General features: G+C 54.7%; 46 protein-coding genes, 2 tRNA genes and 1 riboswitch. Of the genes, 34 read left to right on the top strand and 14 right to left on the bottom strand.

What is annotated here, in order from left to right:
- Positions 1-100 precede the first annotated feature (100 nt).
- The 10 genes from glmS (at position 101) to LEP6406_RS0200430 (ending at position 10,433) form a co-directional block, all read left to right on the top strand.
- A complete protein-coding gene (gene glmS / locus LEP6406_RS0200475) occupies positions 101-2,005 on the top strand; it encodes a glutamine--fructose-6-phosphate transaminase (isomerizing) (protein ID WP_008316793.1) in 1,905 nt (634 codons plus the stop codon).
- Positions 2,006-2,265: 260 nt separating this feature from the next.
- Positions 2,266-3,225: a hypothetical protein gene (locus tag LEP6406_RS26035; protein WP_008316791.1), complete on the top strand. Its 960-nt coding sequence runs from the start codon at positions 2,266-2,268 to the stop codon at positions 3,223-3,225.
- A 36-nt stretch (positions 3,226-3,261) separates the two neighbouring features.
- Positions 3,262-4,317 (top strand): glycosyltransferase, encoded by a 1,056-nt coding sequence (locus LEP6406_RS0200465; RefSeq protein ID WP_225886381.1) that lies wholly within the window; start codon positions 3,262-3,264, stop codon positions 4,315-4,317.
- A gap of 508 nt (positions 4,318-4,825) precedes the next feature.
- Positions 4,826-6,463 (top strand): N-6 DNA methylase, encoded by a 1,638-nt coding sequence (locus LEP6406_RS0200460; RefSeq protein ID WP_202807502.1) that lies wholly within the window; start codon positions 4,826-4,828, stop codon positions 6,461-6,463.
- A gap of 17 nt (positions 6,464-6,480) precedes the next feature.
- The gene (locus tag LEP6406_RS0200455; protein ID WP_027268711.1) at positions 6,481-7,275 is read left to right on the top strand and encodes an IS5 family transposase; all 795 of its coding nucleotides are present in this window, start codon (positions 6,481-6,483) and stop codon (positions 7,273-7,275) included.
- 3 nt (positions 7,276-7,278) lie between these two features.
- A complete protein-coding gene (locus tag LEP6406_RS31780; protein WP_315874579.1) occupies positions 7,279-8,739 on the top strand; it encodes a type ISP restriction/modification enzyme in 1,461 nt (486 codons plus the stop codon).
- A gap of 367 nt (positions 8,740-9,106) precedes the next feature.
- The gene (locus LEP6406_RS0200445; protein ID WP_008316811.1) at positions 9,107-9,355 is read left to right on the top strand and encodes a hypothetical protein; all 249 of its coding nucleotides are present in this window, start codon (positions 9,107-9,109) and stop codon (positions 9,353-9,355) included.
- A gap of 60 nt (positions 9,356-9,415) precedes the next feature.
- Positions 9,416-9,640: a type II toxin-antitoxin system HicB family antitoxin gene (locus LEP6406_RS0200440; protein ID WP_008316810.1), complete on the top strand. Its 225-nt coding sequence runs from the start codon at positions 9,416-9,418 to the stop codon at positions 9,638-9,640.
- Positions 9,641-9,761: 121 nt separating this feature from the next.
- A complete protein-coding gene (locus LEP6406_RS0200435; protein ID WP_008316809.1) occupies positions 9,762-10,079 on the top strand; it encodes a DUF4926 domain-containing protein in 318 nt (105 codons plus the stop codon).
- 30 nt (positions 10,080-10,109) lie between these two features.
- Positions 10,110-10,433 carry a nucleotidyltransferase family protein gene (locus LEP6406_RS0200430; RefSeq protein WP_008316805.1) on the top strand — a complete coding sequence of 108 codons (324 nt, stop codon included), beginning with the start codon at positions 10,110-10,112 and terminating at the stop codon, positions 10,431-10,433.
- A 99-nt stretch (positions 10,434-10,532) separates the two neighbouring features.
- Here the strand turns inward: LEP6406_RS0200430 and ppsA are convergent, their stop codons facing one another.
- Positions 10,533-12,959, bottom strand: a complete 2,427-nt coding sequence (gene ppsA / locus LEP6406_RS0200425) for a phosphoenolpyruvate synthase (RefSeq protein WP_008316803.1) — start codon at positions 12,957-12,959, stop codon at positions 10,533-10,535.
- A gap of 216 nt (positions 12,960-13,175) precedes the next feature.
- Here ppsA and LEP6406_RS32500 point away from each other — a divergent pair, with 216 nt between their 5' ends.
- The 5 genes from LEP6406_RS32500 to LEP6406_RS0200405 all read left to right on the top strand — a co-directional run bounded on the left by LEP6406_RS32500 (position 13,176) and on the right by LEP6406_RS0200405 (position 17,654).
- Positions 13,176-13,325 (top strand): hypothetical protein, encoded by a 150-nt coding sequence (locus tag LEP6406_RS32500; RefSeq protein WP_155834598.1) that lies wholly within the window; start codon positions 13,176-13,178, stop codon positions 13,323-13,325.
- A gap of 624 nt (positions 13,326-13,949) precedes the next feature.
- Complete coding sequence (locus LEP6406_RS35425; protein ID WP_317133805.1) at positions 13,950-15,260, top strand: pentapeptide repeat-containing protein; 1,311 nt, start codon at positions 13,950-13,952, stop codon at positions 15,258-15,260.
- Between the two features lie 188 nt (positions 15,261-15,448).
- Positions 15,449-15,520 (top strand) — tRNA-Lys (locus LEP6406_RS0200415).
- 255 nt (positions 15,521-15,775) lie between these two features.
- Positions 15,776-16,855 (top strand): class II fructose-bisphosphate aldolase, encoded by a 1,080-nt coding sequence (gene fba, locus LEP6406_RS0200410; protein ID WP_008312431.1) that lies wholly within the window; start codon positions 15,776-15,778, stop codon positions 16,853-16,855.
- Between the two features lie 127 nt (positions 16,856-16,982).
- On the top strand, positions 16,983-17,654 hold the full coding sequence (locus tag LEP6406_RS0200405) for a class I SAM-dependent methyltransferase (protein ID WP_008312430.1): 672 nt from the start codon (positions 16,983-16,985) through the stop codon (positions 17,652-17,654).
- A 71-nt stretch (positions 17,655-17,725) separates the two neighbouring features.
- Here the strand turns inward: LEP6406_RS0200405 and LEP6406_RS0200400 are convergent, their stop codons facing one another.
- Together LEP6406_RS0200400 and LEP6406_RS0200390 are read right to left on the bottom strand one after the other, a co-directional pair.
- Positions 17,726-19,831 carry an FAD-dependent oxidoreductase gene (locus LEP6406_RS0200400; RefSeq protein ID WP_008312428.1) on the bottom strand — a complete coding sequence of 702 codons (2,106 nt, stop codon included), beginning with the start codon at positions 19,829-19,831 and terminating at the stop codon, positions 17,726-17,728.
- Positions 19,832-19,904: 73 nt separating this feature from the next.
- A complete protein-coding gene (locus tag LEP6406_RS0200390) occupies positions 19,905-20,318 on the bottom strand; it encodes a hypothetical protein (protein WP_008312427.1) in 414 nt (137 codons plus the stop codon).
- Between the two features lie 331 nt (positions 20,319-20,649).
- On the opposite strand from LEP6406_RS0200390, the gene LEP6406_RS0200385 reads away from it, so the two are divergent.
- The 4 genes from LEP6406_RS0200385 to LEP6406_RS0200365 all read left to right on the top strand — a co-directional run bounded on the left by LEP6406_RS0200385 (position 20,650) and on the right by LEP6406_RS0200365 (position 24,837).
- Positions 20,650-21,591 (top strand): PstS family phosphate ABC transporter substrate-binding protein, encoded by a 942-nt coding sequence (locus tag LEP6406_RS0200385; RefSeq protein ID WP_008312425.1) that lies wholly within the window; start codon positions 20,650-20,652, stop codon positions 21,589-21,591.
- Between the two features lie 240 nt (positions 21,592-21,831).
- Positions 21,832-22,695: a hypothetical protein gene (locus LEP6406_RS0200375; protein WP_008312423.1), complete on the top strand. Its 864-nt coding sequence runs from the start codon at positions 21,832-21,834 to the stop codon at positions 22,693-22,695.
- A 122-nt stretch (positions 22,696-22,817) separates the two neighbouring features.
- Positions 22,818-23,354 (top strand): hypothetical protein, encoded by a 537-nt coding sequence (locus tag LEP6406_RS0200370; RefSeq protein ID WP_008312421.1) that lies wholly within the window; start codon positions 22,818-22,820, stop codon positions 23,352-23,354.
- A gap of 103 nt (positions 23,355-23,457) precedes the next feature.
- Positions 23,458-24,837 carry a hypothetical protein gene (locus tag LEP6406_RS0200365; RefSeq protein WP_008312420.1) on the top strand — a complete coding sequence of 460 codons (1,380 nt, stop codon included), beginning with the start codon at positions 23,458-23,460 and terminating at the stop codon, positions 24,835-24,837.
- A gap of 433 nt (positions 24,838-25,270) precedes the next feature.
- Here the strand turns inward: LEP6406_RS0200365 and LEP6406_RS0200360 are convergent, their stop codons facing one another.
- The 3 genes from LEP6406_RS0200360 to LEP6406_RS0200350 all read right to left on the bottom strand — a co-directional run bounded on the left by LEP6406_RS0200360 (position 25,271) and on the right by LEP6406_RS0200350 (position 28,077).
- The gene (locus tag LEP6406_RS0200360) at positions 25,271-26,068 is read right to left on the bottom strand and encodes a Uma2 family endonuclease (RefSeq protein ID WP_008312416.1); all 798 of its coding nucleotides are present in this window, start codon (positions 26,066-26,068) and stop codon (positions 25,271-25,273) included.
- A 236-nt stretch (positions 26,069-26,304) separates the two neighbouring features.
- A tRNA-Asp gene (locus LEP6406_RS0200355) sits at positions 26,305-26,378 on the bottom strand.
- A 76-nt stretch (positions 26,379-26,454) separates the two neighbouring features.
- Positions 26,455-28,077, bottom strand: a complete 1,623-nt coding sequence (locus LEP6406_RS0200350; protein ID WP_225886379.1) for a TM0106 family RecB-like putative nuclease — start codon at positions 28,075-28,077, stop codon at positions 26,455-26,457.
- A 534-nt stretch (positions 28,078-28,611) separates the two neighbouring features.
- Between LEP6406_RS0200350 and LEP6406_RS0200345 the strand changes: the two genes are divergently transcribed.
- Both LEP6406_RS0200345 and LEP6406_RS0200340 read left to right on the top strand, forming a co-directional pair.
- Positions 28,612-29,838 carry an aminotransferase class V-fold PLP-dependent enzyme gene (locus LEP6406_RS0200345; RefSeq protein ID WP_008312413.1) on the top strand — a complete coding sequence of 409 codons (1,227 nt, stop codon included), beginning with the start codon at positions 28,612-28,614 and terminating at the stop codon, positions 29,836-29,838.
- 33 nt (positions 29,839-29,871) lie between these two features.
- Positions 29,872-30,534: a hypothetical protein gene (locus tag LEP6406_RS0200340; RefSeq protein WP_008312410.1), complete on the top strand. Its 663-nt coding sequence runs from the start codon at positions 29,872-29,874 to the stop codon at positions 30,532-30,534.
- A 220-nt stretch (positions 30,535-30,754) separates the two neighbouring features.
- On the opposite strand, the gene smpB is transcribed toward LEP6406_RS0200340, so the two are convergent.
- Together smpB and LEP6406_RS0200330 are read right to left on the bottom strand one after the other, a co-directional pair.
- A complete protein-coding gene (gene smpB / locus LEP6406_RS0200335) occupies positions 30,755-31,228 on the bottom strand; it encodes an SsrA-binding protein SmpB (RefSeq protein WP_008312408.1) in 474 nt (157 codons plus the stop codon).
- Between the two features lie 27 nt (positions 31,229-31,255).
- Positions 31,256-31,522, bottom strand: a complete 267-nt coding sequence (locus LEP6406_RS0200330; protein ID WP_008312406.1) for a YciI family protein — start codon at positions 31,520-31,522, stop codon at positions 31,256-31,258.
- 206 nt (positions 31,523-31,728) lie between these two features.
- Positions 31,729-31,803, top strand: a riboswitch (Glutamine riboswitch).
- A gap of 32 nt (positions 31,804-31,835) precedes the next feature.
- On the opposite strand from LEP6406_RS0200330, the gene LEP6406_RS0200325 reads away from it, so the two are divergent.
- The 6 genes from LEP6406_RS0200325 to LEP6406_RS0200300 all read left to right on the top strand — a co-directional run bounded on the left by LEP6406_RS0200325 (position 31,836) and on the right by LEP6406_RS0200300 (position 37,754).
- Positions 31,836-32,288, top strand: coding sequence for a glutamine synthetase inactivation factor IF7A (locus LEP6406_RS0200325; protein WP_008312404.1), 453 nt, complete (start codon positions 31,836-31,838; stop codon positions 32,286-32,288).
- A gap of 839 nt (positions 32,289-33,127) precedes the next feature.
- The gene (gene apcD / locus LEP6406_RS0200320; protein ID WP_008312402.1) at positions 33,128-33,601 is read left to right on the top strand and encodes an allophycocyanin subunit alpha-B; all 474 of its coding nucleotides are present in this window, start codon (positions 33,128-33,130) and stop codon (positions 33,599-33,601) included.
- An 85-nt stretch (positions 33,602-33,686) separates the two neighbouring features.
- Entirely contained in the window at positions 33,687-34,172 is a 486-nt protein-coding gene (locus LEP6406_RS0200315; RefSeq protein WP_008312401.1) for an allophycocyanin subunit beta, read from the top strand.
- A 261-nt stretch (positions 34,173-34,433) separates the two neighbouring features.
- Complete coding sequence (locus tag LEP6406_RS0200310) at positions 34,434-35,858, top strand: chlorophyll a/b binding light-harvesting protein (RefSeq protein WP_008312399.1); 1,425 nt, start codon at positions 34,434-34,436, stop codon at positions 35,856-35,858.
- Between the two features lie 327 nt (positions 35,859-36,185).
- On the top strand, positions 36,186-36,899 hold the full coding sequence (locus tag LEP6406_RS0200305; protein ID WP_008312397.1) for an amino acid ABC transporter permease: 714 nt from the start codon (positions 36,186-36,188) through the stop codon (positions 36,897-36,899).
- Between the two features lie 81 nt (positions 36,900-36,980).
- Positions 36,981-37,754, top strand: a complete 774-nt coding sequence (locus tag LEP6406_RS0200300) for a class I SAM-dependent methyltransferase (RefSeq protein WP_263971105.1) — start codon at positions 36,981-36,983, stop codon at positions 37,752-37,754.
- Between the two features lie 328 nt (positions 37,755-38,082).
- Here LEP6406_RS0200300 and LEP6406_RS0200295 read toward each other — a convergent pair whose 3' ends face one another.
- A complete protein-coding gene (locus LEP6406_RS0200295) occupies positions 38,083-38,862 on the bottom strand; it encodes an anti-sigma factor (protein WP_008312394.1) in 780 nt (259 codons plus the stop codon).
- A gap of 42 nt (positions 38,863-38,904) precedes the next feature.
- Complete coding sequence (locus LEP6406_RS0200290) at positions 38,905-39,492, bottom strand: sigma-70 family RNA polymerase sigma factor (protein WP_008312392.1); 588 nt, start codon at positions 39,490-39,492, stop codon at positions 38,905-38,907.
- A 159-nt stretch (positions 39,493-39,651) separates the two neighbouring features.
- Here LEP6406_RS0200290 and LEP6406_RS0200285 point away from each other — a divergent pair, with 159 nt between their 5' ends.
- Entirely contained in the window at positions 39,652-40,314 is a 663-nt protein-coding gene (locus tag LEP6406_RS0200285; RefSeq protein ID WP_051463586.1) for a DUF4439 domain-containing protein, read from the top strand.
- Positions 40,315-40,766: 452 nt separating this feature from the next.
- Here LEP6406_RS0200285 and cobJ read toward each other — a convergent pair whose 3' ends face one another.
- Complete coding sequence (gene cobJ, locus LEP6406_RS26025) at positions 40,767-42,704, bottom strand: precorrin-3B C(17)-methyltransferase (protein WP_008310420.1); 1,938 nt, start codon at positions 42,702-42,704, stop codon at positions 40,767-40,769.
- 634 nt (positions 42,705-43,338) lie between these two features.
- Here cobJ and LEP6406_RS0200275 point away from each other — a divergent pair.
- The 4 genes from LEP6406_RS0200275 to LEP6406_RS0200260 all read left to right on the top strand — a co-directional run bounded on the left by LEP6406_RS0200275 (position 43,339) and on the right by LEP6406_RS0200260 (position 46,313).
- The gene (locus LEP6406_RS0200275; RefSeq protein WP_008310422.1) at positions 43,339-43,626 is read left to right on the top strand and encodes a hypothetical protein; all 288 of its coding nucleotides are present in this window, start codon (positions 43,339-43,341) and stop codon (positions 43,624-43,626) included.
- A 113-nt stretch (positions 43,627-43,739) separates the two neighbouring features.
- On the top strand, positions 43,740-43,928 hold the full coding sequence (locus LEP6406_RS0200270) for a hypothetical protein (protein WP_027268706.1): 189 nt from the start codon (positions 43,740-43,742) through the stop codon (positions 43,926-43,928).
- A gap of 201 nt (positions 43,929-44,129) precedes the next feature.
- Positions 44,130-44,765: a type II restriction-modification system restriction endonuclease gene (locus LEP6406_RS0200265; protein ID WP_008310426.1), complete on the top strand. Its 636-nt coding sequence runs from the start codon at positions 44,130-44,132 to the stop codon at positions 44,763-44,765.
- Between the two features lie 6 nt (positions 44,766-44,771).
- A complete protein-coding gene (locus LEP6406_RS0200260; RefSeq protein WP_008310428.1) occupies positions 44,772-46,313 on the top strand; it encodes an N-6 DNA methylase in 1,542 nt (513 codons plus the stop codon).
- A 315-nt stretch (positions 46,314-46,628) separates the two neighbouring features.
- Here LEP6406_RS0200260 and LEP6406_RS0200255 read toward each other — a convergent pair whose 3' ends face one another.
- The 3 genes from LEP6406_RS0200255 to LEP6406_RS0200245 form a co-directional block, all read right to left on the bottom strand.
- Positions 46,629-47,276 (bottom strand): Uma2 family endonuclease, encoded by a 648-nt coding sequence (locus tag LEP6406_RS0200255; RefSeq protein ID WP_027268705.1) that lies wholly within the window; start codon positions 47,274-47,276, stop codon positions 46,629-46,631.
- A gap of 69 nt (positions 47,277-47,345) precedes the next feature.
- The gene (locus tag LEP6406_RS0200250; protein WP_051463585.1) at positions 47,346-48,632 is read right to left on the bottom strand and encodes a glutamate-5-semialdehyde dehydrogenase; all 1,287 of its coding nucleotides are present in this window, start codon (positions 48,630-48,632) and stop codon (positions 47,346-47,348) included.
- A gap of 369 nt (positions 48,633-49,001) precedes the next feature.
- Positions 49,002-50,273, bottom strand: a complete 1,272-nt coding sequence (locus LEP6406_RS0200245; RefSeq protein ID WP_036028792.1) for a tRNA nucleotidyltransferase/poly(A) polymerase-related protein — start codon at positions 50,271-50,273, stop codon at positions 49,002-49,004.
- 214 nt (positions 50,274-50,487) lie between these two features.
- Here LEP6406_RS0200245 and LEP6406_RS0200240 point away from each other — a divergent pair, with 214 nt between their 5' ends.
- Together LEP6406_RS0200240 and LEP6406_RS26020 are read left to right on the top strand one after the other, a co-directional pair.
- Positions 50,488-50,736: a Ycf34 family protein gene (locus LEP6406_RS0200240; RefSeq protein ID WP_008310436.1), complete on the top strand. Its 249-nt coding sequence runs from the start codon at positions 50,488-50,490 to the stop codon at positions 50,734-50,736.
- 335 nt (positions 50,737-51,071) lie between these two features.
- On the top strand, positions 51,072-52,023 hold a 952-nt coding region (locus tag LEP6406_RS26020), incomplete at its 3' end, for a serine/threonine-protein kinase (protein ID WP_051463583.1).

Here is a 52,023-nt window from a genome sequence, read left to right as displayed (position 1 = left end):
ACCCCATCACCCCATCACCCTCCCCAACTCCCCACCACCCCATGTATCCTATACACCAGTCAGACCACACCCCCCACCCACCCTACCCAGGAGCCCCCCTATGTGCGGCATCGTTGGATATATCGGTACTCGCTCCGCCAGCGACATCCTCATGGAAGGACTGCGAAAGCTAGAATATCGCGGCTATGATTCCGCTGGGTTGGCCACCATTCTGGAAGGGGAGTTGCACTGTGTACGGGCCAAAGGCAAGCTGCAAAATCTCCAAGACAAAATCGCCGGGGCAGAGAATCCCGCCAAAGTCGGTATTGGCCACACCCGCTGGGCCACCCATGGCAAACCGGAGGAACACAACGCCCATCCCCACACCGACACCTACCACCGCACAGCGGTAGTGCAGAACGGCATCATCGAGAACTACCGGGAACTGCGGGAGACTCTGAAAACCAAGGGCCACGAGTTTCGCTCCGACACCGACACCGAGGTGATTCCCCACCTAATTGCAGAGTATCTGAAAAATCCGGTGATGACTCCCGGTTCCCTAGCAGCGCGAGATCCCTTTTTGGAGGCGGTACGGGCTACGGTCAACCAACTGGAGGGAGCCTTTGCCCTAGCGGTAATTAATGCAGACTTTCCCGACGACTTGATCGTGGTGCGGCAGCAGGCTCCTCTCATCATCGGCTTTGGCCAGGGGGAATTTTTCTGTGCCTCCGATACCCCCGCCATCGTCCCCCACACCCGCGCCGTGCTGCCCCTAGAGAATGGCGAACTGGCCCGCCTGACGCCGCTGGGGGTGGAGGTTTACACCTTTGGCGGCGATCGCCTCAAGAAGCATCCCTTCACCCTGAACTGGAACCCAATCATGGTGGAAAAGCAGGGATTCAAGCATTTCATGCTCAAGGAAATCTATGAGCAACCGGGCGTCGTCCGCACGGGGCTGGAAACCTATCTGGATACGGACTGGACGGCGGAAAAAGCCAGTCCTCCTGTCACCCTGGGACTACCCGATGACCTGCTAGAGGGGCTGGAGCACGTACAGGTGGTGGCCTGTGGCACCAGTTGGCACGCCAGCTTGGTGGGCAAATACCTGATTGAGCAATTGGCGGGTCTGCCCACCATGGTGCAGTACGCCTCGGAGTTTCGCTATTCTCCCTCTCCCTTGACCCGCCACACCCTCACCATCGGCGTCACCCAGTCGGGGGAGACGGCGGACACCCTAGCGGCGCTCGAAATGGAGCAGCACCGCCGCCAGCAAACAGCGGATGCAGCCCTAGCTCCTCGGATGCTGGGAATTACCAACCGGGCAGAAAGCTCCCTCTCGCGCCTGATTCCCCAAATTATCGATACCCAGGCGGGCATCGAAATCGGGGTGGCAGCAACAAAAACCTTCACTGCCCAGGTGATGGCCTTCTACTTTCTGGCGCTGGATCTGGCCTATCGACGGGGGACGGTGAGTCGCGATCGCATGGCGGACATCCTAGAGGGTCTGCGTCAACTCCCAGCCCAGATCGAACTGGTGTTGGAGAGCCAGGAGCGCTACATCGAGGATTTGGCCCACAGCTTTGGGGAAACGCGGGATTTCATCTATCTGGGGCGAGGTATTAACTTTCCCATTGCTCTAGAGGGGGCGCTAAAACTTAAGGAGATCAGCTATATCCACGCCGAAGGTTATCCTGCTGGGGAGATGAAGCATGGTCCCATCGCTCTACTGGATGCCAAGGTGCCGGTAGTTGCGATCGCAATGCCGGGAAGCGTTTACGAGAAGGTGCTCTCTAACGCCCAAGAGGCCAAGGCCCGCGACGCCCAACTGATTGGGGTCGTGCCCATGAATGATGCCGAGGCGGAGTATACCTTTGACCACCTCCTGCCCGTTCCCCCCGTGGAGGAACTACTCTCCCCAATCCTGACGGTGATTCCCCTCCAATTGCTGGCCTACCATATTGCCGCCCGCCGGGGCTTGGATGTGGATCAACCCCGCAACCTCGCGAAAAGCGTCACAGTGGAGTAACTAGGGCAAGTGCGGATAGCCTTGCCCCCACCCTACGCAGCAACTGTCCTCGGGCCTGCTCCCTGGACGGAGGTACGGCGTGGCCAGCCCAGGCAGCATTGGTGTCATGATCAGAAACCAATCTCGAAGGCACTCATAACCTTAAGCTTGACGCTCCACTAGGGACAAGGTTCGGGAATTGGGGGGATTTCGCTGGATCTAAAGCCCAGCAGCATGCCCCCGCTGATGCCCTGACCGAACCTTTATCCCCTATTCAATTTATGCCTGCTTCTAATTCTCAAACCGCCAGCCCCCAATGGCTAGAGTCCATGGGCCAAGCCCTGGGTAACTGGCAAGGCGCAATTGCGGGTGTTGGCACCGCTGGTCGGGAAGTCACCCAATCTCTCCAAGACTTGCCCCGTACTGCCCAAGCTCTCGCCGCCGAAATGCCCAACCTGGCCCGACGGCTACAAAATGCCGGGGTGCGTCGGGGGGATGGGCCTCGCTCCTCAGCGGATGTTATGGGTTTGTTCGACCAGATCCCTGGCCCCTCCAAGTTGGGAGCTAAGGAATGGGATATCCGGGTCTTTCTATCGGATAAGCAAGCCAGCCATATTCATCCCCATTCCCAGGGCGGCGGCAACGGAGCCGACAATATCCTCTGGGAACTGGGCCTCCACAACCACCAGCGGGGTGCCCAGGTGATGACGGGGGGCGAACAGATCTATATTCGGGTCCACAACGCCATTGACTCGGTGCTTAAAAATTCCGCCACGGTGGCCCAACTGGGGCTGGCGGCAACGGGCACCGCCGTCCTGACCCAGGCTGTCGTTACTGCCCTGGCCTACACCCTGGATCTTTATCGCGGCGATATCACCGCCGAGGTTTTTCGCGACAAGATTGTCGAAGCCGCCGTCAGTGCAGGGATTGCCACCCCGATTTTCTTCCTGCTCTTGATTGCCGTGATGGCCCTGTTTCCAGAGGTGGTGGTGGTGTTATCGGCTCCAGCGGTGGTGGCCGGGTTCAACGCCCTCTTTGGCGTGGGCATTGCCCTGCCCCTAGTGCAGTCAATCCTGCGCCATGTGGAGGCGGGGGGCGCGGGAGAAGTTCCCCAGCGCCAGTATGCTGAGGCTCTGTGTCAGGGCAATACTCTCCTGGCGGACTCTGCTCAGACCGTGCAACAGTGGTGGCAGGATCTGGTGGCCGGGGAAACTCAGGCGTGGGCTGGCGAAGCCACCTAGTCCTGAAAAATTTGGAGGAACTGAGTGGGGCTACGGTTGCTGTTGATATCCACCCCGGTAGGACCGCTGAGCTCGGGACTCGGGGGCGGGGTGGAGCTGTTGCTCACGAATCTGGTGCAGGTGCTACAGGACCGGGGCCACCGGATAACCGTGGTGGCCCCCGACCAGTCCGTACTGCCCTTGCCCGTGCAATTGGTTACCCTGCCGGGGCAGTGGCAGCCTACGGCCCACACGGCCAGCCGCACGATGGCGGTGATCCAGCCGGAGCCGTCGGTGCTCTCCGCAATGTGGGACTATGCCCGTCAGGTCCAGGGAGACTACGACTTGATTCTCCATGTGGCCTATGACTGGTTGCCCTTTTACCTGACAACCTTTTTCACCACCCCCATTGCCCACTTCGTCAGCATGGGGTCGCTGACGGAGGCCATGGATCACGTAATTACCCAGGTGGCCCGCACCCATCCCGGTACCCTGGGGCTCTGTACCCACACCCAGGCCCAGACCTTTCCTGACCTGGAGTCTTATTTTCCTCTGGGAGGCGGGCTGGATCTGGCGCTCTACGATTATTGCGAGACGCCAGGACCCGACCTGGCTTGGGTGGGACGCATCTCGCCAGAGAAAGGTCTGGAGGATGCGATCGCAGTTGCGATCGCAAGTCAAACCCCCCTCAAGATCCTGGGCAAGCTGGAGAACGAAGCCTACTGGCATGAGCTGCAAGCTAAATATCCCGATGCCCCTGTGACCTATCTTGGATTCTTTCCCACCCAGGAAATGCAAGCCCATCTCCGCACCTGCCGTGCTCTGGTGATGACACCCCACTGGGTCGAAGCCTTTGGCAATGTCGCGATCGAGGCGCTGGCCTGTGGCGTACCCGTCATTGCCTACCGCCGTGGTGGTCCTGCGGAAATTGTCCGCCATGGGCAGACTGGCTGGCTCGTGGAACCCGACAGCATTCCTGGTTTAGTCACAGCCCTTAGCAACATTGATGCCCTAGATCGCCGCGCCTGCCGCCGCCAAGCCGAGACAGAGTTTTCCATGGCCGCCCTCGGCGATCGCTTCGAGCAGTGGTTCCAGCACATCCTCCACCCTTAGGAACCCGGATCCTTGAACATGCAATTCTTGTGGGTCAGGCATCTTGCCTGACCATGGACAGCCGGGACGGCTATCCCACGTTATTTAATCTCTATTCCTTAAAATGCTGCCATTCATTAGAGTTGTTGTGTAATAAGCTCGAAAATCCTTGGAAGCCTTGCCTGGTAAGCGTTTCAGCGATTTTGTCAAAAAATCCTTGAAAGTCAGGCTGTATAAGGGTTTCAGCGATTTTTCTCGTTATTTCCCAACAGGTCTATTAAAATCGACAAAACCAACTGAATTGCCGCTGGGATGATGGTGGCCCTACTGCAACGCCCTGGAACACGCTTAATCACGCTGAAAAATCCCTAAATGTTGGGCTACGAAATCGACGATGGGCTGTTTGCCCTCTTGTAACGTTACTGAGTCCCGCTCAATGCCTAGCCTCAGCCTGAAGCCCACCCACAAACCCATCAAAGCCTATTACGCCGCCCTCCAGGACTATGAGCAGTTGGGGGTGAAGCATGAGATGGCGGTGAAGACGGCGTTTCAGAACTTACTGGTGTCCTGCGGTCGGCAGTTCTCCTGGACTCTAGTGCCGGAATGGCCGTTCAAGCGCCCCAAGCAACAGCCCCTACGCATTGATGGGGCGTTGGTAGATAGCTACAACTTGGCACGGGCTTACTGGGAAGCGAAGGATAGCCGGGACGACTTAAGGAAGGAAGTCCAGAAGAAATTTAAGACGGGCTACCCCAAAGACAACATCATCTTTCAACAGCCCGATCGCGCCATTTTGTACCAGGATGGCCGCTTGGTAATGGATGAAGACATCACTGACCCCCAGCGGTTGGTGGATATTGTCCGGCAGTTTTTTGAATATCGCCCCCCGGCCATTGACCAATGGGAACGAGCGGTTGAGGAATTTGGGGAACGGGTGCAGGATCATGGCAATGCGTTGCTCAAGCTGATTCAGGCCCAGGCAAAGACGAACAAGCGGTTTATTGATGCCTTTAAGGAGTTTTTAACCCTGTGTCGGCAGTCGATCAACCCCAACTTGAGTCAGCAAGCGGTGGAGGAAATGCTGATTCAGCACTTGCTGACGGAGCGAATTTTTCGCAGTGTGTTTAACAATCCCGACTTTGCCCAACGCAACATCATTGCGGTGGAAATTGAGAAGGTGATCAATGCGCTTACGTCAAAGTCATTTAGTCGGGCTCACTTTCTGAGCAGTTTGGATCGGTTTTATGGCGCGATTGAGGAAACTGCCGCCACGATTGATGACTTTTCTCAAAAGCAGGATTTCTTAAACACGATTTACGAGCGCTTTTTTCAGGGCTTTTCGATCAAGGTGGCGGATACCCACGGCATTGTCTACACGCCGCAGCCGATTGTGAATTTCATGGTGAAAAGTGTTGAGGATATCTTACAGCGGGAATTTGGCAAGTCGCTGGTAGATAAGGGGGTGCATATTCTCGATCCGTTTGTGGGGACGGGGAATTTCATTATTCGCATTATGCGAGAGATTGCAGAAATTCAGAAGTCGGCATTACCCCATAAATATCAACATGAATTGCACTGTAATGAAGTGATGTTGCTGCCCTATTACATTGCCTCAATGAATATTGAGCATGAATACTTTGAACAAACTGGAAGGTATGAATCCTTCGATTCAATTTGTATGGTTGATACTTTTGAATTGACAGAGGGCCAGCAATTGTCACTTTTTAATGCTGCCAATACTCAAAGAGTTGAGCAGCAAAAGCAGAAAAGTATATTTGTAATCATTGGGAATCCTCCATACAATGCAAATCAACAAAATGAGATGGATCTGAATAAAAACCGAAAGCACGATGCCTTAGATGACAGGATCAAAAAGACTTACATATCAGATTGTGCATCAGTAGGTCGCACAACAAGAAAACTTCTATTTGATCCCTACATAAAGGCATTTCGATGGGCAACTGACAGGATTGGGAAGGAAGGTATTGTATGCTTCGTTTCAAACAACTCTTTTCTAGATCAAGACACTTTTGGCGGAATGAGAAAAAATCTTGAGCGAGACTTTAGCAAAATATATTGTTTGGATTTGGGCGGCAACGTTAGAGGGTGTCTGAGAAGTAGAAAGGCCCTCAAAAACGCTACTCTATCAGTCAGTAAGTACACTTGATAGGGTTTTTGAGGGCAATGCGATTATCCTACCCCACCGATTTGACTGATGAACAATGGGATATTCTCTCTCTCTTGATTCCTCCGGCGAAGCCTGGTGGACGACCTCGGAGCACGGATATGCGAGAAGTGGTCAATGCGATTCTGTACGTTCTGGACAATAGCACCAAGTGGCGGTGCTTACCCCATGATTTCCCGAAGGCCAAAACGGTCTACCATTATTTTCGCCAATGGCGCAATGATGGGGTGTGGGAACACATCAATCACCGATTGCGGGAGTTGGTGCGGTTAACGGAGGGGCGCGAAGCGTCTCCCAGTGCAGCGGTGATGGATAGTCAGTCGGTGAACAGCGATGTCTACATTTCGGAGTCGGTCGGCTTCGATGCAAACAAAAAGGTCAAAGGTCGGAAGCGAAACGTGGTGGTCGACACAATGGGTTTAGTGCTGATGGTTGTGGTTACCGCAGCGAGTCTCCCTGAGCGGGATGGCGCACGAAAGGTGCTAGAAAAAATGCATCAGGTTAGTCAGTGGTTCACTCGCCTGTGTGTCATTTGGGTTGATGGGGGATATAGCGGTAACGATTTCATGAAAGAGATCATGGACCGCTTTCGATGGGTGATTGAGGTGATCAAGCGCCCCGACTGTGCGCAGGGATTTGTGCTGTTACCCAAGCGGTGGGTGGTGGAGCGCACATTTGGCTGGTTTACTTTTTGCCGCCGCTTGAGTAAAGACTATGAGCGCCTACCAGAGACCGCTGAGGCATGGATTTATGTGGCCAATATTCGAGTCATGTTAAGGCGACTAACGTGCTAATTCATACCTACATTCCAGCTTTTCAGACACCCTCTTAGAAAAAATCCCAAGCTTTCGGGAACAACACATAATGTCTTTGGCATACAAGTTGGTGTATCAATAAGTATTCTGATCAAGAAAGAAAATCAGCAGGGGATTGATATTTTTTATAAAAATGTTAATGAATTTTGGCGCAAAGAAAATAAATACCATTTCTTAGAAAGCTCTAGAGTTTATTCAGAGCTTGATTGGGAAATCATCAAGCCTACCAAGAACTATATTTGGCTTGGTCGCGAACTGAAGCCAGAATACGACGAATACATTGCTCTAGCCTCCCAAAGAACTAAAAGCTCAAAGCTAGATTTTGAGAGTTTAGAAGATGTTGTTTTTGATCAATATGCTTTGGGTGTTTCGACAAATAGAGATGATTGGCTATATTCATATAGCCATGAGAGTTTAAAAACAAATGTCAGTCTTTTTTGTGAAACATATAATACTGAAATTGCTAGATGGAGAAATGCTCGAAAGCCAGGGGAGATACTCAAGTTTGTCACGAATGACAGCAAAAGAATAAAATGGTCTTCTCTATTAATAGATAAGTTCAAGCGTGAGAAACTAGTTGATTTTGATGAAACACAAATTCGAGTTTCTCAATGGAGACCCTTTTCAAAAAAATATCTTTATTTTGATTATGTCTTAATTGATGCACCAACACTTCAAAGATTTTTCTTCCCTACTTTAGAGTCGGAAGTTGAGAATAGAGCTATATGGTTGAAAATTGGATCAGAAATTTCTATGTATTCTTTGATGATTCACTGCATACCCAATTTGCTCACGCAAGGTGGTTCTCAGTGTTTTCCCTTCTACACTTACGATAAAGACGGCACGAACCGTAGAGAAAATATTACCGATTGGGTTTTAGAACAATTTCAAACCCACTACGAAGATTCCACCATTACCAAATGGGACATCTTTTACTACACCTACGCCGTTCTCCACCATCCCCACTACCGCACCCGCTACGCCGCCAACCTCAAACGCGAACTCCCCCGCATTCCCTACGCCCCCGCATTTCGCCCCTTTGCGATCGCAGGCCAACGCCTAGCCGAAATCCACGTCCACTACGAAGATCAGCCAGAATATCCCCTCAAACACCTAGAAAATAAAGACCTGCCCATTGATTGGCGCGTAGAGAAAATGCGCCTCAGCAAAGACAAAACCCAACTCAAATACAACGACTTTCTCACCCTCACAGGCATTCCCCCAGAAGCCTTTGAGTACCGCCTCGGCAACCGCTCCGCCCTCGATTGGGTGATCGACCAATACCGCATCAAAACCGACAAACGCAGCGGCATCACCAACGACCCCAACCGCCTCGACGATGAAGAATACATCGTTCGACTGATCAAAAAGGTCATCACCGTCAGCCTAGAGACCGTCAAAATCGTCAACGCCTTACCCGACCTCGGCCTACCCACAGACTAGTACTCTGCGGCGCAAATCCTGTGACCATTTCCCCTAGGCGGTGCATTGCTTCGCGTGGGCGAAGCCGCGCCTTAGCGTTATGCCCCCTACGAAACCCTGAAAATCAAACTTATGCTCCACCAGCCCAATATTTTCCGGTCCCCTCTCCCCGTGGGAGAGGGCTAGGGTGAGGGGCCGAAGTGTGCCACGATAGAACGGCCAGAGGATTTACGCTGCCCATGCCCAGTACTAGGAAAAGCGGTCAGATGGTCTGTGCCTAGCTTTCGGATTCTTCAGACATCATTTACAACGTCTCTGATATTCAGGTTGGCCTTAGTGTTAGCATCTTCGTAAGATTACCGAGTCCTTGATCCGATAAGGTATCACAATGGAAACTCAAGAATTGAAAGCTATCATTCAGCAAAGTATTCGTGAAGCAATCGGTGAAACGATTCGAGAAGCAGTGCGCGAGATCTTGAGAGAAGAGCGCCTTGCTTTATGCCGTGCATTAATCCCGCGAGTCAGTGAGCAAGAGATGGCAGAAATTCGAGAACAGTTTGGTAGCCCAAAAGATTATGAAGCAGAAGAATTTATTAGTGCGACAGACTGGGTAAAATATGGAACTGATCTTGAGTAAAAAATGTTAGAATTCCCGAAAAAACTTTCCCAAAAAGAGCAAAGCCTTATTTGAATACTGATGGAAAATCAACTATCGAATCAATTCACGGTTGAAACGGAACAGGAAGAGGATGGGCGCTGGATCGCTGAAGTTTTAGAAATTCCCGGTGTCCTAGTTTATAGCGACACCCAGCCACAGGCGATCGCCCATGTCCAAGCACTGGCTTTGCGTGTGATAGCTGACAAACTTGAGCACGATGAAATGGTGTTGGGCTTAACCAGTCTTACGTTTACGGCTGCATAGGGAAATCGGATGGGTCAGTGGTCATCGACAAAAGCCAGGAAGTGCTGGCCGCTTTACAAAAGCAGGGCTGACGAATCAAATTAAAAAGGAATAATCTTGCGTGATATATTCCGAGGCAAAAATGACTAAACCTGACTTATTTGATGTTGTTGAGCTAACTGTAGATGTACCTGAGCACAAGCTCAAAGCAGGCGATCGCGGTTCCATTGTAGAAAAGTATACAGATACAGCCTATGAAGTTGAGTTTGCCAATGCCTACGGAGAAACCTTAGTATTAACGTCCTTTTCTACTAGCCAATTCATTGTCGTTTGGCGGGCAGAAACTCAATCTTGGGTGCCATTAAAAGATCGAATTGTTGCTATGATTGCCTCATTTCCCGAAGAAAAGAAAGAGCAGGTTTTAAGATTTACTCGTTCACTATTTCATCTCCCTGTCTGAGGCTCAGCAGGAAAATTCAGGATCTAAACTATGCCTGATCAAAAGTATTTTGATGTAATGCTCCCACCTGTCAAAGAAGATATTCTGGTGCAGCTATGCGATCTAAAATCTGATTTTGCAGACCGATATGCCGTCAAGCAGATCGGCATCTTTGGTTCCGTTGCCCGCAACGAGGCCCACGCCGAGAGTGACATCGACATCGTGGTGCATATAGAACCCAATATGTTTAAGCGATTTCATCTCAAAGTTGAACTCGAAACATTGTTTGGCCGAGATGTGGATGTGATTCGCTATTGGTATGGCATGAATCCATATTTGAAAGCCAGAATCGATTGCGAGGCCATCTATGCGTGATCGAGCATTCGCCCCCAGAACTCTGAGGGCGATCGCGCTGTGAATCCACTGGCATCAAACAGGCTGCCCAGGGCTAACCGGGCAGCCAGAGTTACTTCCTTACAGAGAGGCTTCCATCTCAGCGATGTCCAGAATGGTGCGAATCACCGAGTCAGGGTTCAGGCTCATCGTGTCGATGCCCTGTTCCACCAAGAAGCGGGCGAACTCAGGGTAGTCACTGGGGGCTTGGCCACAGATGCCGATCTTGCGACCGTTGGCTTTCGCCGTTGCGATCGCCATCGCCACCATCCGCTTCACCGCCCCATTGCGCTCATCAAATAGGTGAGCCACCAGGGCCGAGTCGCGGTCCAGCCCCAGGGTGAGCTGGGTCAGGTCATTGGAGCCAATGGAGAAACCATCGAACACCTGACTAAACTCATCCGCCAGAATGACGTTGCTAGGCAACTCACACATGACATAGACCTGGAGGCCATTTTCCCCCCGCACCAAGCCATGGCTAGCCATTTCCGCCAGCACCCGACGGCCTTCCTCCGGGGTGCGGCAGAAGGGCACCATCAGGATGATATTGGTCAGGCCCATCTCGTCCCGCACCCGCTTCAGAGCTTGGCACTCTAGGGCAAACCCAGCCCGGTAGCGCTCGTCATAGTAGCGAGAGGCCCCCCGCCAGCCGATCATGGGGTTTTCTTCCTTCGGCTCAAAGGGTTCGCCCCCCAGCAGGTTGGCGTACTCATTGCTCTTGAAGTCCGACAGGCGTACCACCACCGGCTTGGGATAGAAGGCCGCGCCAATGGTGCCAATCCCCTGGGCCAGCTTGTCTACAAAATACTGGGGCTTGTCGTCATAGCGCTGGGTGAGCTTAGCGATCTTACGCTTGGTAGAGCCATCCTTGAGGCTGTCAAAATTCACCAAGGCCAAGGGGTGAACCTGGATGTGATTAGCAATGATGAACTCCATCCGGGCCAGCCCCACCCCTTCGTTAGGCAAGGCCGCAAGGCCAAAGGCCATGTCCGGGTTACCCACATTCATCATCACCTTAGTCCGGGTGGTGGGCAGGGTATCCAGAGCCATTTCCTTCACCTCAAAGGGCAAGGCTCCCTCATAGACATAGCCATCTTCCCCTTCGGCACAGGAAACGGTGACCGCTTGCCCCGTCTTGACTGCGCTGGTGGCATTGCCACAGCCCACGATCGCCGGAATGCCCAACTCCCGCGCAATGATGGCAGCGTGGCAGGTGCGTCCCCCCTGATCGGTGACGATGGCCGCCGCCTGTTTCATGATCGGTTCCCAGTCGGGGTCAGTCTTGGCGGTGACCAGTACTTCCCCAGGCCGGAATTGCTCAATTTCCTGCACATCCAAAATCACACAGGCGGGGCCATTACCCACCATCGCCCCCACCGCCCGTCCGGTGACTAGAGGCTGGGTACCCTCCGGCTTTTGCAACTGGTAGGTGCGCAGGACGTTGTCTTGCCGCTGGGACTGCACCGTTTCGGGGCGAGCCTGAACGATGAACAAATCCCCCGTGATGCCATCCTTGGCCCACTCAATATCCATGGGGGTAAACTGGCCCCCCCGGAGGCTGCTGTAGTGGTCTTCAATGATGCAGGTCCAGCGGGCCAGGGTGAGGATTTCCGCTTCGCTGAGGGCAAAGCGCTGCTGTTGCACCAAGGGCACAGGGACATTTTTCACCAGCTTGCTACCGCCGGTGTCATACACCATACACAGGGCCTTGCTGCCTAAGCGCTTGCTGAGGATGGGGTTGTAGCCCTGCTTCAGGGTGGGTTTGAACACCCGGTATTCATCGGGATTGACGGTACCCTGGACGACGTTTTCCCCCAGGCCATAGGCAGCGGTGATCAGGATGGCATCCTTGAAGCCGGTCTCCGTATCAATGGAGAACATGACCCCAGAGGTGGCCAGGTCAGAGCGCACCATTTTTTGCACACAGACAGACAGGGCGACATCGAAGTGGTCGAAGCCCTTGGTCTGGCGATAGGAAATGGCGCGATCGGTAAAGAGGGAAGCAAAGCACTTTTTGCAGGATTCAATGATTTGGGCTTCCCCGTGGACGTTCAGGTAGGTTTCCTGCTGTCCGGCAAAGCTGGCATCGGGCAGGTCCTCAGCGGTGGCACTGGAACGCACGGCTACGTCTACATCGGGGCCATAGTGGTTACACATATCCCGGTAGGCATCGCGGATGGCCACTTCTAGCTCCGGCGGGAAGGGGGCATGGAGTAGGAGCGATCGCGCTTGCTGGCCCCGCTGTTGCAAATTCTTTACATCCGCCACATCCAGATCGGCAAATAGATGGCGGAGGGTTTCATCAAGCTGGTTGCTAGAGATGAAGTGTCGGTAGGCATGGGCGGTGGTGGCAAAGCCACCGGGCACCGCAATGCCCTTTGAGGTCAATTGCTGAATCATTTCCCCCAGGGAGGCATTCTTACCCCCCACCATGGGAATATCCGTCAGGCGGACGTGATCCAGCCAGCGGACAAAGTCTTGGGCTGTTTGGACTGAAGTAGCAACCATGGTCAGCTCCCCAAATTTAATAATGGGTCATAGGGATAAGGTCATCTATTACTGTTTTTCCCAGGGGTTAACAGCCCATCAATGGCTGCTATTGCTAACCCATGATTATGACAATTAGCCAGAAAAATTCAGGAGATCCAATGAAGATAGGGATCATCCTAGAAGCGGGAAGTACAGTTAAGAAACCTTTCTGGAGCGTCCCAAAAGAACCTGGACATGGCCTTCTGGAGCAGTGCGATCGCGGTGAAGACAGGGTGGCATTTAGTCTGGCGACAAGGCTACGATGCCTTCACCGCTTCACTCTTCATAGTAAAAGTACTCAGAGGTAAGTATCGGGAAACGGCACAAAACTTTGTCCTAGGATGACATGGAATCCATGGGATCCTATTGCTGGGGGAAAGCCCAACAGAAACATGAAAATTCACAGTCAGGTTTTACCCTTTTTTATTTCAGATTTTGGTCGCACTCGTACCCAGGCTCTGCCACCCGTAAATCGATTCAGCCTACGGCCCTAGTACTCTGCGGTGCAAATCCTGTGACCATTCCCCCTAGGCGTTGCCTTTCTGCGGTGCATTGCTTCGCGTGGGCGAAGCCGCGCCTTAGCGCTATGCACCCTACGAAACCCTGAAAATCAAACTTGTGCTCCACCAGCCCAATATTTTCCGGTCTCCTCTCCCCGTGGGAGAGGGCTAGGGTGAGGGCCGAGGTGTGCCACGATAGAACGGCTAGGCTATTTACGCCGCAGCGTACTAGGGATGGCATTCCCTGGATCTTCGCTGAACATGCTGGACCCGTATCTAGCTGAAACACTCTGTAGCAGGTAACCGAGAAACTTCGAGGTTTCTTCCACAGGTACAGCAATCTTTATCCAAAGCTTAAGCGAATGGGCAGAAACCCCCAGTTAGGGAAGCGATACCCTAGCCTTAAAGCATCACTAGGCTCACAGTCGCACAACCGACCCCTTAAAATGAAGGGAATCTAGTCAGCGGCATGGGCTGGGGCTGGGCCATAGCACCGAAGACGGAAGGCTTCATGCGCGAGCTCGAAAATGCTTACAGAGTGCTGGACTTAGAGCCTGGGGCCTCAATGGAAGAGGTGAACCAGGCTTATAAGGATCTGGTGTTTATTTGGCACCCCGATCGTTTGCCCCAGGATAACCAGCGCCTCGTCGAAAAGGCCCAAGAAAAACTCAAGCAGCTCAACCACGCCCGTGACTATCTCCGCACCCATGTCCGGGTCGGCAGCACTGTCGGGGCAGCCCAACGCTATGGTGCCCAGCGTTCAACGGATACGGGTAGCCGAGCCTACACTAATCGCTACCAGGCTCCCTATGGAGCCGCCAATGGTGCAGCCTCTGCCTACGGTCAATACAGCAGCTATCGGGCGCGGTACTATTCTTCACCCCCACCCAATGCTACGGCCTCCGGCGGCTACAGCGGTGCAGCGGGTTCCAGTAACGGCTATGGTCGTCCAGAGGCTGGCTCTAGTCGGGGCACGGCTAGTAGCAATAGCACGGGTAGCACAGGCAGTAGTACCGCCAGCAGTAATGGGGCTACCAGCAGTAATGGGGCTAGTAGTAATGGGGCTAAGGGAACTAGCCCTAGCGGGGGAACCAATGGAAGCAACGGTGCCAGCCGCAGTCGCGATCGCCAAGAACGGCGTGAAGCCGCCAGCTATGATCCGGGCCACCGCAGCCCCGCCGAGGCTAATAGCAGTTATTATCGCGACACTTGGAATAGCGGCTATCCGGGCAGTAGTGGGGCTACCAGCCCTAATTCTGGCAGTAGCTCGTCTCACAGCAGCTATACCCCCCCCCAGGGTTACAGAAGCCCCTATGGCTACAGCAGCTATGGCTACAGTAACAGTAGTAGTGCTTCCCCCCCCGGTGGCTCATCTGCCAGTACTGCCCAACCGCCCCCTAAAGCACGCCCGGTCGATTCTGACCTCAGTGGATCGGATATGCGGGGGGCCGATCTGCAAGAGAAGGATCTCTCAGGACGCAATCTCAGCAATGCGGACCTCAGGGAAGCAAACCTCAAGGATGCCTTTTTGCACAAGATCAACCTAAATCGGGCCAACCTCTCTAAGGCCAACCTATTTCGGGCTAACCTCCTCCAGGCCAACCTCAGCCACGCTAATCTGCGGGAAGCGAACCTGATCGGTGCGGACCTCAGCGGCGCGGACCTCAGCGGCGCGGACCTCAGCGGTGCCCAGGTCAAGGTGGGGGAAAAGATTATGGTGAAGCTGACGGGAACTGTCCTGCGGGGAGCAATTTTGCCCGACGGTTCTATCCACGCCTAGGGCACCTGCAAAATAAACCTTGCCCAAGTCCAGAAGTGGCGTTTTCCCGGTGGGGAAACGCCAGATTTCGAGCTGGACTGGGTATAGGTGGGCTAAATCCCAGTTACCCCCCCCAAATATGGGTTAGTTCTGAGGGCTTGATATGTTAGTATCTATAACCGTGCCTTAGAAATAAGCGCTTGCCTTAGGGGTCGCTAGCTCAGCGGTAGAGCACTCGGCTTTTAACCGATCGGTCTTGGGTTCGAATCCCAGGCGACCCATGGAAATTTCTTGCCCTTTACAATTGAGCGTTCCCTAACATAGGGCGAACATAGGGCGTAGTCAGGTCAGCGGAATTGGAGTCTGTAGGGGGTTGAGGCCCTATCGATTGTTAATTTCACGCTTTACGAAAATTTTAGGTTGTCCTAACATTCCGTCATAAGCACAGGAATCTGCCTTAAGATTGACTGGTATGGATACCTATTGGTTTTGTGTAAGCTTGCCAAAAGGCTAGATATAGATTTTAGGAGGATTTTATGGCGCTTGTCCCCATGCGGCTGATGCTGGATCACGCAGCCGAGAACGGCTACGGGATTCCGGCCTACAACGTCAACAACCTGGAGCAGATCCTGTCTATCATGAAGGCTGCTGACGAGACTGACAGCCCTGTGATCTTGCAGGCGTCTCGCGGTGCCCGGACCTATGCTGGCGAAAACTTTCTACGGCATTTGGTGATTGCTGCGGTAGAGACCTATCCTCACATTCCCGTGGTGATGCACCAAGACCACGGCAACAGCCCCGCCACCTGCTACTCTGCCATTCGTAACGGCTTCACCAGCGTGATGATGGACGGCTCCCTGGAAGCGGATGCAAAAACCCCCGCTAGCTTCGAGTACAACGTCAATGTCACGGCTGAAGTGGTGAAGGTGGCCCATGCCATCGGCGCGAGTGTTGAAGGGGAACTGGGTTGTCTGGGCTCCCTGGAAACGGGTGCTGGGGAAGCGGAAGATGGCCATGGTTTTGAAGGCACCCTCAGCAAGGATCAACTGCTGACGGATCCTGATGAAGCGGTGCAGTTTGTGGAAGCGACTCAGGTGGATGCCCTAGCGGTGGCCATTGGCACCAGCCACGGCGCTTACAAGTTCACCCGCAAACCCACGGGCGAAATTCTGGCCATTAGCCGCATTGAAGAAATTCACAAGCGGCTGCCCAACACCCACTTGGTCATGCACGGGTCTTCCTCGGTGCCCCAAGAGTGGCTGGACATGATCAACAAGTATGGTGGCCAGATTCCTGAGACCTACGGTGTGCCCATTGAGGAAATCCAAAAGGGCATCAAGAGCGGCGTGCGGAAGGTGAATATCGACACCGACAATCGTCTTGCCATCACCGCAGCCATTCGGGAAGCGGCGGCGAAGGATCCCTCTAACTTTGATCCTCGTCACTTCATGAAGCCTGCCATCAAGTACATGCAGCAAGTCTGCCGTGAGCGCTACGAAGCCTTTGGCTCTGCTGGGAATGCCAGCAAGATCAAGCAGGCGGGCGTTGAGGTGTTTGCTGCTAAGTACGCCGCTGGTGAATTGGCTGCGAAAACCAAGGCTGCGGCTGCGGTTTAGTCCAGCTTAGATTTGCTCTTGTCTAGAGCTTTAGGTTGAAAAGCGATCGCACTTCAAAAGTGCGATCGCTTTTTTGCGAATGCTGTGTTGACCATGCCGTCCCTTTCGTGGCCCTGTTCTTCTGTCCATGACCTCCCTACTCCAGCCCCAACAACGCCAGAAACTCGATGCCGCCCAGGATGATCAGTTCTACGATGTACCCCGGTTTGTCACCCATGTGGATGAGGGCTTCATTAGCCAACTGACGGATCTCTATCGGGAACGTTTGCGCCCCAACAGCCGCATCCTAGACCTGATGAGTAGCTGGGTGTCCCATCTGCCCCAGGATATGGCCTTCGATTGGGTAGAGGGCCATGGCATGAATGCCGATGAGCTGGCTAAAAACCCCCGCCTGAATCACTTTTTTCTCCAAAATCTGAATGAGAATCAGACGCTCCCCTGCGCCGATCAGTCCTTTGATGCCGTCTTGAATACGGTGTCGGTGCAGTACCTCCAGTATCCAGAGGCGGTGTTTGCAGAAATCCACCGCATCTTGAAACCGGGAGGGATCGCCATCGTCAGCTTCTCGAATCGCATGTTTTACCAAAAAGCGATCGCAGTTTGGCGAGACGGCACCGAAGCCCAGCGGTTGCAACTGGTGCGCCAATACGTTCAAGCTGTTCCCGGCTTCGGTTCCCCAGAACTTATCGCCCGCCCCGCCTCTGCCCCCATGATTCTGCAAATGCTGGGGTTAGCAGGGGGCGATCCCTTCTATGCCGTCATTGCCGAACGGCAAGAATCTGAGGGTTCGGCTGGCTGAGCGGAGTCGTTCTCCCTGCGTCTCCCGAAGGGAGAAAGCCAGCCGTCGCTTTGAGGGTGTTTCGGATGAGTTTAGATCCCCAGGCGATGCTTGAGGAGTTCATAGAGGACTCGGGATAACTCCCGCCGCTGGAGGGGTGCGGTGTCAATGGGGGTGCGGGCAAAGGCGCTGTCATGGATATCGGGCATGGCCCGCTGCACCAACAACGAAAGCTGCTGGCGGGTGATGGGCTGATCGGGGGCAAAGCGGTTTCCTCCAACCCCCGCCACTAGCCCATGGCTGTGGAGGGTTTCAATGGCTTCATAGGCCCAATGGCGTCCCGGTTGCACATCCACAAAAGTGGGTCTGGGGGGCGTTTGTGGGGGGAGGATCATCACCTTGCCCAGGGCCGTGGCCACCACTGCTCGACTGACGGGGGCTGTAGGGCGAAAGTGCAGCGTCTTCAAGTTCTCACTGCGGACAATATTAGCGGCGGCCAGAACCTGGATCGGTTCAAAGTCAGGATCCTCATGACCCACATCATCGAACCAGAAGATAGGGATGCCATTACGGGTCATGAATCCCTGGATTTTCCGCACCTGGGCTTCGTCCGTGGCCAAGTCATGGGGGGATTTTCCGGTCCACACGGCAAAAACCGCCAGAAATCCACTCGCCTCTCCAATCGCCCATTCGATCGGGTGCATCCGATAGGCGGCGTTGGTGATGTGGGTGGTGCCAATGCTTTTTGCCGACAGAATCAGCCCATCGGTGGCAATGGGCACCAGTGCCTTCAGGGGCAAGGAAAAGGGCAGGGCTACTACCTCTTTGCCCTTGGGGGTAATATGACCCGGTTGGTCGTTGCCGTGGAGATCCAGGTAATGATACTGACCGATGCCCACAGCATCCTCAAAGCAGCGGGCGCGGCCTTGGGCTGGAAAGAAACGCTCCGCCACATCCTCATGACGAATGGTGGTGAGGGCAATACCCCGGCGGGCTTCCCGGATGTAGGGCTCCAGGGCAATGCCATCCTCGGTCCAAGTCATGTCACCGCGTGGTTTCAGATCTGGGACGCCGTGGGTTTGCAAAAAATGGAGATAGCCTCGGGCGCGATCGCGGGCCTGCTGGATATGGCGCTGCCGCTCCTCCCGACTCACCCCCACCAGATAGCCCTCCCGGTAATCATTGCCGCAGCAAAAAGAGCGTTCAGGATCGGGGGAGGTGCCCCAGTTGATCACCGTCACATCCCCCGGCGACACCGCTTTTTCATAGGGCTGCTGACGACGGAGACGGCGATAGCGAAAGATACCAAAGGCACTAAAAAAGTCCCACTTCTGCCACTGGCCGTCCTTCGTCTTCGTCCAGAAGACGCCCGTAAACTCATGGGGATTAAACCAGGGAGCTTTGCCATAGGTGGGGGGAGCCGTCACCGTCACCCCTTGCCCCGGTAGCGTCCGCTCCACCACCACATCAAAAGTGATGGATTGCTGGCATTGGGGCCGGGGCAGATCCGGAAGGATGGCCTCCCCGGTTTCGTGGCGGGATTCCTGACCAACCCGCGACTCGATGCCCCCCAGTTCCAGTAAATCCCCCAAATCCGTCGCCTCTAGGACCACAGAGGCGGTGACAGTGAATTGGGCTCCGGTCTGGCGATCGCGAAAAACCACCCCCGCCACCTGGCGTCGCTGCCCCGGCGGGTCCGTCGCTAAAACCTGCACCGGGTCGCTATAGGGTATTAACCGCAGTCGCCCCTCACTGAGGTAGGGCACAAGGGCTGAGTTCATTGCCGTCGCTGCCACCACAGGAGTCGTGGCAAAGTTACTCACCCAGCCCCCCCCCGGATTGGGATCTAGCCGTCCCCCCACGGGTTGCAAGGCCCGCTGTCGCTGACGAAAGATGCGCTGCCAGCGAGAAATAGCAAACTGCTCACCATCCAAAGACCAGAGATCGGCGTTCTGTTTTAGCAAGTCCCCATCATCGGAGGCCGGTAATCCCTGGGCCGTGAACTGTCCCCCCACAACGGCCTGGGGCTGCACCAGCACCACATCCACCTTCAGGTGCAGACTGGCCAGGGTAGCGGCATAGGCCGCAGTAGAGCCGCCCACGACGAGGATGGAGGCGTTGAGGGTACTGCCATTGGCGGGCCGGGTGAAAACGTGGGGGGCAAAGATGCCGTTTTGCTGGGTAATGGGGGCGGCCATGGCGGCGGTGCCTCTGGAGGATTCGCCCCCAATCCTAAACGAGGTGCAGGGCTTTGCGCCGCCACTGTCCTAATCATCCTTCAGGCTGGGTAACGGCCTCTACCCCCGCCTTGATGTCATCCAGGGTCGCGACCACCAGACGCTTCGCCTCCATTTCCCAGCCCCACTTTTGCACTTGGAAGGCGACATAGAAGCCGATCCCCGTGGCAATCAGATCCAGCGGCTGCCGCCCAGAAATGCCCAACAGCAGGCCCAGACCGCCAATTCCCCAGAAGGGAAGCGCTACTGTCTGCCGATTGGCCGCCACCAGCTTTGCCACAAAGCTCTGCGGAATACTGGCCTGCACCGCCGCCCGTATCGCTGCCTGCTCTGGGTAGGGCACCGCAAAGCTAAACTTTCGCCGCAGCTTCTCTATTTTTCGGGCATCGGTGCTGTACTCCGTCAGCTCATCCTCCGCCATGCGAATAAGTTGTGCCGCCTTGTCCATGGTCCTGCCCCACCGTTGCCATTCACTGTCTCCATCCTACGGTGGGACCGGATCGCTACTCAGGAGTTCTTCTGGAATCCTGGCATCCCAGCCTGAGCATCCTGAATCGTGAGGGAAGATGGCGATGGCCCCTTTGTGTCGGTTCTTCACCATCGTGACCTTTCCCGCCTCCTCTCGCCAGGGTTCCCGTTCCTCAAGCATTACCGTTTCTTAAGGTAAAAACCCCCTTCCCTTAAATTTCTGTCTGAGTGTCCTTAAACTCCGACCGTTACTGTACGGGGTGGTACTAACGCATCTTTATTTCTCCCCAACACCACGGAGTGTTCTGTATATGTTCGCGAGCGGAATCAAAACTCTTGCTGCTGCCTTCACAGCGGTAGCGGCTACCCTGAGCGTGGCCACTGCTGCCCAAGCTCAACTTTCTGGCAGTATCGATATTGACGGTTCCAGCACCGTCTACCCCGTGACCGAGGCCATGGCCGAGGAATTTCGGAAAACGACCCCCGGTGTCAATATCACCGTGGGCGTCTCTGGAACGGGCGGCGGTTTCCGTAAGTTCTGCAATGGAGAAACCGTAATCTCCAATGCTTCTCGTCCGATTCGGGACACTGAAGTGGCCGCTTGTGCCGCCAATAACGTTCAATACACCGAAATTCAAGTTGGGGTTGACGCCCTAGCCGTTGTAGTTGCTAGCAATACCCGCATCTTTGGCGCAGAGGGCACCGTTCCCGCTGCGGGCATGACCATAGATCAGCTCAAAACCCTGTGGGAGCCCGCCGCAGAGGGTCGCATCCGCCGTTGGAATCAGCTCGATCGCCAGTGGGCACGTAACCCCATCTCCCTGTTTGGTCCTGGGACCGACTCCGGTACCTTCGACTATTTCACTGAGGAAGTTATGGGTGAGGTTGCTGCCAGCCGCGCTGATTACACCGCCAGCGAAGATGACAATATCCTAGTCGTCGGCGTCTCCCGTAGCCCCTACGCCCTGGGCTATTTTGGCCTTGCCTACTATCTGGAGAACCAAAACATTCTTAGGTCAGTGCCCGTAAATGGCGTTTCCGCCACCTTTGAAAACGCTGCCAGTGGTGCATACCCCCTTGCTCGGCCTCTATTCATCTATGTCCGCAATGATGGTCTACAACGTCCAGAGGTTCGCGCCTTTGTGAAGTTCTACCTGGAAACCTCTCGGGATACCACCCTGGTGCGGGAAGTCGGTTATGTAGCCATGCCTGCCAATAACTACACCACCATCCTATCCCGGCTGGGTCTGTAGACAGATCTATGGGACATAGCGCTGCTATGTCCCATCGGTTTGATTGGAAGGTTGCCTGGAATTGCGATGGTCAAGGACCGGCCCAAAGGGGCCATGGTCAAGGACCGGCCCAAAGGGGCCATCGCGATTCCAGGCATCTCTATCCCTATCCCCGCAATCTTTGCTTGGAAATAGCCTAACCCCAGGGCAATTCAATTGTTCCGGGGTTTTTCAATTTAGTTGTCACCGCGCCCCTCCCCCATGGCCGTTCCCTCCACTCTGGTCGAGCCTCCCACGCCTCCAACAGAGAATTTTCCCCCATCGCAGCCCCGTCGGCAGCCTTGGCGATGGTTGATCGCTCCCCTATTAACGATTTCCCTGGTGCTCCATGGTGCACTTCTGTTTGTGCCCCTCCCCACCTGGGATGCCAGTGCTGAGCAGGAAGAAGAGGAGCCCCCCCAGGAAGCCCCAGAAGTGATCAGCCTCTCTGCGGTAGAGGATTTACCCCCCCTAGAGGAGGTTCCAGAACCCCCCCAGGACCAAACACCCCCGTCTCCAGATCGTCCTCCGGCCTCTAGTCAAGCGGCCCCCCCCCGTCCTGACCAGATCCCCGCTGATGCTCCCCTCCCCACTGAGACCCCCGCTGATGACACCTTCCCTGTAGATGACCCCTTTGAACCGACTCCTCCTCCAGAAGATACCGGAGGATTTGATCCAGATCGCGCCCGTGCCCGTGCCGGAGCCGCACGGGGATCCGCTTTGGGCAGAGAGTTTGGGGGCATCAATAGTGATCCTGGGCTTGTCGCCGCTAGTTTGAGCCGGGGCTGGCCTCCCACTGTCGATCAAAGTTTCTTTTTCAGTAGCTTAGCAACAAGCCCTGTCCTAGTCCCCAAAGCCCTTGATGCGCTGTTTTTTACCCGTAGCTATGACTTCATCATCACAGATGAATTGCCCCGTTTATTTGGCGATGAATTGTTACCCCAGGGTGAGTACGGCAATGCCGCGTTATACGAGGTGCAATCTGGAGGCTCTACAGAGGTCTTTGTTTCCGTGATCGGCATTGGTCCTGGCAACCCAGCAGGTACTGCTGTCGTGATTATTTGGGAGTCAGATCCGAGGTTGTAGGGCCAGCGACAACGTAATGTATCACGATAGACCCAAACAGACACCAAGGCTGAACTCCTTATGCTTTAGGAACCATGAATTTAGGCTGGAACAGCTAATAGTTAATCCAACTCCCTGTCATCATGACTTCTCCCGAAACCCTACAACAGAAAACGCCTTTGTGGAGACTCTTTGTCGCTCCGATGCTATTTCTTTCCTTAGCATTCCATGGGATTATTCTGTTAATTCCCACAGAGGCTGCTTCTGTACAACGGGCGCGGGCAAGGGCAGCCCAGTCCAGAGAAGTCGTTATGACAGGGGAATTTGGCGTTATCAACCGTGATCTCGGCTTGGTTGCCGCTGCCCTAGAGCGAGGATGGCATCAAGATATTGATCAAGCCTGTTTTTTCAAGGAACTAGACACAATTCCAGACCTTGTGAGTGGCGGTTTAGATGCCTTGTTCTTTACTCGAAATTATCAATATGTTATTTCCGATGAACTACCCCTGATGTTTGGAACCGAGCTGGTGGCCCATGAGTCTGGGTATTGTGGTGCCCTACTCTATGAGCTACAAGAGGAGAGTGAATCTATTTTGTTTGCGTCGGTTGTGGGCATCGGGGAGGGCCAACCCCCTGGTTCTGCCGTGGTGATAATCTGGCAATCGGACCCGAGAAATTAAATCCTACAGCAGGATATTAAATTAAAAAAATCATAAAAAATCATAGTATTGAAGATATCAATTAGTGATGACCTTGAGAATCTTTCATCCCTAGAGTATGACCATGGATTTCCCGCCTTCCCCCCAGCAAAAACGTCCCCTGTGGCAATCTTTTGTAGCTCCCATGCTGTTTATCTCCCTGGCTCTCCATGGGGTGATTTTGTTGATCCCTACGGGGGCATCAGAAAGCATTCTGGTTCCTCCTCCTGACCCAGAGGAGGAGGGCATTTCCATTACTCGGTTGGAGCCCTCAGAGACAGCGGCCAGTACGCCGACCCAGGCTCCCAGCGGTGCTACAACAGCCAGCAGTGGCGCAACGGCGAGTGCGGCGGCAAATAGGGGCACTGCTGCCAGCACCCAAGCCCCTGCCCGTGGCGGGGGCACAAGCTCCACGGCGGCAGCTCGGTCCACCGCAACTCCCCGATCTAGACCATCTCCCTCTGCCCGCACCGACACCCCGCGATCGCCCGCCATCACCGATGACGATGATGACGATGGCGCGATTGCCTCTGGGTCGGTGCCCAATCTGCCCCCCACCAATCCCCCAGCCACCAACCCTAATCCCACTTCCCCTGCGCCCCAGGCCCGTGCCAACCCACGGGACACCTTTGCCTCCTTTTTCCGCATCTTGAGTACCTATCGCGGCACCGTGGAAGTCGAAGACGAGGAAGCTCAGGAACTGGAAGAGATCTGGCTAGAGGATTTAGCCAATGAGGATCCTGCCCTGGCGGCCCAGCCGCCCTCGGTGCAGCCTTTTCAGGGGTTTCCCCAATTGCCCTATAGCGAGGGGTTGTGTCTGCCTGCGCTCCCCAGCATTGCCCAGTGGTTGGTACTGGTGACGGCAGAGGGGGCTGTGAATCCTAACGTTTTTCCCCTGCGGGGGACGGGCTACACCTCCTTTGATGATGCGGGTGAGCGCTTAGTGCGGAGTCACAGCTTTCCTAGCGAGGCGGCGGCACGGGCCTACCGGGTCGATGTGGCGGTGGACTATAGCGAGACCAACTGTCGGCAACCATCACCGGTACCGGGGGTATCCCAGGATTTTCTGGTGCTACTGCGGAGCTACACCGGCCCTAGCCGCACGACTCTGGCGGAGGGTCAGGCGGCGGAGACCCAATGGTTTACGGGGCTCAGAAATGCGGGTAAGGTCAATGCTCTTGAGTCCCAACCCCTGCCCAGCTTTGTGGAGAAAGTGCCCTATACCCTAGGGCTCTGTCTGCCGATCGCGCCCCAGGAATCCTGGTGGGGTGTCTTAGTAGATGGGGGCGGCAATTTGGACGGTCCTCCCCAGCTTCTCCGGTCCACGGGCTATAGCCGTTTGGATGGGGAGGCAAAGGATCTCGTCGAGGGCTACGACTTTCCCTCGGCAGGAGAAGCACGGGCCTATACCTTGAAACTGCCGGTGGACTACAATCCCCTGCTCTGTGAAAAAATTGAGGAATAAGTCCGTTAGGACACAACTTGGAAGGTTACAAAAAACCGAACCCATTGCCTGCTGGCTGAGCGGAGTCGTAAGTCTTTCAGACAGGCTTTGCCAACGCTTTAGCGTCTCCCGAAGGGAGAAAGCCAGCCACACCATCGGGTTCTGGCCATTCCCTAGCCCCTCTGGGGCGGCAAAGCCAACGACTCCGTTGCTCCCTAGGGGAGCCGCTAACGCAAACAGGGAACTGGATGTCTGTATGGAGACAATGACGGAGCAGGCTTTTCAACTCGTTTCAAAACATAACCTTCCAAGTCGTGTTAGGACGCTCTTCGTCGAACTTTCGTTCATCGTAAATAAGGCACGTGCAATCCAAAGAACACCCCACGACCAGTCCAATATCGATCACTCACCCACCGGGCAACCACAAGGGATTGCCCCTACAGATGGGACTTTACTAGTCCTCTGGATCAACACCCAAGGCCCGCAACTGAGCTACCAAACGCTCAGCTCGCTGTTGCGCTTCATCGGCTCGCCGTTGCGCTTCATCGGCCCGCTGCCGCTCTTGACTAGCGATTTCCTCAGCCGTCGCCACCCAACTGTCCTCAGCGTCATACCAGCGTAACCAGGATCCTTCAGTGCTTTGATACTGACCCTGCCACACCCCTAACCCTAGCTTCAGCTCTTCAAACCAAAAGCGCTGCTCAGATAGCTCTACGGGCTGGTACCGGGAACCCAATAACCGAAACAGTCGAAAGACTCTGGTGTAGCGATCAAATACCCCGTAATAGGGAATTCGCAGCAACTGCTCATACACCTGCCATTTTGTCGGTGGCTGGTTCACTTCCCGCAGGGTTTGCCCTAGATCTTCAGCCTCGGTACCTGGGGAAAGCAGTTCAATCGCCAGGAAAGGGCTCACACCCTCTTGCCAGATTACATAGCTCCAGCGGAGATCGGTTTGTTGCAGCGCCCTTGGCACCCCCAGCACCAAGAACCAATCGGGGCGCTTATGCCAGCGGGGGTGACGAACATCGTAATAGAGATTGAGATCTGTACCGGCAAACATCTCCTGGGCAGGATAGGCGGGAGACTGACAGGTTTCCCGCAGCAGTTGAGGCTGAAAGTCATGAAATACGTCTCGCGACGGGCTAGCGCCAACATCAGGCAGCCCTGGCTCCTCCGGGTCTTCGCTGAGCAAATCGTACATGGTGGGCAGGGTTTCGGAGGCGGGCTGTGGGTGTTCACTGTAAGCCATGGTGCTGCCTTGGGAACCGTTCCCTTTAGTCTACTAAAACCTTAGAACAAAGGCGTTCCAGGGTTTTATACCGAATCCGACTCACAAACCCCCGATTCGAAATAGCGCAACCGTGAAGTAGATCGCCACTGGATGGCAACTTTGGCAACCCGAAAGCAACCAAGGAGAAACCACTACAACCTATGCGGGGCAGTCGTTTCGGGATTTGCAGGGTCAAAAACGGGCAACTTTGAGGACGGGCCTGACGGGATTCGAACCCGCAACTTCCGCCGTGACAGGGCGGTGCTCTAACCAATTGAACTACAGGCCCAAGAGCGATCTCTATTGTGCGGAGCGGTGATCCCTTTTGTCAAATACTTTTTCTGGTCTTCTTTCTGCCTGAAAACTTACTGGGATGCGGCGGCGGTTAGGGGCGCAGCGCAGGCCCAGAATGGTTGGGCAAATTCCGTCAGCCAGCGCTTGATGTGGTAGGTGGCGCGGCAATCATCCTCGTTGTAGCGGAGGATGGCCTCCAGATAGGTGCGATCGCCGGTGGTTCGCCAGTCGTTGTACCAGCAAATGGATTGGGCTCCATTGGCCTCGCTGTCCCGCCATTGAAACCCCATCCAGCGGGCAATATGTTTCAGGGCGTAGCTTTCTACTGGGAGGGTTACGGCCTCTGTGACTGCCCAGTGGATATCTACAAACCGACTGAGGAGACGGTTCAACTCTCCGCGTCCTAGGGATCCATAGTGCTGGGTCAGCTTGCGGGCGGTCTGGGCCTCGTAGGGGCAAAAGTGATAGATGGGGGCGTCGGGATATTGCAGCACCAGATCTAAGAACTGTTCCCAGGCTCGGTGCTCTTCATCTACGGTCTCCGCGAGCAGGGGATGGAAGGTTTCTGTGCCTTGACGATGATCTACCACGAGCACCCCATGGAGGTAGATCAGGTCAAAGTCGGGGGCAGCCTCAATATCGAAATACAGCTCCACGGCTGCTGAGGGCAGCTCTCGGGGGGAAAGGGGAAAGGGTTGACCTGAGACTGATCGGGCAATGGCCCGGTTATGAAGTGTGGCTTGGGCTTGGTGAACCAGCTTTTCTGCCACCGCATCCCCAAAGCCAGGAAGATGGGCCAATCGAGTGGGGTGGGCTAGGGCCAGGGTATCTACGGTGGTGAGCCCCAGGTTTTGCAGGTGGGTGTAGCGGGCGGGGGTGACTCCCGGTAGCAGGGAGAGGTGCTGCTGACTGCTGGCGGTGGTGTAGCAGTGGCTATACCAGCGGCAGAGGTCGCAGCGGCTATGGGCAATGAAGACCTCTGGGGCCGTGGGAGCCTGAAGACTGTGCCAACAGGCCAGCAGGACTTCTGTCATTTTGGGGAGCTGCTGATCTAGATCCACGGCATGGTAGCGTCCCTCCCGTAGGGCCAACCAACTGGCCTGGGGCCAGTTGCCCTGAATCTGGGCCAGCAGGTAGGCGTGGTAGGTGGCTACTACCTGGTAGTCCAATTTGGGCTTTTTGCCCAGTTTGATATCGATGGGTTCGTACTGCCAGTCGCCCCAGAGGGACCATCCCGGCTGCTTGACTAACAGGTCTGGACGACTGATCAAGTAGGTGCCTCGCCGCCGAGGGGTCACCATTGGGGTAAGCAATACACCGCCGACAATGGCCTCTGCCCCCGCTGCCATCAGGGTCACCGTGGCCTGCGCTCCGGCTTGCCAGTCTCCGGGGGGAAACTGGGGCCGCTGGACCGGGTCATAATCGGCAAGGACCATGACTCGATGTTCGGCGCTATCCTGTTTGATTTTCTGTAAATAGTCGCTGGGGGGATCGGTCTGGCTGCGATCGCCGCGAATATCCAAGTAGGCGCGGCGATCGCACCGTTGGTAATGAAAAATCAGATCATCCGTCAGCCAGAAGGGATCGGTGGGGAGTTGAGGTTCTGGCGAAATTGGGGTAGACGGCTCGGTCAGGGGTCTGAGTTGGCTACCCCTGAAGATGACGTTGTGGGTCAAGGGGTAGCTAGCAGACAAGTGAGCTGAACCGATTAAAAGGCAGGTCGAACCGTATCTTAAAGGGCATTCCGAACTGTTCCCAGCACTCTAATTCCCAGGACTTTAATTCCCAGGACTCTACTTTGTCCCCTGATGAACGAGGGGACATGGATGGGGGGCAGCAGGGGGTGACTACATCCATGGCAGGATTGACAGTCCTTGAGAAATGGCAGAGGACTCACCCGGTAACACCACGGGGAGTGCGGGGTGCGATGGTCTCCGACCGGCCTTGGGCCATCGCAATATCTGCCGACAGCGCCAACCCATTTTTAGGCCATTTTTAGGCTAATGAGACGGCAACGGCGTCGCGGGAAACCCTATTGACAGTTATACAGCATTGTGGGTGTTTGCTGGGCAAGGATGGGGATTGGGGTTAAAGGAGGCTGAGCCTGCCCTATCTCCCCAATCTGGCCACCTTGAAGCGGCAAAACCTACTCTGTTCCCTGAGAAGCTATCCTTTGTGCCTAACCCAGGGGATGATTTTGGAGCTGGAATACGCTTACCCTGTATCCCATGATTGATCCTTCTTCTCTATCCTTAGACCAGCATCGTCGGCAGTTTCCGGCCCTCGCCCACAAGCATTACTTTAACTACGGTGGGCAGGGACCCATGCCCGCTGCTGCGATCGCGGCTTTGCACGAGACTCAGCTCAAGATTCAAACCGATGGACCCTTTAGCGCCGCTGTGAATCGCTGGCTTCAGCAACTGGGGGCTGAGACCCGCACCGTACTGGCCCACGCCCTCCAGATCAGCCCTGATAACCTCACCCTGACGGAGGATGTCACCGTGGGCTGCAATATTCCGCTCTGGGGGCTGGACTGGCAAGCGGGTGATCGCATCTTGATGACGGACTGTGAACACCCTGGGATCGTCGCCACGGTGGCGGAACTGCGCCGCCGCTTTGGGGTGGAAATTGACACCTGCCCGGTGTTGGCAACGGCCCAGGGGGGCGATCCCCTGACGGTGATTACGGACCATCTTCAGCCCCGCACCCGACTCTTGGTGATCAGCCATATTCTCTGGAATACGGGACAGATGTTGCCCTTGGCGGACCTAGTGGAGCATTGCCATGGTCATCGACCGGATCCAGTATGGGTGCTGGTGGATGGAGCCCAGTCTGTGGGCATGGTGCCCCTGGATCTGACGGCTTCGGAAGTGGATTTCTACGCCTTCACGGGCCATAAGTGGTGCTGTGGTCCGGCGGGGCTGGGGGGGCTGTATGTGCGACCTGAGATCCGCGATCGCATAGCCCCTACTTTTATTGGTTGGCGCAGTATTACCACCGACGGCCAGGGCAACCCCACGGGCTGGAATCCCAACGGTCAGCGCTACGAGGTCGCCACCTCCGACTATGCCCTAATGCCCGCCCTGCAAGCGGCCCTAGCGGTTCATGACCAATGGGGCACGGCTCAGCAGCGCCGCGATCGCATCTGTCACCTGAGTACCCAACTCTGGCAAGGACTCCAGACTCTAGAGGGAATTCACTGCATCATGGCTACACCGCCCCCCTCCGGGCTGGTGTCATTTCAGGTCATGGAGGGGGGACAACCTAACCGCGATCGCCATACCCAAATTGTCCAAAACGGCGAAACCCAAGGTATTTTCCTCCGCACTCTTCTCCATCCCCACTGCGTCCGGGCCTGTGTCAGTTATCTCACCCTAGAGTCAGAGGTGGAAATACTGCTAGACCATATCCGCCAGCAGATTCAGACTGTCCGAATTCATAGACCTGTCCAATGAAGTTGCCTAGACACCGAATTGGATGATGCAGCTATGTTGTTTTTGACCCCGACGGCTACCGTGGCCGTAGTGGCAATTCTGGGAGTCGGCGCAGTCCAGCCTACGCTCCCTGCTTTAACGGCTCAACAGACTGAACAGATGGGGACGGCCCCAGCAGCCTTAGCCCGCTATCCCACGGAGGCCGAGATTGCAGACCTCCGGCAAGAACTGGAGCAAAAAATTCCCCAGCTCCTAGAGTCGGGGTTCTACACCGATCTCCGTCCCCCCGAGGAGCAGCAGCAACGGGCGGAGTTTGTGGCCGCTTGGATGGCGGTGGATAGCGCGATGGCCCAAGGCCGGTCGGAGACCATCGCACCTTTCCTTGGAGAATGGGGAGCCATTGCAGAGTCTCTGGCCATCTTCCCCACGGGGAACCCTGGTCAGGTCTGCATTATCGAATCCTATCTGGGGGGCAGCGACTTCTACCTGGGGCAGGTAATCAACGGCCAGATCTACACCGATATACACCAGGTTTTGGTGCTAGAGGGTGACTTTTTAGCCAGTTTCTTTGTTTACGAGGACGAAGCCAACCTATATGCATACAGCCATCCCTGGACCTTGGTGCATCCCACCGCATCCTCCAGGTTGACGGAACAGTACCCCGAAGTCATCACCCAGTTTCAAGCGGCAGGCTGTTTAACCCAGGGGCCGGATTAACCAATCGGGATCAGCTCAAATCCGTTAAGCCGCAGGCTTAACTCACGGCGGTTAAAACCGCTGCTATACAAACAAAGTCGGCCTTCGCCGACTAAACTAACCCGCGTTAGCGCAGCGGTTCCTAGAACTGGAGGGGCATAACCCTTTGGGTATGGCTGCGCTAGTGGCTGTATGGGCGCGGTTTTAACCAACCGCCCCTTAAGTACTAGCCGCCTGCCTATTAGGACCGATTCTTCAAGGCCCGCTCAACTTCTCGCTTATCCTGCTTACGCTTCAGGGATTCCCGCTTGTCGTAGAGTTTTTTGCCCTTCGCTAAAGCAATGTATACCTTCACCCAGCCCTGCTTTAGATAGATCTTGAGGGGGACTAGGGTGAGTCCCTGCTGCTCGACCTTGCCGATCAGCTTGCGAATCTCTTCGCGATGCAGCAGCAGGCGGCGGGAGCGGACAGGGTCGTGGTTGTAAACCTTGTTGGTGGTGTCGTGGGGGGAAATGTGGACGTTGTTGAGCCAGATTTGGGCATCGCGAATCACAGCGTAGCCGTCCCGCAGGTTCACCTTGCCTGCTCGGATGGACTTGACCTCCGTGCCCCGCAGCTCAACCCCCGCCTCGAAGGTTTCGAGAATCTCATACTCGTGGCGGGCTTGACGGTTATCACTAATGAGTTTGTAGCCGTCTTCTGAATACTCTGCCATAGGTGTTTTGCCGCCTTATTCCACGCCTTATTCCACTACTATGCGCCATTCGTGGAGTTCATATTCCACACAGCCATTCTGAACCAGGGGATCGCGCTGGACAATTGCCTCTGCCTGCGATCGCGACTCTGCTTGAAACAACAACATCCCACCGCCGAACTCTGTCCAGTACCCGGTGCGGGCTTGATGTCCCTTGGCGATAAGTTCGCGCACGTAGGCCCGATGGGCCGGGACAACGGTATCAAACACAGACTTATCTACGATGCCCCGCTCAATTTTGACGAACCAAGCCATAGAACCAAGTCAACCAAATCTCTGGTAGCGCTGGAGTCTCTAGCATACTGAGTGCTACTGCTGGACGGTGCGATGGTCTCCGACCGGCCTTGGGCCATCGCACGGGGCATCTTAACGGTTCCGGGGCGGAAATCCGATCCCTTAGTTTTGTGATCACAGGTTGACGATCACCAAAACTGTAAAATAAGATACAGACATAGAGCAAATACGTTCATCTTCTTCTCTCAATTCACGAGCCAGAAGACGGAAGTAGGAGGCACCGGACTCCGAAGGAACGCGCCCCATATTCCCGGAAAACGTATGGAGGCGAACCATGAAACTCACCTATCGCGGCATTGAATACGACTACAATCCCCCCGTTGCAGAGCTGGACAAAACGTCTGAAGTGGGCAAATATCGCGGTGTCGATATTCGCTTCAGAACCATCAAGAAAGCACCTGTGCAGCAGTCTACAGTTGATCTCATGTATCGCGGCGTAGCCTACCGGACGGGCGAAGTTACTGCCCCGGTTCCCGTTGTGACTGCGACTGCTCCCGCTGTAGCGACGACTGCCGCTGTGTCCACGGGCCTAGAAGAAAGAGCCCGGACCATGCTGATGGGCCACCACCGCAACGTCAAGCGCCGTCAACAGGCCATGATGGGCCGTTTAGCTGCGGAAGTTGGTCTAGCGGTGGATGATGCCACCCACTACTGGAACCATATCCAGGGCAAGGTGCACCCCAGCTTTTGGGCCACCTACGATCGCAGCCGCTCTGCCAGCAGCTAGTCTCTGGGATCTCACCTGAGGTCAACGGTGCCTGTCTGAATCAGTTCTGAATCAGTAAGGCCATTGTGAACATACAACTGTGAACGTACAACAGCGGGTCTGCCCTAGGGCAGACCCGCTGTTGTTATGGGCTAAGAAATTTGCCCAAAGTAACTACTACCCAGCCTCTGACCTAGCAGCTTGCTCTCCCCACCCTGCGGACAGAGCAAGCTCTATATCCCCTAGCTCCTGTGGCTACGCACAGACTTCGCCCTAAGACCTCGCCCTAGTACCGCAGGGCGTAAATCAGACCACTATCGTTGCACCAGCCCAACATTTTCCGGTCCCCTCTCCCCGTGTGAGAGGTCTAGGGTGAGGGGCCGAGTGTGCCACGATGGAACGGCCAGGGTATTTCCGCTGCCCAGTACTAGGCCCTGTCCCCATATTATGAATCCATGCTAGAGGGCAACACTTGCAATGGCACCTTAAAGTGCGTTGACTAGATCAATTCGAGGGCAACCATTGATTAGCACAAAATTATTTTCTCGCATATAAATACACTTAAACTTATATGTATCTTTTCTAAGGCAAAATGTTGACTGGTAACCCATGGCTCTTATTGTTGAAGAAGTCCAGCAACTCACTGATTTATTCGTGATCAACAAATAAGAGGCATCATCACTTCTAGTCTCAAGGGCCGGTACCGATGTATTTGTATTCGGTCATGGTTTGCGATCGCAACTACAACTTGCTGACTTGAGTGCATCAATCATTGTCTGATTTTATGCCGATGATAGAGTTGCTGGACGGATGACATCGAACGGGATGATCGTAAATTCAACCAAGGAGGATTTTCCGCTATGAGTATTGTTGCCAAAGTTATTGCCCAATCTGATGAGGCCAGCCGTTTTCTAAGTAGTGCTGAACTGACCAAACTTCAGGACTTCTTTGGAAATGGAACAGTTCGGATTAGTGCTTCGCAGAAACTGGCCAGCAATCAGCAGAAAATTGTTGATGAAGGCAGTAAGCGGTTTTGGGCTCAATGCCCTAATACCCCTAGCAACAGTGGTGATTCCCAGAAAACCATGTTGTGCCAGCGGGACCAAGGCTGGTATATCCGCCTCGTGAGCTACTGTGTCCTCGCCGGTAATGCCAAGCCCCTAGAAGACATTGGCCTAGACGGCATGCGTGATATGTACCTCTCTCTAGGGGTGCCCCTCTCTAATCTAAAGCTAGCGATGAAGTGTCTAAAAGACGTGGCCATCGGGCTCTTGACCGCAGAAGAAGGCGCATTAGCTGCCCCTTACTTTGAGCAGCTCATTCGGGCTTTCTAACAGTTGGCACTTGTCGTTGTGATCGCAGCGACATCCCATCGTAGTCTGAGAACCATTTGATCTAAAGCTTTAGTAGAGGAAAATCATGCAAGACACCATTACCGCCACAATTAACCCCGCTGATGAGCAAGGCATCTACCTGGAAGGGGAGCAACTAGACGCGCTGAAAGCATACTTTCAGAGTGGAACCCTACGGGTGAAAGCCGCCAGCCAAATTGGCGACAGTGCCGCCAGTATCATTAGCGAAACTGTGGCTAAAAGCCTGCTATATGGAGACATCACTTGTCCTGGGGGCAATATGTATCCTACCCGCCGCTATGCCGCCTGTTTGCGGGATCTAACCTATTTTCTACGCTATGCCACCTACGCTATGTTGGCGGCAGATGCCTCGATTTTGGACGAGCGGGTATTGAATGGATTGAAGGAAACCTACAGCTCCTTGGGCGTACCCGTTGAAGCCACAATTCAGGCGGTTCAGGCCATGAAGGAAGTGGTAACCCACCGGGTGGGAGCCGATGCGGGTCAAGAAATGGATGTTTATCTAGACCACATCATTGCGGGTTTGAGCTAACACTCCCGGAATTCAGGTTAGGTCGGTGCGATCGCACCGACCCAGGACTCTTAGGCTGAAATAGGCTTACTATTCTGTCGCGCCAGCCCAACATTTTCCGGTCCCCTCTCCCTCTGGGAGAGGGCTAGGGAGAGGGGCCGAGGTGTGCACGGTGGAACGGTTAGAGTATTTACGCCGCACCGACCTAACCCAAAACTCTAGCCTGAGTCATCCCTCAGGTGAGGTTCCTATCATCCCTTCTGTAGCAGTCACACCATCGCCATGTACGCCGTTAACAAAAACCAGGAGCAATATCCTTGGTGGGCGGGTAATACCCGATTCATCGATTTATCGAACACGTTTATTGTCGCCCACGTGGCCCAAGCCGCTCTGATCATGTTTTGGGCCGGAGCCTTTACGCTATTTGAACTAGCGGTGTATTCTCCCGATGCACCCATGTACACCCAGGGGCTGATTCTGCTCCCCCATTTAGCCACCCAGGGTTGGGGCATCAGCTCCAGCGGAGTCCTAGAGAACGGGTTCCTTCCCTTTGCCATCGGCGTGATCCACATCGTTGCCGCTGGAGTTTTGGCCGGGGGAGCCTATTTCCACCGAGAGCGTCTCGGCCCCAGTTTGGCCACGGCATCGGGTAATGCCGCCAAGTTCGACTTTGACTGGGATGATGCCCCCAAATTGGGCTTTATTCTGGGTCATCACCTCGCCATTTTGGGCTTGGGTGCCCTCTTGCTGGTGGTCAAAGCCACCGCCTTTGGTGGGCTGTACGATACCGACTTGGGTGAAGTCCGTTTAGTCACGGCCCCCACCCTGGATGTGGGTACCCTCTTCAGCTACCGCACCCACCTCTTTGATGTCAGCAATCTGGAAGATCTGGTGGGGGGCCATATTTATGTAGCAGTATTGCTGTTACTGGGAGGCGCTTGGCACATTTTGGTGCCGCCCTTTGGCTGGGTTCGTCAGCGGTTCATGTTTTCCGCTGATGGCATTCTGTCCTACTCCCTATTTGGCATTGCCCTAGCTGGGTTTGCTGCGTCCTACTACTGCGGCTTTAATACTCTGGCCTATCCCACCGAGTTCTACGGGCCACTGTTGGCGCTTAAGTCGGCCTTTTTGCCCTTCTACTTTGACCCCAATCAGTCTCTAGAGGCGGGATATTCTAACCGCACTTGGCTTGCCAATGCCCACTTTTATCTGGCCTTTTTCTTCCTGCAAGGGGGGCTTTGGCACTTCCAGCGGGCCATGGGCTTTGATCTCAGTCAAACCCTGGCGAACTGGCGGCAAAACTTTGCGGAAATCAGTGAAAATCCGACGCTGGTGTATCAAAATCCAGTCCACCCTGAACCCCAGCCCCTGTTGCAGGTACAGTATGAAGCCCCCCAGGCAGAACCTCAGCCGCTCCTGACGATGGAACAATCCTTTGCAGATTATCTGTATCGGCGTTCCCAGGGTGTGGAGCAGCCCAGTCTAGCTACCGCCAATGGGGTGCGGACCACGCTGTATCAAACGACTTACCAACTCCGTAAGCGGACCTTTTATCAAGCCCCCGCCGCAGAGACGGCAAAGTCCACCTTTGGTTACGGGGCGCGATCCCTGGGGCGGATTTACGAGTCTCCCAAGGTATCTAAGGGACAGTTGAACTACCCGACTCCAATTGATGCCGTCGTGTATGAGGCCCGTCAGAAACCATAGCCCCCACAGCCACAACGGTGCCGTTGGGGCTAGCGCCCCAGTTGCCCAGGACAGTGAAGCAGATTCTATCTAAAAACGCCTAGCCTCACTCTGAACTCAGCCCCTTGGGCCTGTCGCAGTGAGACCCTGGATCAGTATTTAGCTGGAATACTCTAAATTACTGTCCCCACCTCTCAACGAAAACACATAAGCCCCCTGCGCTCGTTGTACCTTGAGCGCAGGGGGCTTATGTTATGGCGGTATTTCTTGAGAAGTGCATGGAGAACTCCCTACAACAGAATGGGCTTGGTAGGATGGCAAAGCTTTTTTGTGAGGAGCGCGATCGCTGTGCTGCAATCCCTGGACTATGCCCTGACCGCCTTGCCGACTCTCCTGCAAGGAGCCCTAATCACCCTGCAACTGACGGCGGTATCCGTAGCCTTTGGGCTGGTGGGCGGCGTCCTTCTGGGGATTGCCCGCCTGTCTCCCCTGCTGCCCCTCCGCATTATGACGCGGATCTATATTGACTTTTTCCGAGGGACGCCGCTGCTGGTGCAGATTTTCATGATTTACTTCGGCCTTCCAGCCTTCGTCAGTAGCCTGGGGCTCAGCTTTAGCTTCAACCGCTTTGTTGCAGCCATTTTGGCCCTGAGCCTTAACTCCGCCGCCTACCTGGCGGAAATCGTTCGGGCCGGGATCCAATCCATTGACCTGGGACAGCGGGAAGCGGCGGAATCCCTGGGGCTCGGTCCCATTCAGTCCATGCGCTACATTATCTTTCCCCAAGCCTTTCGGCGCATGATTCCCCCCCTAGGCAACGAGTTCATCACCCTGCTCAAAGACACCAGCTTGGTGGCCGTGATCGGCTATGAGGAACTGTTTCGGCGGGGGCAACTGATCGTGGCGTCCAACTATCGATCCTTTGAGATCTATATCACCGTGGCGCTGGTGTATCTGCTGCTCAATACCCTCTCCTCCCAAGCCTTTATCTGGCTAGAGCGGTGGATGGACCCTACCCAAAAGGCCAAGCGACGTCCCACGCCAGCGGTGGCTGATTCCTAACCGACGCCTAACCGATTCCTAACCTAGGCAACGGGGGGAGATGGGCTATGGTGACAGGGTAACTTGGTAATGGAGCCCCCCGTGCTGAAGTCATTTCGCACCTTTGTTCTAGAGGGCATCCCATCCTACCTGCGGCAGATGGGCCTGCTGAGTGCGATCGCACTCAGCCTGAGTCTCATGGCCTGTGGCGATTTGGCCCTGAGGATGGACGATGGCTCCTATCAATATCGGGAACCCAGCGTTGATGGCATTGGCAAGATCTACATGGGGCGGGAGATTTCCCAGATCATGGGACATCAAGGAGCCTATTGGCTAGAGCGCCCCAGTCGAGAACTGGCGGAGCGTCCCCAGGCGGTGGTGGATGCTCTCGACCTCACCCCCGATGCCGTGGTGGCCGATGTGGGTACGGGTACGGGGTACATGGCGGTGCGGCTGGCGGCGGCGGTGCCCCAGGGACAGGTTTTAGCGGTGGATGTGCAGCCGGAGATGGTGACGCTCCTCCACGAACGTTTAGCGACAGCGGGCATTGAGAATATTAAGCCGGTGCAGGGGGCGGTGGATGATCCCCACTTACCCACGGCGGCGGTGGATCTGGCACTGATGGTGGATGCCTATCATGAATTTGCCTTTCCCAGGGAAATGATGACCCATTTGGTTACCGCCCTGAAGCCGGGGGGACAGGTGGTACTGGCGGAATATCGGGCGGAAAACCCGCTGGTCATGATCAAGCGGCTGCACAAAATGAGTGAAGCTCAAGTCCGCTATGAGATGCGGGCGGTGGGACTGCGCTGGGTGAAAACTGATGAATCTCTGCCCCAGCAGCATCTTCTATTCTTTGAAAAGCCCCTGGGGTAGCGGTGAAGCCCCTAGTACTCTGCGGCGTAAGTACCCTAACCGTTCTATCGTGGGACACCTCGGCCCCTCTCCCTAGCCCTCTCACAAGGGGAGAGGGGACCGGAAAATGTTGGGCTGACGCGACAATAGTGGACTGATTTCCGCCCTGTGGTACTAGTGTTTCTTCAGGAACATTTTGACGGGTCGAAGACCCTCAAAATGGGACCCCAACTAAACTCCAGGATTTCGGTCACCCGTCAATCATGAATTGACTGAGCACTAGTACCGGAATCCAGGGTCGTTTGTGTCGTGATACACCCGACATGGATTCCCATTTTCCGGAGATTGCCTAGCTCTGGGGCTGTCCCTGAAGAACAAGGGGACCGGCGGGAATCGGGGGAGCACTGACGGATTCTCGGGTGATGAGCATTTGCACCGAAGTGCCTTCACATAATGGACTGAGAAGTTTCCACTCGCTCATAGCGGCCCTATCACTGGGGTTGAACTGTCCACAGTACACCGGGTCAGCATCCGCCAGCGCCCAAAGACGATAGGCTTCATCGCTGGGTAACGGTGGCAAATCCTGGGTGGCAATCAGGACAGACTGGGTATTGGCATCAATGACAAGGCGACCTGTAGCTTCCGGCAAGGCGTCTGCCCCTGCCAGGGTATAGACCGGGTTACGGGGCTGGCTAAAGCGGGCGACCACCGCCTCTACCTGTTGCTTTTCTTGGCGGAGTTGATTATTGTCCATCGCCACCACCGCTAGCGCTACGGCTGTCACTGCCCAGCCTGCACTCAGGCCATACCAGGCCCAGGCGGGGCGGGATGAAGATGAAGACCGCAATGGTCCCTTTGGGCCGGTTCCTGACCATGGCACCTGAGGCGGTGGCGTAGCTGCTGCCGCCGTAGAGAGAATCCGATGCCGTAGGTCTGGCGGCGGTATCTGGGCGGGGAGAGCGGCAGGGATTGCATTCCAGGTCTCCTCTAGGGCCTCTAATTCCAGCCGGACTTCGGGGTAGAGATTACGCCATTGCCGCACTAGAGTTACCTCTTCGGTCTCTAGATCACCGAGGACGTACCCTGCTAAGATATCGCGCCAATTTTCAGGGAGAGGAGCTTGAGTCATGGCCAATGGGGGAGAACGGATACAGGGAAGGGGCGGTAGGGGCTAGATATCATCGGCTTCCAGGAGCGTGCGCAGACGGCGTAGCCCCTGGCGGGAGCGGGTCTTGACCGTACCCAGGGGCATGTTGAGACGGTTAGCAATTTGGGATTGACTACAGCCCTCGAAATAGGCAATTTCGAGAACGGTACGTTCCGCGTCGGGAATCTCTTGCAGAGCAGCCCTGATTCGGTGCGATCGCTCCTGCTGAACCACTTGCTCCGCCGGAGTCTGGGACTTGCTGCTGGGGGTCAGCATCTGGCGAAACTGTCGCAGAATGCGGAGTCGATTGCTGTTCACCCGCAGACGATCTAGGGCACGAGACCGGGTATAGGTGGCCAGATAGCTTCCCAAGCTACCGCGATCGGGGTCGTACTGTTGTCCCTGGGACAGGGCCATAAATACATCTTGGGTCAGATCCTCCGCCGCTTCTCGACTGGTCAACATTCTCAGGGCCAGGGTGTACACCAGTCCTCCGTAGCGGTCATAGAGGGCTCCTAGGGCATCCATCTGACCATTCCTCAGGCGGGTTACTAGATCGCGATCGCTTAAGGATGGGGTCTCAGGTTGCTCAGGTATCGAGGGGGGGGCCATAGAGAGTTCATTGGTTAATACGGGTCAGGACCGGCCTTGGATTGTGCAGCATTTACCCTATCACTCCCTCTCCAAAATCTAATCCTATGGGCTGCTCGTATTGTGCTTGGTTCTGATGTGATGTGGAACCGCGCTGAGAAGAACACAGTTGGAAAACCCATGAACTTGAATCGATCGACCGCCAATGCAATGCCTCGTCCTTTTGCTCTCTTTTCCCGTCGCCGCATGGTGGTGGGGGGTGCGATCGCGGGTCTGACCGGAGCCGTAGGTCTGTCTGCCCTCAAGCCGGGACGGGCTCAGGCCGATGACCCTGTCGCCAACGATATCGAAATCCTCAACGGTGCCCTCTTCTACGAGAACCAAGCCATCTGGGCCTATGGTTTCGCCGCTGGAGCCCTGAGTGATACCGACGTGGGTCAAGCCGTCCTGAACATTGCCCTCGCTAACCAAGCGGACCACGTTGCCCACCGCGATGTCCTCACCGAAGTCGTCACGGACTTGGGGGGAACTCCTGTGATGGCCCTGTCGGAATATGACCTGTCCAGCTACCTGGAGCAGGGGCTCGGTGGACTGGATTCCGATGTCAATATTGCCAAGCTGGCCCTAGCCTTGGAAACCGATGCGGCCATCGCCTACGGATTAGAAGTTGCGCGCCTGAAGACGCCGGAACTGGTGACCGCTGGCGTCAGCATTGCCACCGCTGAAGCCGCCCACGCCACCACCATCCGGGCTGCCTTTATCTCCCTGGGGGTAGATATTGCCTACGTGCCTTCCCCCTTCATCAGTGCCGACACCCGTGATGCCTGGGTGCTAGAGGTCTAGCGGGTTAAGTGCAGGCAAGGGGCTTAAGCCCCTTGTTCGCCGGAGTGTCATTAAGTTGAGGTGTACCTCATACATGAGGGAACCGCTATAAAGACGGCGTAGGGGTATTCAGTCGGGGCACAGCACTGCTGTGCGGCGCAAATCCTCTGACCGTTCCATCGTGGCACACCTCGGCCCCTCACCCTAGCCCTCTCCCAAGGGGCTGCTGTGTACACATATTTCTGGAAGGGTGCTGATGCCCCTTGCAAACCCCCCTTAATCCCCCCTTGTAAAGGGGGGAAACTCTAGTCCTCCCCCTTTACAAGGGGGAGTTAGAGGGGGTCAGGCCGGGATGCCCATCAAACAGTGACTTATGTGTACACCGTAGCCCAAGGGGAGAGGGGACTAGAAAATGTTGGGTTGACGCGACAATAGTGGACTGATTTACGCCTTGCGGTAGTGCTGTACCCGGACTATGGACGGACTGAATATCCCCGAGGGGTGATGAGTTTGCCTTGGTAGAGGACGGTGCTACGGTTGCCGATGATTACCGTAGTCACCATGTCGATGGGCTGCGCTAGCATCTCCGCTACGGTGGTGAGGATGATCTGCTCATCGGGGCGATAGGCGGCGCGGACAATGGCGACGGGGGTATCGGGGGCGCGGTGCTGGGCGAAATAGCTCTGGGCGATGGCAATTTGTTCTGTGCGTTTCTGGGACTTGGGATTGTATAGGGCGATGACGAAATCCGCCTCGGCAGCAGCCTGGAGCCGTTTCTCGATCACGGGCCAAGGGGTGAGTAGGTCGCTGAGGCTAATGGCACAGAAGTCGTGCATGAGGGGAGCCCCTACCCGTGCTGCTGCTGCTTGCAGGGCGGAGATGCCGGGGTAGCTGGTGACCTCGGGGGTTTTGCCATCCCATCCCTGGGCCTGCAAGGTTTCCAGTACTAACCCCGCCATGGCGTAGATGCCGCAATCGCCGGAGGAGATTACCGCTACGGATAGTCCCCTGTGGGCTAGGACGATCGCCCGCTCTGCTCGCTGCTGTTCCTGGGTAATGGGCAGGGCTTCGACGATCTGCCCTGGTCGCAGCAGGGGCCGAATCAGATCTATATAGAGGGCGTAGCCGATGACCACATCGGCTTGGGCGATTGCGGCTTGGGCTGCGGGGGTGATCTGGGCTAAGCTGCCGGGGCCGGTACCCACCAGGGCTAGGTGTCCAGGGCGTCCCACGTACTCTTGTTCTGCCTGGGCAATGGCGAGGGTGACGGCACCGGGATAGTCGGGGTGGCGCATGACCTGTTTGGTCACGCAGAGGGGGGTGGGAGGGTGGGAATCGTTGGGCAGGGTTGGGACCGAGCTGAGATGGGGGCCAAGGGGAATGGCGGCTGCCGCGATCGCAGCCGCCTCGGCCACGCTGGGGGTGCCCACGGCTTGCTCCACCACCGCTGAGGGATTGGGGACGGCAATCTGCTGCAATGTCTCGGCGGTGAAACAACGGAGGGGCCAATTGCGATCGCGGCCAAGATTCACCAAACCCACCTCATCCGCCTTCAGATCCAGACTGGCGAGACCCGCGATCGCGCCTAGGGCTAGGTGGTGAGATTGGCACACCGTTCTAATGCCCCAGTCGATCAGCGCTTGGGAAGTACCCCGCTCGCAGCCCACCCCCACCCACAACACCCGAGGATGCCACTGCACCTGGGGCAGCCCCGCCTCGGGGGGAAATTCTCGCTGGATAGGGCTAATCCACACCCGTCCCTGGGGGGCTGGGCGGATCTCTCGCGCCGGGTCCGACTCTTCCGACCCGTCGAACTGAAAGGGATGGTCGGGGGGCAATGCTCTGCGCCACAGGTCCGCTCCCGCCTCTTGAATCACCTGCACGGCTTCCCCCCGCGCAATGGCGCTACTGACGGCGGTCCAATTGCCGCTCCCCCGGTTCCAGCCCCAGGGCTGACCCAGCAGATCCAGGGCGGGCAGGTGTAGCTGGTTTGCGCTCCCTGTCAGTACCGGGGTGGCCTGGAGATATTGGCTCACTTCACGGGCGAGGGCGTCGGCTCCTCTCTGGTGACCGCCGCAAAGACTAATGGCAAACTGTCCCGCTTCATCCACCACTACCACGGCGGGGTCGGTGGTTTTGTCTTGCAGGAGGGGGGCAATCAACCGCACTACCGCCCCCGTCGCTAGGGCAAAGACAAAGCCGTCGTGCTGTCCCCAGCGCTTTCCCAAGGCTTCCCGCAGGCTACCTGGGTAGTATTGGCTCTGGAGTCCTGTAGCGGCATACTGGGCAACTTCCCCCGCCAGTTTTTCGGGAATCAGCAGGGGGGCGACGGCGGCGGTGCAGTAGGGAACTAGGGTGCGAAGGGCGGCGGGGGTAGTCGCGATCGCGATGGGATTCGATAGGCTACTCAAAGCGGTTTAGGCGTACAGCCTTTTCAGGATACCTGGCTTGTTCTACTGCCCTGGCAAATCGGGGGATAGGTCCGGGTAATCGCAATTTGCTGATTCTTATATTCACTCAAGACCTTGTCGGCGGGCCAAAGGGCTGTATCGAGTTGATTGGTCGCCAGGATAAAGTCGAGTAGCGCTCAGTGCGATCGCATCATCCTCACCCTCAAAGCTGCCCAAGATTCAGAAGATGATCATGTAGTTGTGGGCACCTCGATCAATTGCCTAGTTGTGAAAATGAGCTAGAATCCTATGGTTGCATTGGGCAACCTCACATAAGGTAAGAAAGAAAAATTGGCTCTTCCGGTCTGGCTATGGGAAACCAAGACCCAAGATGCCTAAAACCCTCTCATAACAATGCTTGTAAGCCTTAGCCTCACAAAAAGAGCCTTGAAGACTTATTTTAAGCTGAAAGCCTTGTATAGCAATGCTTTCAGGCTATCGGGGACCGATTTTCCATACTTAAGCCGGAAGAGCCAAAAAAATTCCCCTGTATTCTGCTATATAAAGACGGACAAAATAAAAAAAACTTTTAAGCAAGCTTAACATAATTGAACTTCAACGAATTTAGAACACAGTAGATAAGGAGAAAAGCTTTATGCGATGGGGAAGCTGGAATTTTGATGAGAGGCAACTCACTCTTACTCATGCTACTGAAAATTACGAGATCGACTTAGAGGAAATCCACTCTAGTGCAGATATACTTGACTGGATTTTTCAAATTCTTGGTAAGGAATGGGGAGATACAATAACTATTTATAACCTGCTTGTTGCATTCGAGGAAATTCTAAACCCTCAAGCAAACTATTGCTCTTTTGGTCAAGATAAGAGTGTAGATGGAGGTGCACTCGCTAAAAAGTTTATAGAAAAACACCGAAAAAACTGATTCACACCCTCATGTAAATATCTCTCATATACAAGCTTGAGGTGCTATCTGGGTTGCCTCGTTCCGCACGGGGTGAAGATATGGGTTGGGCAAGAATAGTTCGAGAACGAAGTGTGAATGATTTTCTTTCTGAAGAAAATCATGTGGTAGTCATCAAAATATTTTTCCTGCGAGCACTAGATGAATTAGAAAAGATCAAGAATAAGTATTCAAAACTTCCTTGGGGTGCAAGTCAAGGCAATGAAGAAAGCGCTGATGATGTGTTTCCAGCTACCCAAAAAATCTTTCCAACGGTGGAATAACGGTGATCGGCGGGGATTTCAGGGGAACTAACCGCTGCTGAACTCAATCGTCAAATGTACGCAACTCCTCTCTTCCAAACCAAGAACTGCTCACACTTCAGGAATAAGGTGAAGGATATTGACGTATACTTTCCTAGCTCCGCAAACTCATGTACTATTTCAGTGGCATAACCTGAAAGAAGAATGCAGCCAATACTGACCATGGAAAACTTGTGGGCTGAAGCAGCTAGGTTTGCTGAAATAGAGTCTATATACGACGAACCCACCCTTTATGGTGTGACAGATGGAAAAGCTATCGGAACTTATCTTGAACATAAATTCACAGCCTATTTAGCTCAAAATTATAGTCATCAACGAGGGAATTCAGCATTAGGTATTGATCTTCCTGCTCTTGAAGTTGACATTAAAGTAACAAGCATAAAGCAACCACAATCTTCTTGTCCCTTTAAATCAGCAACTCAAAAAGTATTTGGTTTGGGATACCATCTTCTGATTTTTGTTTATGATAAATATGATGACCCGGCAAATAGAACTGGAAGATTAAATATGCAGCATACTATCTTTGTGGATAAGAGCAGAACAGGAGATTTTCAGACGACCAGAGGTATTATTGATATTTTGAATCGAGATGGAAATAAGGATGATATTATCGCTTTTATAGTTGAGAGAAATTTGCCAGTCGATGAAATAGGTGCGAATCAGTTAGCTGATAGGATTCTGGAATCGCCTCCAAATCAAGGATATTTAACAATCTCAAATGCTCTTCAGTGGAGATTGCAGTACAGTCGAGTCATTCAGCAAGCTAATAGTACCTCAGGAATAGTTAGAGTTCGATAGATAAAGATGGTGAAATCAAAAGAGAAATGGCAATTCGGTGATTTCCAAACCCCCGATGATCTTGCAAGAGAAGTAGTTCAGACTCTTAGAGAAAATCATCAAATATCGCCGGAAGTTATCGTAGAACCAAGTTGTGGGGAAGGAGCCTTTCTTCGAGCTGCACTTAATGTATTTGCAGACTCAAAAATTATAGGTTTGGATATAAATAAGGAATATATTAAAGAAGCAAAGCTTTCTGTCTCTGAGTATTCAAACTCCGAAAATTTAACTGTATATGAGTCCGATTTTTTTGGCACCGATTGGAAAGATTTTATTTCAAATCTGTCAGGATACATTTTAGTGATCGGTAATCCTCCTTGGGTTACCAGTAGTGAATTGAGTATTCTTAACAGTCAAAATATTCCCTCAAAATCAAACTTTCAAAATCGTCGAGGTATTGAGGCTATTACTGGCTCAGGAAACTTTGACATTTCTGAATGGATGCTGCTGCAATACGTCGAGTGGTTATCGAAAAAAGAAGGTACTATAGCTGTTTTATGTAAGTACTCTGTTGCTCGTAAGGTAATACGTCAGGTAAAGCGGAAGTCAGGGAATAGGTTTTCTGCTCATATTTATTTGATTGATGCAAAAGCATATTTTGGGGCATCAGTAGAGGCTTGCCTTTTTGTTTTATCTACTGATGGTGACAATGATCCTAATTGCAAAGTTTATGAGGATTTACATGCTAAAAAGACATCATATCTAATTGGTGAAAGAGATGGATTAATTCTCCGAGATACAGTTAGATATGAGAAGTGGAGACACTTAGCAGGTCAAGATTTAAGATATATTTGGCGTTCTGGAATTAAGCACGATTGTTCTAAAGTAATGGAGTTAGAGCAAGTTCATGATGCCTTTTTCCTAAATGGGATGGGTAAGAAATATTCTTTAGAGGAAAGCTATTTGTATCCTCTTTTGAAAAGCTCAGATCTTGGCAATGGCAGAATCAATAATTATCGAAAACTTATTTTAATTACACAAAAATTAGTTGGTGATGATACAAGTCCTATTCAAAATGAAGCCCCTAAAACCTGGGAGTATTTACTTGAACATGATGGATACCTGAAAAATAGAAAAAGTTCGATTTATAAAAATAAACCACCGTATTCTATCTTTGGGGTCGGCTCCTATTCCTTCAAAAACTGGAAAATAGCAATTTCTGGGCTTTATAAGCAGTTGAGATTTTGCCTTGTTAAACCTCTGGATGGAAAACCAGTTATGTTTGATGATACCGTAAATTTTTTGTCGTTTGAGACAGAGGAAGAGGCTAAATTTATCTTTAAGCTTGTTACCTCAGATCCTTCACTAGAGTTTTTTGACTCTATGATCTTTTGGGATGAAAAGAGGCCAATTACAATAGGGATTTTAAGGCGGCTATCTCTTAAAGCTGTTGCAAGAGAGCTAGGAGTTTTAGAAGATTATTTGCGATGGGCTGAAGCTTTTCAGATGGCTTCTAACGGTCAGCTAGAGTTGGGATTGGCGGAGAAAACTTCCCTTTACACAGTTTAGATGTAAACCTAATTGGGATAGAGAGAATCCTCACGAATCTCCCCCCACCCGGTAGGCGGGTCCGTACCGGGCGGTGCCTCGGAAAAGTTTAGCAATTAAGACCCCATTGGAGTTCTTGACTTCCAGAGCTGGTTACGAAGTTATGCGCTGCTCATCATAAGCTCCCCCGGTCGGGTTCATCGCTCTGAGCCAGCCCCTTCGCCGCCTCTCTGTTTTCCTCGCTTCGGCCCTACTGCTCCGCAGAAGCAAGCTACACCCTGTCTAGACCATTACAGGACAGCATTTGGCTACCTATCTGCGATCCCTGGACCGAGCTTAGTCGCCCGTTTGCAAAGACTGCTCAAACTCTCGCAGTGCAACACTAGAACCCGCAACCCAGGCTCTTTCTACATACTCTGGCAGCAGAGTTTTGACCGCCACGGTGGGAAAGGTCGGGCTGGTCGCTAGTTTTTCGTAGCCCCCAGCGGTTAGCCCATAGAGGTTTAACTGGCCCTGGCGATAGATCCATACCTCGGGCACCGCTAGCACCTGGTACACAGCTAAATCTGTCAGGGAGGTGAGATCCATCTCAATGGCCAGATCGGGGGGTGGGTCAGTGGCTAAGTCAAGGCGTTCTTTGCCTAAGACAGCCCGCCAGTTTTGAATGTAGAAGCAGGCATCGGGCTCGGCCCCCGCCTCCTGGAAACGCTTTAGGGTAACTGGGTCATAGCTATGCCAGTCTCGATTTTGATTGCGCAGTAAAGCCTTGACCAAATCCACTAGGGTGTCAATGCGATTACCATGCCCAGCCATCGGGGCCATGATTACAATCTGTTGGGTCTGGGCATTGAAGCGAATTTTAATGGCAGCAGCATCCCGACGACTGGTCAACAATGCTTCGTAGTCAGCCCAGGTTTGGTCGTTCAGGGTTATTGTGCTGCCGACGGGTAATTGAATATGGTCACGGCTTACAGATACAAGCATTGGGAATGCCATGGGGGCTTCCTAAGCAGAGGCTATGCTTATCATGCCCCATGGGATGGATTGCAAAGGTTAATCCTGTTTCAGTAAATTGCGATGGGTGAAGGGGCGGGCATTGTCCCCGGCGTAGGTTGCTACGAGATGACCATCTCCGACCAGATGGTATTTGTAGGTGACCAGTCCCTCCAGACCCACTGGACCTCGGGGGGGGAGGCTCTGGGTGCTGATGCCGACCTCTGCGCCAAAGCCGTAGCGGAAGCCATCGGCGAAGCGGGTGGAGCAGTTGTGGTAGACCCCGGCGGCGTTGACTTGGGCGCGGAAGGTGGCGGCGGCGGCGGCGTCTTGGGTGGCGATCGCTTCTGTATGGCGAGAGCCGTAGGTGTTGATGTGGTCAATAGCAGCCTCTAGGGACGCTACGACTCGGATGGAGAGGATTAAATCACTGTATTCCGTGGCCCAATCTGCTTCGGTGGCGGTGGTAACCTGGGGCAGGATGGCCTGGGTAGCGGTGTCTCCCCGGAGTTCCACCCCCTGGGCTGTGAGGGCGGCGGCTACTTTTGGCAAAAAGAGGGGTGCGATCGCAGTGTGAACTAGCAGGGTCTCAATGGCGTTGCAGGCGGAAGGATAGCCCACTTTGGCATCTAGGGCAATGGCTACGGCTTGGTCCATATCCACCGTCTGATCCACATACAGGTGGCAGATGCCATCGGCATGGCCCAGCACCGGAATCCGGGTGTTGTCTTGAACGTAGCGCACAAAGGCGTTGGATCCGCGAGGAATAATTAGATCCACCCAACCGTCGAGGGCTAGAAGTGCCCGCGTCTCTTCCCGCGTGGTCAGCAGTTGCACCGCATCGGGGTTGAGCCCAGCAGTTTCCAGGCCGCTACGGATGGCCTGCACAAGGGCTTGACAGGAGCGGATAGCTTCTTTGCCCCCCTTCAGAATCACCCCGTTGCCCGATTTCACCGCCAGACTGGCGATCTGGACCACCGCATCGGGGCGGGATTCAAAAATCACCCCTAGGACTCCCAGGGGACAGGTTACTCGTTGGAGTTCTAAACCCGTATCCAGTTCCCGATGAATTTGCACCGTCCCTACGGGATCGGGCAGTTGTGCCACGTCCCGCACCCCGGCGATCGCGGTTTGCAGTTTGGCCCCATCTAGCTTCAAGCGGTGGTAGAGGGGCTTGGCGAGATCATCTGCGATCGCGGCTTCACAATCGGCAATATTCGCGGCGGTAATGGCGGCGGTCTGGGTTGTTAGCGCCTGGGCGATGGCCTCAATGGCCCGGTTTTTATCTTCGCTGGGGAGGGCAGCTAACTGCTGGGCAGCGGTCCGAGTGCGACGGGCTAGGGTCATCAAGTCTGGAGCCCCAGTCTCTCTCCCGAGTGCGACGGGCTTAGCTGAATTGCAGTCATCTGGATCTCCCAAATACAACATTGCCGATGGCTATTTTAGCAACTGGCTATCTTCGCGAAAGGCTGTGGCCCTAATTAGTGATCTCGTGGAGGGGTGGGGGGTGATGGGGTGATGGGGTGGGGGAGGTGAGAGGTTATAGGTGACAGGAATTTTGAATTTTGAGTTTTGAATTGAATTTCTCGTAGGGTGCATTCGCGAAGCAATGCACCGCAGAGATGCCGCGCCCAATGCAGGGTGATGGGGTAGGGGCGTGGTTTCCGCGCCCCATGCAGGAGGGGAGAGGGGGATGGGGTGGTATGGCTTCGGATATTAGGGAGCGTCGTCGTCGTGGTCCTGGAGGTACTGGGCCACCCAGGATAGCGCCTCGGTAGGGGTGGTGACTTGGCCTTCGGCGTGGGCCAGTTCTACCCCGGCTAGTAGCTCACCGATGCGGGGGCCGGGGCGCAGGTGGAGATGGCGCATCACATCGCGTCCGCTGACTAGGGGGCTGGGATGGGCGATGGCATCGGTGGGATCAAGAACGCGATCGCAGAGTTGGGTCAGCATGTCTAAGGAATAGCCCAGGGCCAGGGCCACAAGTACGACGCCGGGGAAGCTGGGACCAATGACCTTGAACAGGTGATACTGCTGGCGACGAGACAGGTTTTCCGGCGGCAGGGTTTGCAGATATTGCCAACCGCGCAAAATGCCCAGAACTGCCTGCTGCTCCGCCCGACTGTATTTGAAATGGGTGAGGGTGGCCTCTGCCGCCCCTAGATCCGGGGGGATAATCTGGCTCAGCTTGGCGGCTTTGAACCAACTGCGGTGGAAACCGGGGGGCGTTTGCTCCTTGATCCAGCCCTGAATCAAGGGGATCAAGGTGGGGCGAAGTGCCTGGATGTCCCGACAGGCTTGGTCAATCGCGGTCAGGGTTTGCAAGGGCTGACTATTGAAGTCTGGTAGCCAACTCCGCAGCACCTGATCTTCCCAGGCCAGCTTTAGCAGAGGTGTGCCTTCGGGCTGACTGAGCAGGGAGTCCAGTTCCCCCCGTACCCGTTCGGCGGCCATTCGACCCAGCAGTGGAGCCAGTTGGTGAATAGTGCTCCGAGTCTGGGGATCGAGGGCAAAGTTGAGCTGTGCTGCTTGCCGATAGGCCCGCAGCAGCCGGAGGGGATCGTCCGCCAGGTTGTCGGGGGCAATCATCCGTAGAATTCGCAGCTCCAAATCCCGATAGCCCCCGAGGGGATCAAACACCTGCTCCGTGTGGGGATGATATGCGATCGCATTGACCGTGAAATCCCGGCGGTGCAGATCCTCCGCCAGGGTTTCCCCCACCTGAGCCGCAAAGTCCACCGTGGCGTGGGCGAACACCACACGGGCAATCTGGTTTTCCGCATCCAGCACCACAAAACCAGCCTGGTAATGGCGAGCGATGGCCCGCGCCGTTTCCACCGCTCCTTCGGGTAGGACGAAATCTAAATCTAGGTAATCCGCCTTGCGCCCGAGGAGGGCGTCCCGGACACTCCCCCCTACTAAATGGGCTGTCTGGGGCAGCAGCGCCAAATCAAAGGGCCAAGTCTGGGGTGACAGAACAGAGGTCACAGATAGCGTTGCCGTGGTGAAGGGGGGTTGATGCAGAGAAACGGAGGGCAAGACGGGAACAGACCAGAAGGGACAGGGGCATCTATTCACAGCCCCAAGGCCGTAATTAGGTGCAGCCTTTCATTTTGCAACACGGCATCCCCTCTGGGGACAACTGGCCAAAAAGTTGCGTTAGATTAGCAAAAACTTAGCGCTCTTTTGGCGGGGAGGGAAAATGTGCATTTGTGTGAACTGTCATTATGTGGACCGCTGCACCACCTACCACGCCGTGGAGGGCCAGCACCAGCAGCCCCATCTGACGGAAGCGCCTACCTTTGAAGCCCTTGAACCCACCATTAACGTCAACATCCGCCAGGTAGACGGCGGCATTGAGATGGAATGGGACGTGGTGGGGTGCGAAAGTTTTCAAGCGGAGATGGGGAAGTGGGCCAAGCTGCGGCCTGGGGAGTTGGTGCCGACTTAGGGGGGTGGGGGAGTGATGGGGTGATGGGGTGGGGGAGTGATGGGGTGATGGGGTGATGGGGTGACAGGAATTTTAAGTTTTGAGTTTTGAATTTTGAATTGCCCGTAGGGGCGCGGTTTCCGCGCCCAATGCAGGATGTGGCCATAGGGGCGCGGTGCCCTCGACCAATACAGAGGGTGACAGGTGACAGGAATTTTGAATTGCCCGTAGGGGCGTGGTTTCCGCGCCCAATGCAGAGCATCGCCCACCAATCTAAGCATTGTGCTCACCCTCATACCCTCATACCCTCACACCCTCACACCCCCACACCCTCACACCCCTTGAAGACCCTGTGCTTGAATCCAGATTGTCCCCAGCCCTGGAATGGGGTGGCGGATTCCATCTGTAGGGGCTGTGGGACCAAGCTGGTATTGGGGGATCGCTTTCGGCCTGTGCAAGCCCTGGGACAGGGGGGCTTTGGGCGCACATTTCTCGCCTGGGATCAGGCGGCTACGCCCCCCACTCCCTGTGTGATTAAGCAACATCTGCGCCCGGATTTAGACCCAGTGCGGTTTTACCAGGAAGCTGATCGATTGGTGGACTTGGGGCAGCATCCCCAGATTCCGGCTTTGATTGCAATTTTGGCCTCGGCCCAGGGGCTTTGTCTGGTGCAGTCCTATGTGCCGGGAAAAACGCTGGAGCAGCACATCCAAGCGGCGGGGCCATGGACGGAGGAGGAAGTGCGATCGCACCTTCTTGCCCTCCTACCTGTGATCCAGTTCATCCACGACCATCAGGTCATTCATCGAGACATTAAGCCCGCTAATATCATCCTGCCAGACCCTCCCGGCCTGCCGATGCTGGTGGACTTTGGTGCTGCCAAAGCCCTGCGCCCAGAAACCCTACGGGAAACGGGGACGGTGATCGGCAGTGCAGGCTATGCCGCCCCCGAGCAAGCCTTGGGCCAAGCCGTCTTCGCCAGCGACCTCTACGGACTAGGGTTAACCTGCCTCCATGCCCTCACCGGACAGCATCCCTTTGACCTCTATTCCGCCACCGAAGACCGCTGGGTCTGGCGACCCTACGCCCCCCACCCCATCAGCCTGCGCCTAGTGCAAATCCTCGACCGAATGACAGCGCGATCACTCCGCCGCCGCTACACCACCGCCACCGAAATACTCACAGCCCTGCAAACCTCACCCCCCACCCACCCAACACCCCAACCCCCCAATACCCCAACACCGGTCACCCAGCGACAAGGGCAACCACAAGGGATTGCCCCTACGGGATTTACCCCCAATACCCCAA

The sequence above is a fragment of the Leptolyngbya sp. PCC 6406 genome (assembly GCF_000332095.2).
Lineage (GTDB): Bacteria > Cyanobacteriota > Cyanobacteriia > Phormidesmidales > Phormidesmidaceae > PCC-6406.
The sequence above is the reverse complement of the archived record's forward strand: the minus strand, read 5'-3'. Positions and strand labels throughout refer to the sequence as shown.

Coding starts and splice junctions, on each gene's coding strand:
- fba (WP_008312431.1), top strand. CDS start 15,776: ATGGCGCTTGTCCCCATGCGGCTGATGCTGGATCACGCAGCCGAGAAC.
- LEP6406_RS0200430 (WP_008316805.1), top strand. CDS start 10,110: ATGCCTGATCAAAAGTATTTTGATGTAATGCTCCCACCTGTCAAAGAA.
- LEP6406_RS0200240 (WP_008310436.1), top strand. CDS start 50,488: ATGTGCATTTGTGTGAACTGTCATTATGTGGACCGCTGCACCACCTAC.
- LEP6406_RS0200440 (WP_008316810.1), top strand. CDS start 9,416: ATGGAAAATCAACTATCGAATCAATTCACGGTTGAAACGGAACAGGAA.
- LEP6406_RS0200445 (WP_008316811.1), top strand. CDS start 9,107: ATGGAAACTCAAGAATTGAAAGCTATCATTCAGCAAAGTATTCGTGAA.
- apcD (WP_008312402.1), top strand. CDS start 33,128: ATGAGTATTGTTGCCAAAGTTATTGCCCAATCTGATGAGGCCAGCCGT.
- LEP6406_RS0200295 (WP_008312394.1), bottom strand. CDS start 38,862: ATGACTCAAGCTCCTCTCCCTGAAAATTGGCGCGATATCTTAGCAGGG.
- LEP6406_RS0200285 (WP_051463586.1), top strand. CDS start 39,652: ATGAACTTGAATCGATCGACCGCCAATGCAATGCCTCGTCCTTTTGCT.
- LEP6406_RS0200455 (WP_027268711.1), top strand. CDS start 6,481: ATGCGATTATCCTACCCCACCGATTTGACTGATGAACAATGGGATATT.
- LEP6406_RS0200275 (WP_008310422.1), top strand. CDS start 43,339: ATGCGATGGGGAAGCTGGAATTTTGATGAGAGGCAACTCACTCTTACT.
- LEP6406_RS0200265 (WP_008310426.1), top strand. CDS start 44,130: ATGGAAAACTTGTGGGCTGAAGCAGCTAGGTTTGCTGAAATAGAGTCT.
- LEP6406_RS0200460 (WP_202807502.1), top strand. CDS start 4,826: ATGGCGGTGAAGACGGCGTTTCAGAACTTACTGGTGTCCTGCGGTCGG.
- LEP6406_RS0200290 (WP_008312392.1), bottom strand. CDS start 39,492: ATGGCCCCCCCCTCGATACCTGAGCAACCTGAGACCCCATCCTTAAGC.
- LEP6406_RS0200375 (WP_008312423.1), top strand. CDS start 21,832: ATGGCCGTTCCCTCCACTCTGGTCGAGCCTCCCACGCCTCCAACAGAG.
- LEP6406_RS0200325 (WP_008312404.1), top strand. CDS start 31,836: ATGAAACTCACCTATCGCGGCATTGAATACGACTACAATCCCCCCGTT.
- LEP6406_RS0200330 (WP_008312406.1), bottom strand. CDS start 31,522: ATGGCTTGGTTCGTCAAAATTGAGCGGGGCATCGTAGATAAGTCTGTG.
- LEP6406_RS0200315 (WP_008312401.1), top strand. CDS start 33,687: ATGCAAGACACCATTACCGCCACAATTAACCCCGCTGATGAGCAAGGC.
- LEP6406_RS0200400 (WP_008312428.1), bottom strand. CDS start 19,831: ATGGCCGCCCCCATTACCCAGCAAAACGGCATCTTTGCCCCCCACGTT.
- LEP6406_RS0200435 (WP_008316809.1), top strand. CDS start 9,762: ATGACTAAACCTGACTTATTTGATGTTGTTGAGCTAACTGTAGATGTA.
- glmS (WP_008316793.1), top strand. CDS start 101: ATGTGCGGCATCGTTGGATATATCGGTACTCGCTCCGCCAGCGACATC.
- ppsA (WP_008316803.1), bottom strand. CDS start 12,959: ATGGTTGCTACTTCAGTCCAAACAGCCCAAGACTTTGTCCGCTGGCTG.
- LEP6406_RS0200360 (WP_008312416.1), bottom strand. CDS start 26,068: ATGGCTTACAGTGAACACCCACAGCCCGCCTCCGAAACCCTGCCCACC.
- LEP6406_RS0200385 (WP_008312425.1), top strand. CDS start 20,650: ATGTTCGCGAGCGGAATCAAAACTCTTGCTGCTGCCTTCACAGCGGTA.
- LEP6406_RS0200365 (WP_008312420.1), top strand. CDS start 23,458: ATGGATTTCCCGCCTTCCCCCCAGCAAAAACGTCCCCTGTGGCAATCT.
- LEP6406_RS0200390 (WP_008312427.1), bottom strand. CDS start 20,318: ATGGACAAGGCGGCACAACTTATTCGCATGGCGGAGGATGAGCTGACG.
- LEP6406_RS35425 (WP_317133805.1), top strand. CDS start 13,950: ATGGGCTGGGGCTGGGCCATAGCACCGAAGACGGAAGGCTTCATGCGC.
- LEP6406_RS0200405 (WP_008312430.1), top strand. CDS start 16,983: ATGACCTCCCTACTCCAGCCCCAACAACGCCAGAAACTCGATGCCGCC.
- LEP6406_RS0200250 (WP_051463585.1), bottom strand. CDS start 48,632: ATGACCCTAGCCCGTCGCACTCGGACCGCTGCCCAGCAGTTAGCTGCC.
- LEP6406_RS0200260 (WP_008310428.1), top strand. CDS start 44,772: ATGGTGAAATCAAAAGAGAAATGGCAATTCGGTGATTTCCAAACCCCC.
- smpB (WP_008312408.1), bottom strand. CDS start 31,228: ATGGCAGAGTATTCAGAAGACGGCTACAAACTCATTAGTGATAACCGT.
- LEP6406_RS0200340 (WP_008312410.1), top strand. CDS start 29,872: ATGTTGTTTTTGACCCCGACGGCTACCGTGGCCGTAGTGGCAATTCTG.
- LEP6406_RS26035 (WP_008316791.1), top strand. CDS start 2,266: ATGCCTGCTTCTAATTCTCAAACCGCCAGCCCCCAATGGCTAGAGTCC.
- LEP6406_RS0200345 (WP_008312413.1), top strand. CDS start 28,612: ATGATTGATCCTTCTTCTCTATCCTTAGACCAGCATCGTCGGCAGTTT.
- LEP6406_RS32500 (WP_155834598.1), top strand. CDS start 13,176: ATGGCCTTCTGGAGCAGTGCGATCGCGGTGAAGACAGGGTGGCATTTA.
- LEP6406_RS0200310 (WP_008312399.1), top strand. CDS start 34,434: ATGTACGCCGTTAACAAAAACCAGGAGCAATATCCTTGGTGGGCGGGT.
- LEP6406_RS0200370 (WP_008312421.1), top strand. CDS start 22,818: ATGACTTCTCCCGAAACCCTACAACAGAAAACGCCTTTGTGGAGACTC.
- LEP6406_RS0200255 (WP_027268705.1), bottom strand. CDS start 47,276: ATGCTTGTATCTGTAAGCCGTGACCATATTCAATTACCCGTCGGCAGC.